Below are 52739 nucleotides of genomic sequence, written 5' to 3' on the forward strand. Positions count from 1 at the left end.
GAAATGCCCATCATGAAGGCGATCGGCGTCAGCCAGATCGCAGCCCTTCTGAAGGGCGAACTCGACGAGGCCGAAGTGATCGAGATGGGTGCTGCGGCAACGCGACAATATGCCAAGCGGCAGATGACCTGGTTCCGTAACCAGCTCGACGACAGCTGGCAGCGCATTTCGAGCGCCGAGGAGGTGCTTTGACGAGCGCCGTTGCTGCGGATCAGTCGGAGAGGTTCAACTGCCAGGACACGCCGAAGCGGTCGGTGACCCAGCTGAAGCGCTGGCTGAAGCCGTAATTGTCGAGTGGCATCAGCACTGCCCCGCCTTCGGCGAGCATGCCATAAAGCGTGATGATCTCATCCTCGCTCTGGCATTCCACGAAGAAGGAGAACGACGGGGTGAAATCGAAGGCGTGCCGGACCGGGCTGTCGATGCACTTGACCCGCTGCGCGCCGAGCCGGAAAAGCGCCACCTTGACGCTGCCTTCGGGACCTTGCTCATCCGGTCCATAGCGCTCGACTTCCAGCACCTCGGCATTCGGGAACAGTGAGACGTAGAAGGCCATGGCGTCGTCGGCGACGCCATCCTGGAACATCAGAAAGGGCGTGATGCTTGTAACCATGGCGCGCTCCCGTTGTCGTCGGTGTCAACAAAACCGGCTGACTGATCCTACCCCAGGATGTCGCCACGACAACGGTCGGCCCGCGGCAAAGTTTCCTTGCAGGATAGGCGCTGATGCCTTGCTGTGAGCGGGGCGGCTTGCAGGTTCGGGCGGCGCATGCCATGTCCCGATCATGACAGACGAGCAGAAAACGTCTCCTGACAGCGCGGAAATCCGTCTGTCTCCCGATGAAGCCCTGGTGCTTTTTGAACTTCTGTCGCGTTGGAGCGAGGAGAACGCAGTTCCAACGCCGGACGCCTCCTGTTTCGAAAGCACGGCCGAATGCGCGGTGCTGCTCGGAGTGCTGGCAGACCTTCAAAAGCAGTTGGTTGCACCCTTTCGCGAAGACTACGCCGAAGCGGTGAAAGCGGCACGCCGCCGTCTGGCGCCATCGTGGGATTACCCTGACCTCAGGGGGTGATTTGCTTGCTTGTGCCTACGCTTGATCGGCTCACACCAGTCACGCCAGCAGCGGCCACAGCACCAGTCCGATCCCGATGATGCTGGTCGCAAACAGGGCCGAGCGCAGCACGGGAATGCCGATCGCATAGGCGAGCCAAAAGGCGAGCCGTGCCGAAAGCCAGACGATCGCACCGAGTTCCGTCGTCGTGTTGTTTGCGCCGGTGACTTCGACCGCAAGCAGCGCGGACGCGGCGAAGGGAAAAGTCTCGAGGAAGTTTGCCTGCGCGCGTTTCAGCCGTCCGACGAGGGGCGTTGGCGGCGGCCCGGCCGCTTCGCGCGAAGAGAGCGACCAGGCCAGTCCGTTCTGGCGCGTCTGGAGTTGCGCCGCGACAAAAACCTGGATGATGCCGAAGATGCAGCCGAGCGCCAGCACGGTCATCTCCATGCTCATGGCCGCGCTCCGAAAGCCGTCTCGAACTTTACTGTCGCGTGTGCCTGCGCCATGTCAGCCATCGTGCTTTCCTCCCGCATTGTTTGCTGAAAGCACGCTAACTCTCTGGTACGATATCGTAAATACGGACAAAAAGGATAGTACGGGGGGCGCCGACATGACGGAACAAGCCGTGGCATCGGACCGAGGTGTCGGGCCGAAAGTGTCCAGCCTGACCGGTCTCGACATGAGCCATATCCGGCTCTGCCCTGCCATCGCCTTCAACCAGATCGTCGGCGGGCGCTACAAGCTGCACATCCTCTGCGTGCTCGAAGGCGGGACGCACCGCTATGGCGAAATCGGACGGTCGCTGCTTCGTGGCGGGCTCGGTAAGCCGATCACCCCGCGTATTCTCAGCCGCGAACTGCGGGAACTGGAAGAACGGGGCCTGATCAGTCGCCGGGACTATCCCGTGGTGCCGCGCAAGGTGGAGTACAGCCTGACCGAACATGGGCGGGCGCTGTTGCCGATCCTCGCCGAAATCGTCCGCTGGGGCGCAACGGGCGCGCACGAGCAAATCCTCGGGATATGACTTCCTCCTGCCTCCTGCTCGGCCCTTCAAAACGTCGAGAAGGCTGTCGCGCTCACGCTTTCACGGCCGAGAAGAAGAGGAAGCGCGGTTTGGTCGTCAGGCTCCTGTAGGCGTCCGGAAAGAGCGTGCTGGCACGCGGATCGGGCTCCGGTTCGCTCACCGTCTCGGTGGCAAATCCGGCTGATTTGAGCGCATCGAACATGGCGTGCAGCGGGCGGTGCCAGAAGCGCATGTGGATGGTCCTGCCGCCCCGTTCCCAGGTATCGTCGAAGCGATAGGTCTCGAAATAGTTGTCGTGACCGGAAAGGGAATGATCCATGAACGGATGGTGCGTTGAGAAAACCAGGCGGCCGCCCTTCTGCAGAACCCGGTTGAATTCGGAAAGCGGGAGCGACCAGTCCTCCAGATAGTGCATGACGAGGGATGCCACGATGAGGTCGAAGGCACCGTCGTCGAACGGCAAGGGTTCGCCCAGATCGGCCATCAGCAATTGCGCACGCCCGTCGAGGCGTCGACGGGCGATGTCCAGAAGACCGGCGCTGCGATCAATGCCGGTCACCGTGGCGCCGCGCTCGATGAGCGCTGCCGCGTGCGCTCCGCCGCCGCAACCGGCGTCGAGCACCCGAAGCCCGGCGACGTCGCCGGCGAGTGCCAAAGTCGCCGGCCGCTCGTAATAGGCGTTCCAGGCGTTGTTCTCGTTGTCGGCATCATAGGCTGCCGCAAAGGCATCGTAGTCGTTCTCTGGCAAGGTCTTTTCTCCGCTGCCACCGAAAGGCGTGCGCGATCAGATGTCGAAGCGCTTGAAACTTCTATTCTATCGGTCTGCGACGCCATCGGGCAACGCCGCTTGTACCGTTCTGTTCGGGTGCCCGGAGCCACGGCCGCATTGGGGCGGGCCAACGCATGGCAATCGCATTAATATGGAGCGGCCCCTGGAGGACCTTCGGTCGCGAGGACGCGTGCGACCACCCAGCGAGCCGCTATTCCCCTCCAGAGTTGTTCACGCACTGCCGCCCGCAGCGCATGTCTGGACGAAACGCTTTTACATCTCTGGTTGTCAAATGGGGCGCCCGCAGTTTTACGCGTTCGCTGCCTAGGTCTTGCGGATGATGCTGCCGAGGGGCCGCTTCAACAGGCTTTCGCGCAGCGACCCCTGGCGCGGCCGCTCGCCCGACGCCGGGTCAGCCGGTTGCGAACGGCGTTGGGCCTGATCGGCCGGGGATGGCTCGTTCAAGAGCTGCTGGCGGATCTGATTGAAGCGCTCCAGCTCCGGATTGACGGGGGCAGGCGCGCGCGGAAGCATGTCCGGACGATAGGGCTCGATCTCGACCTGCGGCTCGCTGAGGCCCGGTTGCGGCTCGGCTTCTGCCGTGGCGCCCAGTTCGGTCTCCCAGCGCTGCTCTTCGCTCACGGTCTGCGCCGCCATGTAGCTCTGCTGGAAGTTCGAAATATCCGGCCCGTTGATGGCGCGCATGCGGCTGACGATCGCGCGCAGGTCAACGGTCGGCGGATGGTCCTCGTCGATCCGGTCGATGATCCCGTGGGCGCGCGGCAGGCGCTCCTCGGCGATGCGAGAAAAGCGCATGCGCATCGGCACGGCCACCGCCTCGCCGAATGCGATTGCCTCGCCATTGCCGATCGAGGAAATGAAGCTCGTCGTCGATGTCGACGAGTTCGGAATGGCCGAGCGGATGATGTCCTGGTCACGGTCGTTGGCAAGCCGCATGGCAAAGACCGTCGAGCACTGCGACAGGATCGTCGGATCGAGTTCGCCGGGGCGCTGGGTGATGATGCCGAGCGAGACGCCGTATTTGCGGCCTTCCTTGGCGATGCGGGCAATGGCCTGGCGGGTCGGAAGGAAGCCGAGCGACGGATCGGCCGGCACGTAGCGGTGCGCCTCTTCGCAGACGACCAGCATATGGATGCCGCCATTGCTCCAGAGCCCGATTTCAAACGCCATGCGGCAAAGCACCGAGGCGACGGAATTAACGACTTCCGAGGGGATGCCGGCCAGCTGGAAGGTGGCGATCGGCCGGCCGTCGCCTGGAATGCGGAAAACCCGGGCGATCGTATCCTGGATCGTGTCGGTGATCGTGTTCGACGAGAACATGAAATGATAGCGCGGATCGTTGATCGCCGAGACGATCTTGACCTTGAGCGAGCGCAGATGCGGCTTGTCGTTGCGCCCTTCGAGCCGGCCGATGCGCTCGTCGATCAGCGCCAAGAGGTCGGCGATGCGGTAAGGCACCGGCGTGTCGGCGGTGATCGAGCTCTTTTCCGTCTGGCGCCGCACGATGCCGGCGTCGCCGCCGCCGCGGAAGGCCTTCTTCGCCTCGGGGATGATGTCGCGCAGCATGTCGAGCTCGTCCGGCGGCGCCGGGCGGCCGCGGAAGATCACCTCTGCGAACTCCTCCAGTCGGAAGAACCAGAAGGGCAAGTCGAGCGTATCGGTGTCGATGACGACGGCAAGGTCGGGGAAGGCGGCGGCAAATTCGTTGTGCGGGTCGAGGATCAGCACGCGCAGCTTCGGATCGGCAATGATCGCCTTGTTGAGCAGCAGCGTGACCGCGGTCGACTTGCCGACGCCGGTCGTGCCGACGATGGCGAAATGCTTGGCGAGCATCGAGGGCACGTGAATGGTTGCGTCGAGGCTCTCGTCCTGGGTCAGCTTGCCGATGATGCAGCTGTCGTTGCGGCCGGAATCGTAGATGCGCGCAAGGTCGGCGGCGCGGATGCGGTGGGCGATGGCGCCGAGATAGGGATATTGGCTGATACCGGCGGAAAACTCTTCACGACCGTCGGGGCCCCTATGGACCTCGCCCATCAGTTCGACTTCGATGCGGAAGGTGTTGTTGGTCTCTTCGCCCCATTCGCTGGAGGTGGTCTGCATCGAATAGACCAGCGCCACCACGCGGTTCCTGCCGACGGAAATGGAAATCAGCCGGCCGACGGACCAGAGTTCGGTCAGCGACGTCTCGCCGCTCTCTGCGATCGCGGCGATCGTCGCGCGCGCGCCGTTGCAGGCAACCACCCGTCCGAGGAACCGGTTGCCGGGCTTCAGGCCGTCACGGCGATCCTGCTCTCCGGCACGGATCGAGGAATGAAGTTCATTGTTCAGCAACGCGAGAAACCCCGGCAATACGGCGCTTCATGTTAGCCAAGGGGATTTAACAAGTGGTTTCGAGATGTTGCACGCTCGAGCACGCGGGGCACGGGCAGCGGCATGGCGACTTGCGCACTCCGATTTAGTTCCCTGTCAGAGCGATAGCCGGCCGGTCATCCTCCTCGCCGAGCTACCGTACTGCCAGCGCATCATGAAGTACGAGACGGTCAGGAGAAGGGCCATACCGCCTGCGATCACGAGACAGAGAACCATGTCCAGAGACATCAGCAGGGAGACGAACTGCTGCCGGTTGACGTAGTAGGCGATCTCATAGCCTGGGTCGCCGAATACAAACGCCATGACGTAGACCCAAGCAGCAATTGCAACACCCGGCAGAATGCTAATTGCCGTGGCTAAGCCCAAGGAGACGCGGGCCAGTTTCGCTTTCTCTTCTTCCGTCGGGCATCGGCGATGCCTTTGCACGAAACGGCTGGCTGTGGCGGTAGCCGATGACAATGTCTGCGCAAACCAGACGCCGAATGCAGTTCCCTTCGGTATCGGGCCAACAAGGGTCTCGTAGGCGAACATCCCGGTCACGCAGACTCCTGTCAACGCCAGGCAAACGAGGGCGAAGTAGCGATAATATGGCGTCAGTGACACGGTCGGCTTCATGCGTGGTTCCTGGCGCGCGGTTGTGGCGCCACTTGGCGTGATTAGCGCATAACGTGCAAGATTGTGCGCTCTCCCTGAGCAAACTGTCGGGAAAGCTCGCCGACGTTGGCCGGACTGTGTGACGCCTCAGCCCTCCGATGGTTTGATGCCCTGAGCAAACGACCGGAACAGCGCCCGACCTTCCGGCCAGTCGCTCAACCCGCTCTTGCCGTTGATATGGCCGACGGCGCCGGCTTCGGCGAACCGGCTGCCCCATTGCGCCGCCCGCATCTGCGCGTAGCCGATGGTGCCGAAGGGGTCGTTGGAACTCGCGACGATAAGGGAGGGAAAACGGAAGCGTTCCGTCGGGACCTTGGCGAAGCTGGCAGCCTCCGCCGGGAAGGCCGCAGACGTCGGATCGGGAAGCGCCACGAGAAAAGCGCCGGCGATCGGACGGGTGCGGACCGCATGCCAATGGGCGACGAGCAGACAGGCAAGGCTGTGGGCGACGAGAAGGGGTGGCTCGCTTGCTGAGGCAATGGCGCTGTCGAGCGCCTGGATCCAGTCGGCAAGCTGCGGACGATCCCAATCGCCGGGTTGGAAACGGCGCATGTGAGGGTCTGCATACTCCCATCGGGTTTGCCAGTGCGCCTCGCCGGAACCGCCGATGCCGGGCAGGATGATGATATCGTTCATGTCGTCCTCTCATCTTGAACATGGGGGAGACTGCCAGCTTCCCTTGACCATCTGAATGCGCAATCATCGGAAAGTGCGGCCGTTTGCCGATGGATTAAAGGTGAAACATGGCGGTTGACCGTTCTGTCCTCGACCCGACCGATATCGCGATCATCGAGGTATTGCAGGAAGACGGACGCATCGCGATCTCGGAGCTCGGGCGGCGTATCGGTCTGTCGCAGCCGGCGACCTCGGAGCGGGTCAAGCGGCTGGAGGAGCGCGGCATCATTTCCGGTTATGGCGCACGCATCGATGCGGCACGCCTCGGGCTTGGCATGATGGCGGTGATCCGCCTGAAGACGACGCACGAACATATCCGTGCCTGCCTCAAGCAGTTTTCCGAGATGCCGCAGGTGATCGAGGTGCTGCGGCTGACCGGCGAGGACTGTTTCCTTCTCAAGGTGCTGGTGCCGACGCCGGGCGAGCTTGAAACGATCGTCGACACGATCGCGCGCTATGGCGCCGTGACGACGTCGCTTGTCTTGAGCGGCGAGCCGGAAAAGCCGATCGGGCGGGCGCTGATCCAGCGGGTCTGAGACTGGGCGCCGGGCACGCTTCGACTTGATGAAAGTCAATGCAGAACGCGAGAGGACGCGGGATAATTCAACCATAGGCCAGGCACGTCCGTTCGGGTGACCGTCAGGGGCGTTGCCGGCCACGGACGCTCGAAGGGCGAGCGGGAAGCGGGCGAGGGGAAGCCATGAGCGATGCAATTGCCTATTTTCGTCGGACACCCATACTCTGGCTGATCGTCTTCGTGCCGATCGCGATCGCCGGCGAGCACATCTGGCCGGACGCCCATACGCTGCTCTTCCTGCTGTCGGTGGCGGCGATCGTGCCGCTGGCGGCGCTCCTGAGCCAGGCGACGGAGGCGGTTGCGGCCCGCACCGGCGACACGGTCGGCGCGCTCTTGAATGCAACGCTCGGCAACCTGACCGAGCTCGTCATCGCCCTGATGGCGCTTGCTGCCGGCCAGTATCTGCTGGTCAAGGCCTCGATCGCCGGCGCGATCGTCACCAACACGCTGTTCATGCTGGGTGGTTCGTTTCTGCTCGGCGGGCTCAAGTTTCACCTGCAGGAGTTCAACCGGGTGAATGCGCGCTTTCTGGCGAGCCTCCTGTTCATGGCGACGATCGCCGTACTCGTGCCTTCGCTGATCGGTGCTGCCGACGGCCAGCCGCAGACGGCTTTCACCCAACAGCTGAGCGCCGGCCTCTCCGTCCTTCTCATCATCACCTATGGGCTCTGGATGCTGTTTTCGCTGAAGACCCATCGCGAGCTGTTCGTCTCGGCCACCTCTGAGCATGGCGGTGATGAACCGCACTGGCCGCTGGCGACGGGCATCATCGTGCTGCTGGTGGTGACCGTTCTTGTGGCGCTCGTCAGCGAAGTTTTCGTCGGCTCGGTGCAGGTCGCGGCCGAAGAGCTTGGCATGACGCCGGCCTTCGTCGGCTTCGTCGTCGTCGCGCTCGTCGGTGCTGCGGCCGAGATGGCGACGGCTTTCTCCGCTGCGCGCAAGGATCGGCTGGACCTGAGCGTCGGCATAGCGCTCGGCAGCGCCGTGCAGATTGCGCTCTTCGTCGCGCCGCTGCTGGTGCTTCTGAGCTACGTGCTCGGGCCGCAGCCGATGGACCTGCAGTTCTGGCCGGGGGCGATCGTGATGATGCTGGTCGCGACCATGGCCGCGACGCTGCTTTCCAACGGCGGGCGGTCTGCCTGGTACATGGGCGTGCTGGCGCTCACCGTCTACGTGATCTTCGCCATGACGCTGTTCCTGCTGCCGCCGCAGGTGTAGCCCTGCGGTCGGCTGAAATCAGCGCCCGCCGGCCGCAATCAGGCTGCGGGCGCAGTCGAGGATGGTGGCGTTCACGGGCCTCGGCGCAAAGCCAAGCAGGCGCCGGGCTTTGTCGGATGACAGCGCAAACTTGCGACCGAGCAGCGGGGCCAGCGGCTTCAAATCGGCGCTGAGCGGGGCCAGCAGCCGCACGAGCGCGGTCGGCAGCCGTCGCGTCGGCACCTTGCGGCCATCGACGCCGAGGCCCAGGCGCAGCGTGGCGGCGATCTCCTCCATCCATTGGAAGTCGCCGGCGGCGAGAAAGCGTTCGCCTGCGGCCCCAGGCGCGGTCATGGCGGTGACGTGCAGGTCGGCGAGATCGCGTACGTCCACCACCCAGAAACTGAGGCGCGGCAGGAACCGCGGCCGGCCGCCAACGAGGTCCCCGATGATCTTCACCGAGCCGAGATTTTCGCTCGAAAGCACCGGACCGAAGACGGCGCCGGGCAGCACCGTGGCGAACTCCGTCGCCTTGCCCTCCATGAACTTCCAGGCGGCACGTTCGGCGAGGATCTTGGAGACCCGGTAATTGTCGAATTGCGGGTCGTCGGGGTCGGCCCAGCGCGTCTCGTCGCTGGCAAGGCCTGAGTCCAGCGGCGGCCGGGTCGTGGCCGCCGCCGAAGTCATCACCACACGCCGGACGCCGGCATCGACGGCGGCGGAAAGCACCCGCAGCGTGCCTTCGCGGGCTGGCGTAACATAGGCGTCGCGGCCGCCGCCGGAAACGCCGCCGAGCGGCGACGCGACGTGCAGGACATAGGTGCAGCCCTCCATCGCCTCGGCCCAGCCGTCATCTCCGGTCAGATCGGCCCTGGCGAAGGACAGTCGGTCTGTCGCGTCGCTGACGGCGGCGATCGAGCGCCTGACGGCGTCGGCCTTTGCGAGATCGCGCAAGGTGGCGCGAACGTGGTATCCGCCTTCGAGCAGAGAGACGATGCACCAGCGGGCGACGAAGCCGGTGCCGCCGGTGACAAGAACACATTCATTCATCGGTTTTCATCTTCTTTCGTTGCGTCAGTCGCAGGTCCTGCCCATGGCCGTGAAGGGCTTGCGCCGGCTGATCCGGTAGACGGAGGCGGGCGGGAAGTTTCTGATGGTGCCGCCGATGCGCCGGGCGCGAAGGCCGAGCCGGTCGAGCAGCGGCCGCGGGATGGGGCAGCGCGGACCGTAGGTGAACTGGTAGAGATGGCCACCCGGCCGCATGTGCAGGAAAATACCGGAAAGGATTGCCATAACCTTGCGGGTGGGCATGGAGAGCAGCGGCAGGCCGCTGACCGCAGCGCCGATGCCTGCGGAAATTTCGGAATGACCATCGGCAAGCCGCGCCGCATCGATCGAAAGAATGGTGGAGGCCGGGAAACGCGCCTTCAGGACGGCAGCAAAGTCAGGGCCGGATTCGACCAGCACAAGGTCTTCCTCGCGCACGCCCCGCTCGATCAACGCGCGCGTGAAGACACCGGTGCCGGGACCGAGTTCGAGCACCGGGCAATAGCGAGGGTCGATCTCGCGCGTGATCAACCGGGCAAGCGACCGGGAGGACGGCGTGACCGAGGCGACGCGCAGTGGATCTGCGAGCCAGGAGCGGAAGAAATGCAGGCTGTCGCCATAGGCGCAAATGCTGGTCACGTGAGGCTCCGTGGATGGAATGAGGGCTGTCTCGCAAGGCGCGTTGCAGTGATAAGTCTACGTCTGTATACTTACTATTCATGATCATGTCTACAGGCGTATACTAAGGAGGAGTCATGCCTGCCAAAAAGGGGGGTGCTGAAAAAGGGGGCGCAGAAAAGCGGCCTGCCGAAAAGGACGGGCGCCGCCGCGATGCGAACGCCACGCGCGCCGCAATTCTTGAGTCCGCACGCTCCGCCTTCATCGCCTCGGGATATGAAGGCGCCGGTGTGCGCGAGATCGCCGAAGGGGCCGGGGTTACGGCGATGCTGATCAACCGCTATTTCGGTTCGAAGGAGGGGCTCTTTGCCGAGGTGCTTTCGACCGCCAACCAGCGGCCGATCATCGCCACGCCGGAGACGCTCAGCGCGCCGGACCGGGCAGCGCGCATCGCAAGCGCGCTTTTGAAGGTGACGGAACCGGAGGCAACCGCGCTCGACGGCTTCCTCATCATGCTCCGCTCGATCTCCAACGAGCGCGCGGTCGATATCGCGCGACAGGTGGTCGAAAGCCACCACCAGAAGAACGTCACGGAGGCGCTTTCAGGCCCGGATTCAGGTCAGCGCGCGGCACTGCTGATGTCGCTCGTCGCCGGCGTCCAGATCATGCGCCAGGTGGTGGGGCTGGAAGCGCTGAACAAGGGGCATGACGCCGAGCTCGAGCGCCTGCTCGGTGATCTCGTCGCCAGGCTTGTCGATGAGTAGGGGGTTGCCTCCGTGCGCTCCGGCAGGGATCGCAGGCCTCTCACGGAGGCAGGCTTGGAGCGCGGGGGTCTATTTCGGGGCGTTCATATCGAACACGACCCAACGGAAGAACAGGTAGATCGCGCCGAAACTGAGGAGGAGAGGTGTGAGCACGGAAAGGTCAAGCATCTCATTGCCTTTGTTTTTAAGCTGCATCATGCAGCCAAGCTAATTTGCCACGGCAAATGTTAATGGCCGGTGCATGCGGACGCGGCCGACCTCCAAAATTGCTCTGGTATCTGCCGCTTGACCTCAACCATGCTTGAGCTCTTACAAACCTCTCCGTCGGCGTTCGCCCGAACGCCATCTCCGGCTCGGATCCGGCCCGAGGAGCCAGCAATACGCGACATGGAGGATGCATGACCGAGCAACTGCTTTTCCGAAATCTGATGAGGATTACTCCCGGCCATCTCGAACCGTTCCGCGAGGCGGTGCGCAGCGCGATCGCCTTCGTCGAAGAGCATGCGCCGCAGTTGATGGTGCAGACGTTTATCGACGAGAAAGAGATGCAGGCGGTGAGCATCCAGCTCTACCGCAATTCTGAGGACGTGCTCCGGCACTGGCAAATGTCGGATGCACACATCAACGACGTCTCCGCCCACTGCTCGGTGGAGCGGCTCGAGGTCTATGGCAATCCGAGCAAAGAGGTGGCCGCGGGGCTGGCGCCGTTCATCAACGATGGCCGCGGTTCCATCATGCCGTCGCTTGTCGGGTTCTCGCGGTTCTAGCGATAGGGACTGCGACGCGCCGGAGAGCCGGCGCGTCGCGCGCAGATCAGCCTGACGGAGCCGTTGCGGGTCGTTGGCGCAAGGCCTGCCACAACACCAGCAGCGCGACCGCGAGAAGCAGCGCGTCTGCAGTCGGCATGGCGAACCAGATGCCGGGTTCGCCAAAGGTCGACGCGTAGAGTGCGACCAGCGGCATGGTGAAGAGATAGGGCCTGGCAAGCCCCAGGATCGCCGCCCGGCGCGCATCGCCGATCGCCTGGAAATAGCTGCCGAGCATGATCAGCGGTCCGGAGAAGACGTACATCGCGACCATCACCGGCGTGATGCGCGCGACGTCGGCGATGACCGCATCGTTGTCGACGAAGGTCGCGCCAATCGGCCTGGCAAAGCCGAGGAGCAGCACCTCGACGGCGAGGCAGTAGAAGAACGCCACAAGCATGCCAAGCCGCAGCATCCTTTCTGCCCGGTCCGCGAGGCCGGCGCCGACATTGTTGCCGACGATCGCCTGCATCGCCTGGCTCAGGCCCAAGAGCGGCAGCAGCGCGAAGGTCATGATGCGGGTGATGATGCCGTAGGCGGCGACCGTGGTGGCGTAGTTTTCGGCCGCCGTCTTCTGCAGCGCCGCCATGATCGTCACCGACACCAGCGCCATGCCGATGAAGCCGAGGCTCTGGGGGTTGCCCAGCGCGATCATGCGGCTCCATCCCGTCAGCGGATTATGCCGGAGGAGGGCGGAGAGCCGCAGTTCCGTGCGTCCGAACAGGCGGAAGAGGGCGATGAGGCCGAGCGCGAGGAGCTGCGCCAGCACGGTGCCGGTCGCGGACCCCGCGACACCCATGTCCAGCAGCGCGATCAGCACATAGTTGAGGGCAAGGTTTGCGAGCGAGACCAGCAGGCTGAGGCCGGCCATCAGCCCGGGGCGTCCCTCGCATCGGAGCGCATCCGATTGCACCGCCAGAAGGAACTGGACGGGCGCGCCAAAGATGATGATCGCGATATAGCGCTCGGCCATGCCGGCGAGCGGCCCCGGACCATTGGTGAGCGTCAGCACCAGGCGGTCGCCAAAGGCTGCGAACAGCGCGATCAGTGCAACAGCGATCGTCAGCGCCAGCATGTGGGCGCCGGCGAAGACGCCGCGGGCTTCAGCAAAGCGGCCGGCGCCGAGATGGCGGGCAAGCAGGCTCGCCATGCCGCTGACGACGAGGGTGGCCAGCGCCACGGTGAGAATGAAGATCGGAAACACCGTGGTCACGGCGCCGACGGCTTCGGCGCCGACATAGATGCCGAGCATGATGGCATCGGCCACCGTCAACAGCCCGTTCATGCCCATGACGAAGATGATCGGCAGCGCCGTTTTCAAGAAGATCGCGCCGAGCGGCGCGGTCAAGTAGGCATTCGGCTTGGAGGTGTCCTTGGACATCCCGCACTCCTGTTCTCGCATTTCGATTGGGAAGAGGAGGGGCTCGCATTGCCTGCCACACGAAATGCGATCGGGGCGAGAGGATATCGTCAGAAGTCAGATTTCACCGAGACTGGAAGCCTGCGAGCGGCGGGGATCTGAAGCCCGGAAAGGGAGGTAGCGCCAAGCCGCATCGCCGTCAAGCCGGGGGACGATGACCCTTGCGCGTCATGAGACAAGCGGTGCCTTGCCGTAGTCGCTATGGGCCTGTTCGCGCAGCTTTCTCGGACGGTTTGCGCAACAATGTTCCGAGAAAGCGCCGGATCGTGTAACGAAAAGCCGTTGACGCCTCAGGCATTTGTGTTTATCAACTCGGCCCATGAAAAATTTTGCGGTTATTCTTGTGGTGGGACGGCGCATGGGCAGGATGGTGTAACCATCCGGCGGTAGCCACCCATGCGCTGAACGAGGCTCCTGACGGGGCCTTTTTTTATGCCTTCAAACAAGCTAAGCACCCAACTGGGAAAAGGGACGGAAGCAAGTCAATGAGCGGTACAGAAAACCAGATGACAGGCGCGGAGATCGTTCTCCAGGCACTGAAGGACAATGGCGTCGAGCATATCTTCGGCTATCCCGGTGGCGCCGTGCTTCCGATCTACGACGAAATCCACCAGCAGGACGATATCCAGCACATCCTCGTTCGCCACGAGCAGGGCGCCGGCCACATGGCCGAAGGCTATGCCCGCTCCACCGGCAAGGTCGGCGTCATGCTGGTCACCTCCGGCCCAGGTGCTACCAATGCGGTGACGCCGCTGCAGGACGCGCTGATGGATTCGATCCCGCTCGTCTGCATCTCCGGCCAGGTTCCGACCTCGCTGATCGGCTCCGACGCATTCCAGGAATGCGACACGATCGGCATCACCCGGCCGTGCACCAAGCACAACTGGCTGGTTCGCGACGTCAACGATCTCGCCCGCATCATCCATGAGGCCTTCCGCGTCGCACAGTCCGGCCGTCCGGGTCCTGTCGTTGTCGATATCCCGAAGGACGTCCAGTTTGCGACCGGCACCTACACGCCGCCGTCTGCCGTCCCGACCCAGAAGAGCTACCAGCCGAAGAAGCAGGGCGATCTGAAGAAGATCGAGGAAGCGGTCGAACTGATGCGCAATGCGCGCCAGCCGATCATCTATTCGGGCGGCGGCGTCATCAACTCCGGCCCCGAAGCCTCGCATCTGCTGCGCGAATTGGTCGAGCTCACCGGTTTCCCGATCACCTCGACGCTGATGGGGCTTGGCGCCTACCCGGCCTCCGGCAAGGCCTGGCTCGGCATGCTCGGCATGCACGGCACCTATGAGGCCAACATGGCGATGCATGACTGCGACGTCATGATCTGCATCGGCGCCCGCTTCGACGACCGCATCACCGGCCGCCTCAACGCGTTTTCGCCGAACTCCAAGAAGATCCACATCGACATCGACCCGTCGTCGATCAACAAGAACGTCCGCGTCGACGTGCCGATCCTCGGCGATGTCGGCACGGTTCTGGAAGACATGGTTCGCCTCTGGCGCGCCGCTTCCAAGTCGACCGACAAGGCACGTCTCTCGGACTGGTGGGAGATGATCACGAAGTGGCGCGCCCGCAATTCGCTCGCCTATGCGCCGAACGACGACGTCATCATGCCGCAATATGCGATCCAGCGGCTCTATGAGCTGAGCAAGGACCGCGACACCTACATCACCACGGAAGTCGGCCAGCATCAGATGTGGGCAGCCCAGTTCTTCGGCTTCGAGCAGCCGAACCGCTGGATGACCTCGGGCGGCCTCGGCACCATGGGCTACGGCTTCCCGGCGGCGATCGGCGTGCAGGTCGCGCACCCGAACAGCCTCGTCGTCGACATCGCCGGTGACGCCTCGATCCAGATGTGCATCCAGGAAATGTCCTGCGCGGTCCAGTACGGCCTGCCGGTCAAGATCTTCATCCTCAACAACCAGTACATGGGCATGGTGCGCCAGTGGCAGCAGCTGCTTCACGGCAACCGCCTGTCGCATTCCTACACCGAAGCGATGCCTGACTTCGTCAAGCTGGCGGAAGCCTATGGCGGCGTCGGCATCCGTTGCGACAAGCCGAGCGAGCTCGATGCAGCGATCCGCAAGATGATCGACACGCCGGCGCCGGTTATCTTCGATTGCCGCGTCGCCAACCTCGCCAACTGCTTCCCGATGATCCCCTCGGGCAAGGCCCACAACGAGATGCTGTTGCCCGACGAAGCCACGGACGAAGCGGTCGCCAACGCGATCGACGCCAAGGGCCGTCAGCTGGTCTGAGATAGGTAGAGGAACCACTCACATGAACGCACACCTTCAACCGACCGGCTCCGCCTACTTCATCGCCAAGGAGACCGAAGTCGCCGAAACCCACACGCTTTCGGTTCTCGTCGACAACGAACCGGGCGTCCTTGCCCGCGTCATCGGCCTGTTCTCCGGCCGCGGCTACAACATCGAGAGCCTCACGGTTTCGGAAACGGAACACGAGGCGCACCTGTCGCGCATCACCATCGTGACGCGCGGCACGCCGCACGTGCTCGACCAGATCAAGAACCAGCTGGAACGGCTGGTTCCGGTCCACCGCGTCGTCGACCTGACCGTGCGCGCCGCCAGCCTGGGCCACGACCGGCCGATCGAGCGCGAACTGGCGCTCGTCAAGGTACACGGCTCGGGCGACCACCGCGTCGAGGCTCTGCGCCTTGCCGACGCCTTCCGCGCCTCGGTCATCGACGCCAACATCGATCACTTCGTCTTCGAAATCACCGGCAAGCCGTCGAAGATCGAGCAGTTCATCGCCATCATGAAGCCGCTCGGCCTCATCGAGGTCTGCCGCACCGGCATCGCAGCGATGAACCGCGGCCCGCAGGGCATGTGATTTTGCCGAGGTGAGGGGCTCGCGTGCATTCTTGCGCGCGAGGTTTTCCGAGCGGGATTGCCCCTCGCACTTTGTGCGGAGGCTGCCCCTCTCCCCGCAGGCGGGGAGAGGGGGCGCTCGCACCGAGCGAGCCGCTTCTTTCCTCCTTCATGATGACCGTCCATCAAAGGCACGCTTCTGCTGAAGATGCTAAGCGCTCGCGGTTCAAGGGAACCGGGCGCCCGCTGCACGTTTCCTTCTCCCCGCTTGCGGGGAGAAGGTGGCCGGCAGGCAGGATGAGGGGCCGCCGCAGTTGCAGCCGAAACCTCCCGGCCGGCCGGATGATCGGTGCAGGCGCTTGCGACCGAAGCCGCCAGACGTCACGCGCGTGGTTGACTTCGCACGGCATTTCTCGCCGAGTATTCCCTCAGAAGATTTCTCATGATCGCAGGTGCCCGATGAATTCTACCAAGATGAAGGCCTTGGTCCTTACGAGATATCGTGGTTCCGATGCCGCGGAGTTGCGCGACGTGCGGCGCCCACGCGCAGCGCGCGGCGAGGTGCTTGTCCGAGTGCATGCCGCCGGCCTCAATCCGGTCGACTACAAGACGCGCGACGGCATGCTGAAAGTCGTCCAGCGCTATCCCTTGCCTGTCGTCATGGGCAACGAACTCTCAGGCGTCGTCGAGGAACTGGGAGAAGGCGTCGCGTCGTTTGCGCCGGGCGACCGGGTCTTTGCGCGCATGCCCAAAGACACGATGGGGGGCCTTGCTGAGTATGCCGTCGTGCCCGAACAATTCCTGGCGAAGATGCCTGCATCGATCGACTTCAACACGGCAGCCGGCGTGCCGCTTGCCGGCCTTACCGCCTTGCAGGCGCTGCGCGACGAGCTTCATGTGGGGCGGGGCAGCCGGATCTTCATCCCCGGTGGCGCCGGCGGTGTCGGTACTTTCGCCATTCAGCTGGCGAAATGGCTGGGCGCGGAGGTCACGACGACCGCATCGCCCCGCGGCCGCGCGCTGGTCGAGGCGCTCGGCGCCGACGTGGTGATCGACTACACGAAGGAGCGCTTCGAGGAGCGCTTGCGCGACATGGACGGCGCCTTCGATCTGCTGGGCGGCGAGACGCTCCTAAAATCCTTCGGCGTCGTCAAGCGCGGCGGCAAGGTGGTTTCCATCGCCGGCATGCCCGAGCCCGAAACCGCGCGAAAGGATCTCGGCCGCGGGCTGTTCCTCAGGGCGCTGTTCTGGCTTGCGTCCTATAAGATACGCGCCGTCGCCCGGAAACACGGCGTCTCCTACCGCTACCTCTTCATGCATCCTGATGGTGCCGAGCTTGCCGAACTCGCAGGCCTCATCGACGCTGGGACGGTCAGGCCGGTGATCGACCGCGTGTTTGCACTGAACGATGTCGCCGAAGCCTTCGCCTATCTGGAATCCGGTCGCGCCAAGGGCAAGGTGGTGGTGGAGATTGCGGGCGTCACTGCGTGATCGACGCTTGCGGTGGCGGTTCTTTGCGATAAACCGCAGCGTGCAGAAGGCCGACGTTTCGTGAGGATGGTCCCTCACTCCCTTTCTCTCAGGGACGGGCAGGTTGCCAACGGCCTATCGGAGCGAGTGAATGCGTATTTCCATTTCACCGCAAGTCCGCTGGCCTTAGGCCGTCACAGACCTGGTATGCTCTTGGTTTGGTCGGCGATGAAATCGCAAAATCGCCGAACGCGAAGCGGTATCATCGAGCCGAAGGCGTGCACCACGTTGAGAGGCTGCGGCGGCAGGTCCAGTTCAGTGGAGATATCGATCAGCCGGCCGTCGTTCAACTCGTCCTGAACCACACACTTCATGAGCAGTGCCGCCCCCAGACCGTGGAGTGCCGCTGCCCGCAGTGCCTGCCCGGTATCGCAATCCACGCGGCCCTGCGGTGAAAACTGCTTGCCGCCCGCAAAGACCATCGGGCTCGGATGACCACGCACGATGTACCGGGCGAAGGGAAGAGCCGAGGCCTCGTCTACTGAACGCGGCTTGCCGTGTTTCTCGAGGTAAGCCGGAGACGCGACGATTACCATGTTGACATTCGCTAGCTTTCGTACGCGCAGTTCGCCTTGGCCACTGCCGCCCACGCGGAAGGCCACGTCGTAATCCTCCCGGATCAAATCAACTTGCCGGTCTGCGAGCCCCACCTCCAGCTTGATGGCGGGGAAGGCCGATGCGAAATCTCGAAATATCGGGGTCAAGAAGTAGCGGGCAAGATCGCTTGGCATGCTGAACCGAATTCTGCCGGCGAGCGTGTCCTCACGGCTGGCGACCTCGTCCGAAGTATCAAGCTGGCGCAGGAGAGGAGCAACCTTGTCGAACAAGGATTGCCCTTCGAAGGTTAGAACCAATGCTCGCGTTGACCTCAGAAACAGGCGGGCCCTGACCAAGGTCTCCAACCTTCCGACGCTCCTCGAGACGGCAGACGGCGATGTCCTCAGGATCTTGGCCGCAGCGCTGAACGAACCGCTCTCCACGGTCCTGACGAACGCGATCAAGCCAGGCGTCTCGTTCAGCAGATTGGGCATCTACACCTCGCAGGCACATGTCATGTGCTCATGAACCCGCTAATGCGCCGTCGAAGGCATCTCTATCTCCATGACACCTAACATGGAGACGAAAATGAAAACACTTCAAGGAAAGGTCGCCGTCATTACTGGCGGCAACAGCGGCATCGGAAAGGCGACCGCCAAGCTCTTTGCCGAAGAAGGCGCCCAGGTCATCATCACGGCTCGACGCCAGGACCTTCTAGATCAAGCCGTTCAGGAAATCGGCTTCGGCGCGATCGGCATCCAGGGTGACGTGGCTGATCTCGCCCATCATCGGGCGGTCGCGGGCACAGTTGCGGAACGATTTGGCGCGGTCGATATCTACCTTGCCAACGCGGGCGTGATCGACCTGAAACCGACCGACGCAATCTCCGAAGAAGCCTATGACCGGCATTTTTCCATCAACACCAAGGGCGTCTTCTTCGGCGTTCAAGCCATCGCTCCCATCATGAACGAGGGCGGGAGCATCATCATCACCAGTTCGCTGGCGGCGACCAAGGTTCTCCCGAACCATAGCGTCTATGCCGGTTCCAAAGCTGCCGCAGCCGCGTTCGCGCGCAACTGGGCGATCGAGTTCAAGTCGCGCCGCATTCGCGTGAATGTTCTCAGCCCGGGGCCGACGGACACGGAAATCCTTGGAAAGCTCGGAATCTCCGAGGCTGAACGCGGACCCTTTATCGAGCACATGGCCGAGACGATCCCGGCTGGCCGGCTGGGCACGTCCGGGGAGCTTGCCAGTGCGGCACTCTTCCTCGCTTCGGATGCCGGTCGCTTCGTCAACGGCATCGAACTCCACGTCGACGGCGGAATGTTGCTTGTCTAACGGATAGCGGATGTCGCGGAACAGCAGCGAGGGCGTTTGATTGAACCGTCATCGATGTTGCACCGACTGCGCGTCCGGCGCGCAGTCGGGCCGAGCGGCTGAGGGCGCGGTCAACGTTATCGCGAGGCTTCTCTCAAATCATCTCCAGTGACCGCTTGCGCTTCGGCGGCGGGAAGGCGTGGTCGAGGGCGGCGAGGTCTTCGGCGGTCAGGTGGATGTCCATTGCGTCGCGGTTTTCGCGGAGGCGGTCGGCCGAGCCGGTCTTGGGGATCGAGATGACGCCGGGGCGGGTCTTGAGGAAGGCAAGGGCGATCTGAGATGGCGTCGCCTGATGCGCCTTGGCGATGTGAATGAGATCGGGGTGGCGCAAGAGCCGACCCTCGTCGAGCGGAGAATAGGCCATGATGGCGATGCCTTGGCTCTGGCACCAGGGCAAAAGGTCGTATTCGATGCCGCGGCGTGACAGGTTGTAGAGCACCTGGTTGACGGCGACGTTTTTGCCATCCGGCACGTCCAGCAGCTCCTCCATGTCGTCGACATCGAAGTTCGAGACGCCCCAGGCGCCGATCTTGCCTGATTTCTTCAGCGCCTCGAAGGCGGCAACCGTTTCCGCCAGCGGATAGCCGCCGCGCCAGTGCAGGAGGTAGAGATCGATATGGTCGACGCCGAGATGCTTCAGGCTGCGCGCGCAGGCGGCCTCGGTGCCAATGCGGCTGGCGTTGGACGGCAGCACCTTGCTGACGATGAAGGCCTTGTCGCGGCGCCCGCGCACCGCTTCGCCGACCACGCGCTCCGAGGCGCCGTTGCCATACATTTCGGCCGTGTCGATCAGCGTCAGGCCGAGATCGAGGCCGAGTTGCAGGCTCTTCACCTCATCGGTCTTGCGTGCTGCGCTGTCGCCCATGCGCCAGGTGCCTTGGCCGAGAACCGGGATCGAGCGGCCGTCGGGAAGTGTCGTCGTCGGGATCGGATCATGCATGCTGTTCTCCTCGCGGCCGAAATTGCCCACAGCGGCCGCAGCTTTCAAGATGCGCCTCTCACGCTGTAGCACTTTGACGTGCGCCCTGTTGCTATCCGTAAAAGCGGAAACGCTTTCAGGAAATCGGCGGGTAGCGGGCAATCTAGCGCATCCCGCCGGTCTTTCGAGCCTTCATCCGGCAAGCCGCCCGCGCTCTTTTTCCATGCGCTGCAGGATCTCGACGAAGGCGCGCACGCGCGCCGGGCGGAAATGGGAGGGTGGATAGACGACATGGATACCGCCCGAGGGCAGCGACCAGTCGGAAAGCAACCGCACCAGCCGGCCTTCGGCGATGTCGGTTCGCACCTGATAGTCCGGCAGCACGGCAAGGCCGATGCCGGCGACAGCGCAGCAGTGGGCGGAATCGGTGCTGTCGGCGGTCACCAGCGCCTTGCCGTGGATTGCCGCCCCGTTGCCGGAAGCATGCGTGAAGGTCCATTCCAGCGGCGCCTTCAGCGCGCCGTTGGCGATCCAGTCTGCCTCCATCAATTGATTGGGGTGCGTGATGTCCCCGAGCTTTGCGGCATAGGCGGGCGCTGCGACGAGGTGCTGCTGAAACGTGCCGATGCGTTTTGCCCGTTCGCTGGAATCCACCAGCCAGCCGGCGCGAATGGCGAGATCGAGGCGGTTCTCGATCATGTCGAGAACCGTGTCGTTGAAGCTCAGCTCCACCCGCATGGCGGGATAGGTCGCGAGATAGGCGGCCACGGCGTTGGTTACGACCTTGGCGCCATAGTCGAGCGGTGCCGTCAGCGTCAGCGTGCCGCTCGGGATCTCGGTTTCAGCCGAGACCGCGCCGACGGCCTCATTGGCATCGCGCAGGATCAGCGCGCAGCGCTCGTAGAAGCGCTGGCCGGTGGCGGTCGGGCTTAGCCGCCGGGTGGTGCGCACGAGCAGGGTGGTGCCCAGCTCCTTTTCGAGTTGGGCGACCTGATGGCTGACGGCGGCTTTGGCAAGCCCGAGCCGTTCGGCAGCCGCGGTGAAAGAGCCGCACTCGACTACGGCAACAAAATGCGAGAGGCGATTTAAGTTTACAGTCATTCGAAATTCTTCGCGATTGTCTGAAGTTGTCAGACAGTCTGTTCGGACTGCCGGGCTTTTTCAAGAGCGCCCGTGCCGTCATCCTGCCGGGCACGACAAAAGCCCAAGGAGACCCCATGCAGATCCAGTTGACCCGGCGGACCGCACTCAAGACGGCAGCGGCGGCCGGCGCCGCCATCCTCATTCAGCCGGTCGGTGGCCGCTTTGCCAATGCGGCCGCAGCGCTCGAATGGCGCTATTTCCAGGCGGATGATGCCGGCTTCAACCGTACACCGGTGCTGCTGACCGGAAAGAGCGAGGCGATCCTGATCGATGGCGGCTTCACGTTTTCCGACGGCCGGGCGGTGGCCGAGGCAATCAAGGCAACGGGCAAGCGGCTGACGACCATCTATGTCAGCTGCAACGATCCGGATTTCTATTTCAGCCTCAAGCCGATCGTCGAAGCCTTTCCGGATGCGAAGGTCATCGCCGCTTCAGCGACCGTCGAGGCGATCAGGGTCAATGTTGAAGGAAAGCTTGAAACCTGGGGGCCGCAGTTGAAGGACAATGGCCCGCAGACGCTCGCCGATGTGGTGATGCCAACGCCCGACGACCGCACCCCGTTGACGCTCGAAGGCAGCACGATCGAGATCGTCACGATCGAGGGGATGAAGGACCGGCGCTATCTCTTTGTGCCGGAACTGCAGGCGATTTTCGGTGGCGTGCTCGTCTATTCCGGCTCGCATGTCTGGGTGGCCGACGAGGCGACGGCGGAAGGGCGGCAGAAATGGATCGAGGCGCTCGATGCCATGGCGACGCGCAAGCCCGCGATCGTCGTGCCGGCGCACAAGAGTGCGGGCGGGCCGGAGGGCGTCGAGGCCATCCGCTTCACCCGCGATTATCTCGCAGCCTTCAACGAAGCGGCGGCCGCCGCCAAGGACAGCGGCGAGCTGATCGCAGCGATGACAAAGCGCTATCCGGATCTGCCCGGCGTCTCGACGCTCGAGCTCGGCGCCAAGGTCGCCAAGGGCGAGATGAAGTGGGGCTGAGGCCGCGTTCTTGCACAGGCCTGGCGGCGACCGGTGTACGGATGCTGAAAACGGTGCGCACCAAGACCAAGGACACTGTTACTTTAGGAGTTCAAAGGCGCGAACAAATCCCGGAAACGCATTGGTAGCGACGCCCGTCGCGTAGATTTCGGCTGTGCCGTCGCTGCTGCATGTGATGGCGATTGTGCCGTCGATTTGGAGAAATAGAGCGACGGCGCCACCGTCCCACGGCACCAGTTTCCAGTCCCTTCCACCTGTGACGAGGCGCATGACCTCCTGCTGCACCTTCTGACATTCGGTGAAGGATGGCGTTGTCATAGACTGCCTCTCCTCTGATCGCGCCATGGCTGGGGCCGTGAACACGAAAGTGGCGAGAGCGGCAATAATCGTCCTCCTCATTGTGGCCTCCTACCCACGTGTATGACAGCGAGAGTACACACACGGCTGAGGCTGGACAACGACGGGCTTGGGCGCGTTGTCATCGCATTGCCACCCCATCACCGAGGCCTCTCGGCAGGCCGCTCAATCAACCGACTGGTCGCTTCCTTGCTCCGACCATCTACCGTTGAGCCGGAGCCCGAGAGGCGTGTAGGGACCCTGATGGCCTCAAGTAAGATTCCGCGAGGCCCATCCCACCGGGGCCCGGCACGACATAACGGGGTCTGAGGGGCGCAGGGCCCAGGCGGATACCCTAGCGCTGCCCTAGGTCCAAAGTCGCACGAACGTTGTAGCCAAATTACTGTATTATAACGGTTTTTTGGCAATTTATCGCCGAGGGGAAACTTGTCACCATGACAAGTTCGCGGCTGATGCCGGCTAATAGGTCAATTATGCTGACCCAATTGACCGGGAGGAAACCATGCAGGCCGATACACTGCTGGCGCTGTTTTTGTTCGCATTCACCACTTCGATCACGCCGGGGCCGAACAACATGATGCTGTTCGCGTCGGGCGTGAATTTCGGTTTCGTGCGCACCATCCCGCATATGCTGGGCATCGGCGCCGGCTTCTTCCTGCTGCTCATCGCCGTCGGTTTCGGCCTCGGTGCGCTGCTCCATTCCGTGCCGGTCGTCTACACGGCGCTGAAGTTCGCAGGCGGTGCCTATCTCATCTGGATCGCCTGGAAGATCGGCACCTCGCGTTCGCTGTCCGAAGGCAAGGCCAGCACACAGCCGATGACCTTCATCGGGGCTGCCGCCTTCCAATGGGTCAATCCCAAGGCGTGGGTCATGGCGGTGTCAGCGATGGCGACCTATACCAGCAGCGAAAGCTACCTCTTCAGCGTGCTCGTCGTCGGCGTCGTCTTTGCGCTCGTCAACGTGCCGAGCGTTTCCACATGGGCGGGCTTCGGTTCGGCGCTGCGCCAATGGCTCTCGGAACCGTCGCGGCTGAAATGGTTCAACATCACCATGGCGGTGCTTCTCGTCATCAGTCTCTGGCCGATGCTAAAATAGTGCGAATTGTGGTTTCATCAGCATCAGCCAGAAGATGCCGGTGACGGCAAAGAAGGCCGGGAAGCCGCAGGCAAACCAGATGGCATAGAGCCGGTCGAACTCCGGTGGTAGCGGCGCACCGTTGGCCGTTGCAAGCCGGGCGAGATCGCGCAGCCGCAACTGGATCCAAACGACCGGCAGCCAGAAGAGGCCGGTGACGACATAGGGGATCAGCGACAGCGCGATCCATCCTTCCGTCAGCGACCAGCCGATACTCGTCGCCAGCAGGTAACCGGTGATCGGCTGGAGCAGCACCGCTGTCGCGGTGAAGACCGTGTCGGCGACGACCACCGTTCCGGCGACGTGCGCGATCAGCCGGGCATCGCGCGTGCGCCTGGCCATCAGCATGAAGAAGGCGATACCAGCGCCGGTGACGAAGAGCACCGCGGCACCGATCACATGGGCAAGGCGCAGCAGATCTTCGAGCGGCATCAGCGTTCATCCAGTATGGCCAGCGTCGCCAGCGTGAGAAGCAGCGACGGCAGCACCTTGACGAGCGGCCCGAGCGGATCCGCCCAAAGTTGGGGTTCGACGAGGGTAGCGGAGGCGAGATAGGCGACCGACAGTGCGAGCATGCCTAGATGGCGGACATGATACATTCGGAGCTGCGTGGCAAATGATCGCCGGCAGCGGAAGTCGGCTTGCTCGGTGGCCTGGTACGAACCGCATCGGGCCAGACTTGTTATGGTGACAATTGCGGGTACCCGCGGACGTTGAAATCGATTTCGAATCCGGGGTTTATGCGCTACGACTTTATGAGGAGGCAGCGCCATCTTTGTGCCTGTGATGGCACGGCGTTGCGAGGAGCCAGGCAATGTCCGAACACCATCATGGCCACGATCATCACGATCACGACCATCACCACGACAACCATTTCACCGACATGGAAGCGCGGGTGAAGGCGCTGGAGACGGTGCTGACAGAGAAGGGGTTGATCGACCCGGCGGCGATCGATGCGATCGCCGAGACCTATGAGACGAAGATCGGTCCGCGCAACGGCGCGCGTGTGGTCGCCAAGGCCTGGGTGGATCCAGAATTTGCCGAGTGGCTGAAGCGCGATGCGACGGAAGCGATCGCCAGCCTCAGTTATACCGGCCGGCAGGGCGAGCATATGCGCGCCGTGTTCAACACGCCCGAAACCCATAACCTCGTCGTCTGCACGCTCTGTTCCTGTTACCCCTGGTCGGTGCTCGGTCTGCCGCCGGTCTGGTACAAGGCGCCGCCCTATCGCTCGCGCGCCGTCATCGATCCGCGCGGTGTGCTCCAGGAATTCGGCCTGACGCTTCCCGAGACGACGCGCATTCGCGTTTGGGATTCGACGGCGGAACTGCGTTATCTCGTGATCCCCGAGCGCCCGGCAGGGACGGAAGGGTTCAGCGAGGACGAGCTTGCTGCCCTCGTCACCCGCGACGCGATGATCGGCACGGGCCTGGCACTTTCTGCGGAGGTGCTTCGATGAACGGTCCACACGATCTCGGCGGCGCCCACGGCCTCGGCCCGGTGGCGCCTGAAAAGGACGAGCCCTACTTCCATGCGGAGTGGGAAAAGCGGGCGCTCGGAGTCACGCTTTCCTGCGGCGCCTTTGGCGCCTGGACGATCGACGAAAGCCGGCATGCGCGCGAAAACTTGGCCCCGGCGACCTATCTCTCGGCGAGCTATTACGAGATCTGGACGCGGGCGCTCGAAACCCTGTTGAAGCGCCACGGCTTCGTAACCCAGGCCGAACTCGACGGCGGCCACAGGCTGGAACAGGGTGCGGCGCCGAAACGGGTGCTGAAGGCCGACATGGTGGCGGGCGTGCTCGCCAAAGGCGGCCCCTGCGATCGTCCGGTCGAGGGGCGCCCACGCTTTGCCGCCGGCGACCGGGTGCGCACGAAAAACTTCAATCCGGAGACCCATACGCGCCTGCCGCGCTATGCCCGTGCCAAGCTCGGCCGGGTCGAGGCGGTGCAGGGCTCTTTCGTCTTTCCTGACGACAACGCCCATGGCCGCGGCGAAAATCCACAATGGGTCTACACGGTCGTTTTCGATGGGCCGGAGATCTGGGGCGAGGGCGCCGACCCGACGCTGACGGTGTCGATCGATGCCTGGGAGAGCTATCTTGAGCACGTGTAAGGTGACATCGCCGCTGATTGCCTCGGCCGAACTGCCGAAGTCGCTGGAGGGCGATCCGGTCTTTGCCGAGCCCTGGCAGGCGAACGCCTTCGCCATGACAGTGCGCCTGCACGAAAAGGGTGTGTTCTCCTGGCCCGAATGGGCAGAAGCGCTTTCGGCCGAACTTTACAAACCCGGCCGCAAGGCCGATGCCAGCGACTATTACGACTGCTGGGTGGCCGCACTCTCGCGCCTCGTCACGGAGCTTTCGCTCGCCTCCGGTCGAGAACTGGAAGACCTGACGCTGAGCTGGCAGCGCGCGGCGGAAGCAACGCCGCACGGGCAACCGATCGTCAGAGAGAACGATCCGCTCAGGTAGGCCCTTCAACGACCGCTTGCAGATCTGCCCCTCATCCTAACCTTCTCCCCGCTTGCGGGGAGAAGGGACGTGGACTGCGGCGAGCGTCACCACCCGTTCTTGACCGTGAGTAACGAGGCGATGGAAGCGAACGCTGGTCCGAGTGGGTGCCACACGTGTCCTTCTCCCCGCGGGGCGGGGAGAAGATGGTCGGCAGACCGGATGAGGGGCCATCGCTTAACGCTACGTGAAGCGACCATCACGCGTAGTAGGTTGCCTGATCCAGATCGGTGAGCAGGTCAGGCCCAACAGGTTTCCACCCGAGCAAGGCTCGCGTCCGGGCGCTGGACGCGGCCATGTTGCCGCTGGCCATGCCGGCAAACCAGCCGAAATGCGCGGGCGGGCGGGCTTCGACCGGCAGGCCGAGATTTCGGCCGATGATCTCGGCGATCTGTCGGAACGGGATCTTTTCGTCCGCCACAGCGTGGTAGACGCTCTCGCTCGTGCCGCTTTCAAGCACAAGCCGATAGACCCGTGCTGCATCATCCCGGTAGACGCCCGACCAGCAATTGGCGCCATCATCCAGATACGCCGAAACGCCCGTCTGGCGCGCAAGACGCACGAGGATCGGGACGAAGCCATAATCACCGAGGCCGTGAACCGAAGGCGCGAGCCGGACCGTTGCCGCCCGAATGCCGCGCTCGGAAAGGGCACGGGCAGCGGCTTCGGATTTGCGCGGCACGGCGGCATTGGGCCGATCAGTTTCCGTGGCACCGAGCGGCAGCCCGGCGAGACCCGAGGTTACGAGTAGCGGCCGATCCGATCCGGCGAGACCCTCACCCAGAAGCGCGATGACGCGCTGATCCTCGGCCGCACCTTCCAGGAAACTGGAAAAGTCCTGGTCGAGCGGGCCATGGACGAAGTCATGCCTGAAGGCCGTGTGAATGACGGCATCGGCTTGCCCTGCGGCCCGCCGAAGGATCGCCGCGGACTCAAGCCCGCCTTCGACGACCGAAGCCCCGGTTGCGGCGAGGGTTGCGGCCTTTTCCCTGGAGCGTGCCAGGCCGGACACGCTGTGCCCCGCTGCGATCAGGTCCTTGACCACGGCCGACCCGACCCAGCCGGTCGCGCCCGTTACGAATACATGCATTGCAGTTCTCCTTGATGTGGTGGCCCTGCGTGGGCCTAAGCGCAGCCGCTCAACCGAAACGATGGCGCCGATCAGGCGAGGCGCATCGTCACTTCGATGTCCTCGGCAAACGGTGTCGACAGGTAGGTGCCGGCGGCCGAACGGATGTAGTCGAGATATTCCGGGCAACTGTCGGCGTCGTCGGCGATGATCAGGGCGCCTGGACGCAGGCGAGGCTCGATCAGCTTGAAGACGTCGAGATAGATCGGTTTTGCCCCGTCGAGCAGCACCAGATCGATCGCGTCGGGAAGGTCGGTGAAAGTCGTCAGAGCGTCACCCTGCCGGATCTCGACGAGATCCTCGAGACCGGCTGCGGTGAGGTTCTGTCCGGCCCGCGCCACCTTCGCCGGTTCGAATTCGCTGGTGATCAGCTCGCCGCCGCCGTTGTCGCGCAGCGCCGCTGCGAGAAAGAGCGTCGAAATGCCGAAGGACGTTCCGAACTCGACGATCCGGCGGGCGCGGCTTGCGCAGGCGAGCATGTAGAGGAGGTTGCCGGTCTCACGCGAAACCGGAAGCCACAGATCCTTCAAGAGCCCGTAGAGCTGCAGATATTCGGTCTTGCTGTGCAGCAATCGTTCGCGTTCGCTTGCGGGCAGTTGCGCGACTGCGGGGCTGGTCGCGGCATCGGCCTCGTCGAACAGGCGGTCGAGAAGGCCCTTGAGAGGCTGGCTGGTGAGCGTGGTCATCGGATGTTCCTTCGTTTTCGATGGGCTTGCGTTCCCGAGGAAAATACGAATAATTCGTCGCATTCGCTAATCGCATTGCGGACGGTGCCAATGGCCAACAGATCAAGTGCCCGTATTTCTTCACGAAAAGCGCCCAAGCAGGCGCGTTCGAACGAGCTGGTGAAGGCCATTCTCCAGGCTGCTGTTCAGGTTTTGGAGGAGGAGGGAGCGCAGCGATTTACCACTGCCCGCGTCGCGGAACGGGCGGGCGTCAGCGTCGGGTCGCTGTACCAGTATTTTCCCAACAAGGGCGCGATCCTGTTCCGCCTGCAAAGCGACGAATGGCGGCAGACGTCGGGGCTGCTGGCGACGATCCTCAGTGACGGGTCGCGGTCGCCGCTCGATCGGCTGCGGTCGCTGGTTCACGCCTTCCTGCGCTCGGAATGCGAGGAAGCGGCCGTTCGGGTTGCCCTGGGCGACGCGGCACCCCTTTATCGCGATGCGCCCGAAGCCCGGGAAGCCAAGGAGGCCAACGATCCGCTCATCGACCAGTTCATGATCGAGCTTCTTCCGAACGCACCCACCGACCTCAGGGAACTTGCCGGTGACCTGATCATGACGACGATGACGACGGTGGGGAAGGATTTTTCGGGAACGGCGCGCAGCGATGCGGAGATCGAGGCCTATGCGGATGCGATGGCCGACATGTTCTCGGCCTATCTCGTGGCGAAGGGCGCCGGCACCTGATGCATCCCGAAAATTGTGAGCGTCCCGGCGATTTTGAGCGCAGGGCGTCTCGGGTCACGCAGGGTGAGACGAATGTGCGGGCTCGACTGTAACTCTTTGAAATACCTTGCCGACAAAGCCTGATCGGCGTTGGCCGGGTTCCCCCTCAGCTCTTCGTCGCCTCGCTCTTTTCGAACTGCCGGTAGCATTCATCCGCCACCTGCTGCAGCAGATCGCGCGGCACCTCGCCGGTGACGGCGTAGCCGAGCGGGCCGTCGATCCAGTAGAAGGTCTCGACGCCGTCGTTCTCGTCGATGCGGAAGCTGGTTTCGCGGTTGTCGTCGTTGCGGCCGAGCAGCACCGTCAGCCGTCGGCCGGTGCCATCCTCATACATGAACATCGCGCCTGCCTTGCCGTTGACCGGCAGCAGCCGGCCGCCGACCAGCGAGAAGCCGAGCGAGGAGAGATCAGGGATCGAGAGCGGATGATCGAGGCGCTTGCCAAGCCAGGTCGCGAGATGGGTCTGGTCGTCGGCGCCGACCTCGACGGCATGGCGCACTTCGCTGGCATAGACCAGGAAGGCCGATTGCGCTTGGCGCGGCAGGCTGTCGGCCGTCTGCGTCGGCCGGGGGCTTTGCTCGGGTGCGAGCAAGGAGGGCGCGTAAAGGCCGGTGAGGCCGCCGGCCGCAAAGAGCACCAGGCCGGCGGCGACGGCGCGGGCGATGCTGGCAAACGATCGGGTGTCCTTGCCGGGATCCGGTTGCGGGCGTTCGCTGCCGTTGCTCAGAAGCAGAGCCCGGTCATCGGCGTCGCTGCGGGCATAGCCGGCAAAGAGCGCGCGCAACTCGACCGCCTGCGCCCGCCATTGCCGGACCTCTTCGGCCTGCGTGGGGTTTTGCTCGAGCCATTGCTCGATCCGCAACCGCTCGCGCGGGCCAAGGGCGCCGTCGACATAGGCGTGCAGGTCGTCTTCGGAGACGGTGTTGTGGCCTTCCGTCATTTCGGTCTCCGCATGCTGATCACATTGTCGTCCTTCATGGCTTCTGCAAGCTGGCGCCGCGCGCGCGACAGGCGCGACATCACGGTGCCGATCGGTATGGCCATCATCTCGGCCACGTCCTGGTAGCGGTATCCTTCGATCACCACGAGCATCAGCACCGAGCGGTTCTCCGTGGAGAGCCCGTTCAGCGCCCGTTCGAGCCGCGAGCGCTCCAGCGGGTCGCTCTCGTGGGTCTCGGCCTCAAGGCCCAGGTCCTCGTCCAGCGCCACCTGCGGGTGCATCGCCACATAGCGGTGCCGGTTGCGGCCGAGATTGGTCATGATGGTGAAGGCCCAGGCGCGCAGGTTCACGCCGCGCCACTGCGCGCGGCGTGAAAGCACCTTCTCCACGCAATCCTGCAACAGGTCCTCGCCATCCGGGTCCGAGCGCACCAGGCTGCGGGCATAGCGCCGCAGTGCCGGCACCAGGGCCAGCACATCCTCTTCGAACCGGTCGGAGGCGGGGGGTGCCCCCGCATCCTCGTTGCCGCCGTTACGGCTTGGCGACATTCCATTCGCCCTTCTTCATGCCGTCGCCGGTCATGTCACCCATCTTCTTGTCCTTGATGAAGAAGTAGAGCGGCATACCGTCCTTGGCCCATTGCTTCTTGCCGTCCTTGCGCTCGACGACCGTATAGGCACCATCTGCCTTGGCGCTGGCTTCCGCGAAGAAGGGCGGCCAGTTCTTGGCGCAATCATCGTAGCACATGGACACGCCGCCATGATCGTCCTTGTAGGTGTAGAGCGTCATGCCGTTTTCTCCGGCCAGCACCTTGCCCTTGGCGGTCTCGACTTCCTTGACCGGCGGCGCGGCGAAAGCCGTTACGCTGGCCGCAAGCAGCATGGCGATCGTCAGTGGAAACGTTCTCATGGCAGTTGTCCTTCCTCAAGATGGTTTTCCTGTCCGGAAACGGGCGAAAAGCCTCCTCGTCCCGTTTCCGCGGGAGCCGCATGGTGCAGATCCAACCGTAAGACACGGCAAGCACAGGATTTATTCCCGGAGAACTGGCGGAAGTTTCGGTTCGGTTCTTGCAGGTCGGCCACAGGACGACCCGGCCACGCGACGTTCATCGCGCGGCCGACGAGAGGGGCGAATAAGGGCGCTGACCAGTTGGAGGCGACCGCCGTTCAGGGCAGCAGGACCACGGATCCGGTCGTCCGCCGGGCCTCCAGGTCTTCGTGAGCCCTGCGGGCGTCGTGAAGCGGATAGGTGGTGATGGCTGGGGCACGAACGACACCTGCCTGCATGGCGCCGAACAACTCTCGCGCCGCCGCTTCGTACTCGCCTCGCTCGGCAGTGTAGTGGGCGATCGAGGGACGAGTGACATAGAGCGAGCCCTTGGCCGAGAGCGAGGCGACGTCGAGCGGGGGAACCGGACCGGAGGAGGCGCCGAAGGAAACCAGCGTGCCGCGCGGGCGCAGGCAGTCGAGCGACCTGGCGAAGGTGTCGGCGCCAACGGAATCATAGACGACGCCGACACCCTTGCCGCCGGTGATTTCGCCGACGCGGACCCGGAAATCCTCCTGGCTGTAGAGGATGACATGATGGCAGCCATTGGCCCGGGCGATTTCGGCTTTCTCTGTGGAGCTGACGGTGCCGATGACAGTCGCGCCGATGTGGCTCAGCCAATGGCAGGCAATCGAGCCGACACCGCCGGCCGCCGCATGGAAGAGCACCGTGTCGCCGGGCTTCACCTCGATGCAGCGACGGATCAGGTATTCGACGGTCAGTCCCTTGAAGACGAGGGCTGCGACCTCTCGGCTGTCCAGTTCCTCCGGCAGCGCCAGCGCCCGGGCGGCGGGCAGGTTGCGGTGGGTGGGATAGGCGCCGGGCGGGCCGCCCACATAGGCGACGCGTGCGCCAATCGAAAAGCCTTCGACGCCTTCGCCAAGCGCGGTGATCACGCCGACGCCTTCGACGCCGATCCCGCTCGGCAGGGGCAGGGGTGCCGAACCCCGGCGGTGATAAATGTCGATGTAGTTCACGCCGATGGCGAGATGGCGGATCTGGATTTCGCCGCGCCCGGGCTCGCCCAGCGTCTCGGCCTTGAAGGCGAGCACCGACGGCTCGCCAAATTCGGAAAATCGAAAGGTATCGATGTTGAACGTCATGCTGGTTTCTCTCCGGATTTCAGAAGAAACTGCTTGATTTCCTGGCTTCGGTCGAGAAACCATTCCGCAATTCTGATTTCCAAAAATGGAAAGCGATATGGACTGGAACGATCTCAAATTCTTTCTTGCCGTTGCCAATGCGCGCTCGCTGACTGCGGCCTCCGTCAGGCTTGGTGTCAGCGCATCGACCGTGTCACGCCGGATCGAGGTGCTGGAGGCGGCGTTGCAGGTCAGGCTTTTCCGGCCGCACCGCGACGGTTACGACCTGACGCCGGCGGGCGAGGCGCTTTTGGCGCCGGCCGAGCGGGCCGAGGCGCAGATGCGGGTCTTCGAGCGGACGGCGCGGGAGAAGGACAACGACCTTGCCGGCCCGGTGCGCATCGACGTGCCTGAACTGTTGGGGCAGGAGGTCCTGTTGCCGGGCCTCGCCGGTTTCCTGCTGGAGCATCCGGAAATCCGCCTGGAGATGCATTCGAGCGTGCGCCCGGTGCGGCTTGCCGGCGAAGAGGCCGACATCGTTCTGCGCCTGGTGCGGCCGCAGCAGGGCAACTATCGCCAGCGCAGGCCCGGCCAACTCGCCTTCGGCCTTTATGCGATGCCTGGCTACATCGCGCGTCACGGCATGCCGAGCGCACCTGCCGACCTCTACCGCCACCGGCTGGTCGGCTGGAGCGAGGAGCTGAGCTACCTGATTATGGTCGCCTGGCTGGAAACCCTATGCCCCGGCCTGCAGCCGGCGATGCGCTTCTCCTCGCTCGGCGCGCAGATGGCGGCGGTGAAAAACGGGCTCGGCTTTGCCGTGCTTCCTGCCTTTGCGGCCGAGGCGGCAGGCTTCACGCGGCTGCTGCCGGAGGCGCCGCCATTGGCCCCGGATCTCTGGTTGCTGGTCCATGAACAATCGGCCGAACTGCCGCGCGTGCGGCTCACCAAGGAGGCGGTCTCCACCGTGATGGCGCGCTTCGCTGCGCGATTGGCGGAAAGCGCCTGAGGATTGCAGACGCTCTCGTGAGGGAGCAGCCGATGGTGCTAGTCGGCCGGTTTCCACGGGGCATCAGAACGGCGAGCGCCCTGGAAACCGGTCTCCACCCGTTGCAGAACCGTCTCGTCGTCCGTGGTGATTTCGTAAAACGTGCTGTCGATGGCGCGAATGACGATCCAGGGGCTGTTCGGGGTGCCGGGCAGGAAACCGGTAAACTCTCCCCAGATGATCTGGAGAACGTCTTGCACAGCGGCGGCCAGGTGCCGGCCCTCGATCATGCTCCCGGACTGGGCCCAACTCTCCAGAACGTCGCCGCCGGGGCCGGTGGCATCGAACCATTGATAACCTGCGTCGACGGCGGAAACTCTCCACGACGCTCTCAGCGAGCGGGGTGCGAGGCGCTGCAGGATGTCGCGCAGGTCGAAGGGAAGCGCGGCTTCCGGAGGTCCATAGATTCTGAGCGTCTTCACGAGTGTTCTCCCGGCAGCGCATTGGAAACGTGCCGGGCCAACATCGTCAAGCCCGGTCGGCGACGAAGCGGGCGAGCGCCGGCCCGATCATGGTGATGATCAGCAGGCGGGCTGTCTGCAGGGCCATGACGAAGGAGAGGTCGACATTGCTCGAGGCGGCAATGACGGCGATCGAGTCGAGGCCGCCGGGGCTGGTGGCGAGATAGGCGGTCAGCGGATCGATGCCGACCACCTTGATCAAAAGCAGGGCAAGCAGGCCGGAGAACGAGATCAGCACGACGATCGAGATGATCGTCGGCACCAGCGCGCGGCGGGCATGGATGAGGATCTGGCGGGTGAAGCCGAGGCCGATGTTCCAGCCGAGCATGGCAAAACAGATCGCCAGCAGCCATTGCGGCAGCGCGGTGGTCATGACGCCTGAGACGTTCAGCACGGCGCCGAGAAGGAAGGGCAGCAGGAAGGCACCGGCGGGCACGCGCAGGAAGCGGCCGGCGAGCGCTGCGCCAAGGCCGACGGCGATTGTCTCGAGGAAAAGCAGGCCGTCGATCGGTGCGAACCAGTGGGTGGTCTGCTCGGCTTCGGCGCCGGTGACCCACATATGCGCAACCACGGTCGCGGTGCTGGCGACGAAGATCACGCGCAGATACTGCATGAAGGCGACGAGGCGTGCATCGGCCCCATAGGCGTCAGCCATCAGCAGCATGGTCGAGGCGGCGCCTGCCGACGATCCCCAGATCGCGGTTGTGCCCGGCAGGATGCGCATGCGGGTGATGACCCAGCCGCAGAGCGTGCTGACGGCGATGACCGAGAGGATGACGGCGAGAAACAGCGGCCAGTTGCCGGAGAAGGTGGCGAGCATGCCCGGCGTCATGGCACCGGCAATCATCATTGCCAGGATGAACTGCACGCAGAAGAACAGCTGGCGCGGCAGGCGTATCGTGCCGCCGTTCATGCCGACGAGCACGGCGGCCAGCATCGGGCCCATGAGCAGCCCGGCCGGAAGGCCGATGAATTCGAAAAATGAGGCAAGGACGATGGAGACCGCAAGCAGCAGGCTCCATTGCAGCCAGGGCGCGAACCGTCCGATGCCGACCTTGTCCGGGGTGGGCGGCGCAGCTGGCTTGTCGGTTTTCACGGGCACTCTCCGGCATGACCCGGAAAGGCGGGAACGGCCACCGGGGCCGGCCTTGACGGGCTTTGAGCGATGGTCTTCGCCAGCAGAAGCGCGGGCGCCATCACGTCACGCTCGTTAGCAACAATGCGGCGTTGCGTTCAAGGGGCAGAGCAAGAAAGTGCCACAGGATTGCCAGCGGGCAATGCGAGCACCGTGCGGGCAGGAGGCGAAATGAGAAAAAAACGTGAACAGATTCGGCCGGGCGTAAGCCGCGCCGGAAGGAGCGGTGACGAGGCGCGGCCTTGATTTTACGGGGTAATTTTGCGCACGGCGGTGACGCTCGCGAAGCTGGCGGCTCCTGGTCCTCCGGTGGGGCCGCAATTCCGGGCTTGCGTGTGCGGCCCGAATCCTGACACTCAGCCTCATGCAATTCGCACCGCAACAGGACGAGGCCCTGAAGGCCGTTTCGCAATGGCTGAAAGAGGGCCGCTCGCCGCTCTTTAGGCTGTTCGGCTATGCCGGTACCGGCAAGACGACGCTGGCCCGGCATTTTGCCGAGCATGTCGATGGCGACGTGCTGTTTGCCGCCTTTACCGGCAAGGCGGCGCAGGTGCTGCGCTCCAAGGGCGCGAGCAACGCCAAGACCATTCACTCGCTGATCTACCGGCCGCGCGGCGAAGAGGAGGTTTCCGACGAGGAAACCGGCAAGACCTCGATCGCGCCGATGTTTGCGATCAACCGCCAGAGCCCGGTCGCCAAGGCGGCGCTGATCATCGTCGACGAATGCTCGATGGTGGACGAGGCACTCGGCAAGGACCTGATGAGCTTCGGCACGCCGATCCTGGTGCTTGGCGACCCCGGCCAGCTGCCGCCGGTTACGGGCGGCGGCTATTTCACCAATCAAGAGCCGGACTACCTGCTGACGGACATTCACCGCCAGGCGCGCGACAATCCGATCATCCAGCTCGCCATGCAGGTGCGCGAAGGCAAGGAAATCATGCATGGCGACTATGGCACCACGCATGTGATCGGTCGCTCTCAGGTGAACCAGGAACTGGTGCTCGAGGCCGACCAGGTGCTGGTCGGCACCAACAAGACCCGCCGGCGCTACAACCAGCGTCTGCGCGAACTGAAAGGCTTTACCAGCGAGTATCCGCAATCGGGCGACAAGCTCGTGTGCCTCCGGAACGACCCGGCCAAGGGCCTGCTCAACGGCTCGCTGTGGCAGGTGATGAGCTCTTCGAAGGAAACGGTGAAGCCGGGCATCAACCTGATGATCCGGCCCGAAGACGACGACATGGATCGGGGTGCCGCCAAGATCAAGCTGTTGAAGGCGGCCTTCGAGGATGTCGAGGGCGAGATCCCCTGGACGACGCGCAAGCGCTACGACGAGTTCGACTACGGCTACGCGCTGACGGTGCACAAGGCGCAGGGCTCGCAGTGGAACAATGTCGTGCTGTTCGACGAAAGCTGGGCCTTCCGCGATACCCGCGAGCGCTGGCTCTATACCGCGATCACTCGCGCTGCGGAGCGGCTGACCATCGTTCGCTAGACCGCACTGCCGGAAGGGACGTCGTTGCCGATCAACAGGATCATTCTCTACGCCCATGACGTGGAAGCGACCGTTCGCTTCTACGAAAAGCACTTCGGCTTTCAGGCATCGCGCGAGGCGGGCGACCGTATCGTCGAGCTGATCCCGCAAGACGGTGGCGCCAGCCTGATGGTCCATCCGACGGCCAAGGGGCAGCGGAAAGGCCAATCCCTCATCAAGCTGGTATTCGATGTCAAGGATGTCGGAGCCTTCAGCCGAGGGTGCGCTCAGGAAGGGCTGGTATTCGGGGCCATCCATCAGGCCGATGGCTATCGGCTCGCCAATGCGAAGGACCCATCAGGCAATCCGATATCGATATCGAGCCGCGCCTTCCGCAACATCTGAGGTGCAGCCGTCTTGAGCTGTTACCGCTTCGTTGCCATCCAAATCATATGGCGGGCGCCGCCGCGTTTGCCGTTGGCGCGCACGTTCACCTCGTCGGTGGCAAAGCCGACTTCGCGCAGGCGGCGGGTGAAGGCGCTGTCGGGTGCCGACGACCAGACGGAAAGCACGCCGCCAGCCCGAAGGGCGGCTTGCGCGGCGCGAAGGCCGGTGTGGCTGTAGAGGCTGTCGTTGGAGGGGCGCGTCAGGCCATCCGGGCCATTGTCGACATCGAGCAGGATGGCGTCGTAGGCGGCCTTCTTCGAGCGGATCAGCGCGCCGACATCGCCGACATGGATATCGACGCGGGGATCGTCGAGTGTGCCTTTGTGCAGATCGGCCATGGGGCCGCGCGCCCAGTCGACGACGGCCGGAACCAGTTCGGCGACGGTCACGCGGGCATCGCCTGGCAGCACGGCAAGGGCCGCGCGCAAGGTAAAGCCCATGCCCAGGCCGCCGATCAGCATGCTCAGGTTCTTGCCGCCGGCGATGCGCTCATGGGCGAGCGTCGCCAGCGCTTCTTCCGAGCCGCTCAACCGGCTGTTCATCAGCTCGTTCGAGCCGAGCATGATCGAGAATTCCTGCCCGCGCTGCTTCAGGCGCAGCTCGTCGCCGTCACCGGGAATGGTTGCGCGGTCCAGCTCTATCCAGGGAAGCATCGGGGTCTCTCGTCCGTATTTGTTCAGGCGCCCTCGTAACACGTGCGGGATAATGGCGACACCGCAATGTCTGCCGTTCAAGAGAATTGTGCCGCGTGGACCTGCAAACTGTTCGGCGCGCCTTACTGTGGCAGGCCTGCGGGCAGGGGCTGCAGCAGAGCGTCGTGACCGAGGCGAGGCGCAACGCGACCTCGTCCTCTTCACGCACGAGGATGCGGACGGCAAGGCATCGGGGGCGGCTGCCGTGTTCTCGCTATTCCGCCGAGATCATGCCTGAAAGCACCGCCTTGGCGATCGCCTGGAAGCGGTTGTTGGCGCCGAACTTGCGGATGATGCCGGCTTCAAGGGTAAGCGCTGCCGCCACGTCCATATCCATTAGCCCGGCGATGCGCGCCGCCGGATAGCCGTCGGCCATGAAGGTCAGGCACTCGCTTTCGATCGGCGAGAGATGGACATGGCCGTCCTCATCGGTGGCTTCGCCTCCGTCGGTGGTTTCGAGCAGTTCGGTGATGCGCTGCATCTGCCGGCGCAGGTTTGCCTGCTGGGCGGCAAGCTCACGCCGTCGGGCAAGCAGGGCGTCGCGAAACAGCTTGTCGGCTTCGGCCTGCTCCTCGGTGCCCGCAAGTCCGGTCAGCAGTTCCAGGATGGTCGAGATCGGCATGTCGATCTCGCGGCAGGCGTTGATGACGGCCATGCGGCGAATGTGATCTTCGTTGTAGACCCGCATCGGACCCATGCGGGCGGCGGTCAGGAGCCCCTTCTCCTCGTAGAAGTGCAGCGTGCGATGGGTGACGCCGAAAGCGTCGGCCATGTCGGCGATCGCCAGCGGCGTCGTGGGGTCGTGGTGGGGAAGCGGCAGGTCGGGCAGAAAGCCGACACGATCGGGCGCGGCCAGCACGCCCTCGAATTTCCAGTGGTCTCGCGGCATGTCGAAGGTCCCCGGTCTACAGCCTGCGCGTCTTTCGACGCGCTGTTTCTGCAATTTCCTGAATCGAGACCGACCCAGGGGCGCGCGCAATCCGCGTCCGGAAGCGGTGGCGATCGCCGGGTCTCAAAGGTGCGGACGGATCCGCGCGGTGAGGCACTCGTTGATCGTCAACGACAATACCTGCTGCTCGGTTGGGGCACCTCCGCGCGCAAGGCACGGTTTACTCAGGACATCGATGCTTGCCTGACGAGCACCCAGGCACCCATTCCCAACGCATGCGTGTACCGTATACGCGAATCGCTAATATGACCAGTCCCAGTATGGCAGGCGAATGTGGCGGACCGGGGGTCGCAGCCGCTTCATGCGGACCGGCCTTTGCCCGCCCCGCCGGGCAGGCTCAGTGTCCGATGACCTTGAGCGGGCTGTTGGCGCTGAGGATGAACAGCGGCTCGTCGCCGCGCAGCGGCGAGAGTTTCTGCTGGCAGGACCAGGCGGTCTCGAAGGTGTCGCGGGTGAGGTGCTTGCGATAGCGCTGGGTGGCGGCCATGCAGCCCATCAGCGGGCTTTCGATCTGCTCTTCGCGGGCGTGATTATAGATCTCGCCATCGAGCGAAAACAGTTCGGCGGCGAGCGACATGCTCTCGAAAAGCAGGTCAGGCTCGGTCTCGAGCCGCTTCCAGGTGATGAAGTCCTGGCGCATCGGCACGTTCTCGCCGTCATGGGAGAGGGTGACGCGAATGCCCTGGGCCGGTGCGTCGTACCAGGTCACCTGGACTGTGAAGGAAAGTGCTGAGTTGCGCGAGACCGGTCGGCCGGTGTCGCCGTCGGTGGCGCGCGCCAGCGTCTTGTGGCGCTGGGCGGCAAGCCGCAGCGCCGTGGCGAAGGCCTTCGCATCGCTGTTTTCGGCGCCGCTGAGCTTCACGGTAACGGCGGGCAGCACCCGCTCGGTGGCGTGGCGGGCATTGAAGAGCTTGGCCTGGGCGTCGAGGTCCAGCGTCATTTCCTGCGACGGCATCGGTGCAAAGAGCAACAGCGGCAGGACGCTCAGAACGGAGAGCGGCGAGGAGAGCGGGGCCGGCGGCCAGGCGGGGCGATGCCCGGCAAAGCGCCGCTTGGCCGGCTTCGGCTGACGCGGCGCGGGGGCGGCAGTTTCGGCCACTTCCGTCCGTGCGTGGCGGTATTCCGGAACGTAGGTTCCCTTGGGAATGGCGATGCGCCATTCCTCTTCGGCGCCGTCGCCCTCGTAGAAGGCCTTGAGCAGCTTGCGCAGCTTGCCGGCATGCACGCGCACCAGCGGGTCGCTGTCGGCGTTGAAGGCCTGTGGCCGGTCGAAGACGTCGATGGCGATCGAGTACCCCTTGAGCTGATGGCCCTCGCCGATCATCTCCTTTTCGACGACATAGGCGAGGAACGCCCGCAAGCGCTCGGAGCGCGCGAAAGCCTTGCTTTCGAGGATGCGACGGAGGGTCCGCCGTATCGTCTCATCGCAGGGTCTTTCGACCGTCGTCATCGGTGCTTGCTCCAGGGTCATGTGATCTAAAAATCTATGAAGGCGATCGCGGCGTAGGCCAGGGCCATTCGATCTGATTCGGAAATTTAAGGCCAAAAGAAGTGGTTGTCAGGGGTGATAGACGCCAAATTTGAGTTTTTTCTGAAATAAACGTAAAAATTGCGTCCTCAATCCCTGTGACAGATCGTAGCGGTGCTCGCTCGCCCGGTGCCGGCGTGCCGGCGGCCCGAAGGTTTCGTTCCGGTGATTGAGCTTTCCTGCATATTAGAGAGATCGATTGTCAAGATTTGATCAAGACAAGGCGGGCAAACGCACTGCGCGCCATTGACGCGGATATTGCATTGGTACTCCTTGGAATTGCTGCATAATCCCGACCTTAAACCGTTTCTGCTTTCGTTAAATATGCAGTAGAACATTGCATCCACATTGCCCGCATCGGGCCGTGAGCGGCCCCGCCTCTGGAAAGTTCAGACATGCCTGCAAAACTGTCCGTGAATCTGAATGCCGTCGCAATGCTTCGCAACCGGCGCGATCTACCCTGGCCCTCCGTCACCGCACTCGGGCGCATTGCGCTCGAAGCCGGCGCCGCCGGCCTGACGGTGCATCCCCGGCCGGATCAGCGCCATGTCCGCTTTTCCGACCTGCAGCCGATCCGCGACCTGATCGACGGCGCATTCCCGGAGACGGAATTCAACATGGAAGGCTACCCGAACGAGGAGTTCCTCGGTCTCGTCGAAGCGCACCGGCCGGAACAGGTGACGCTGGTGCCCGACGATCCGGCGCAGGCGACCTCCGACCACGGTTGGGATTTCCGCAAGAACCACAATCTGCTCGGCCATGTGGTCGGCCGGCTGAAGAAGAAGGGTTTTCGCGTTTCGCTGTTTGCCGATGGCGACGAGGACATGGAGGCGCTGCGCATCGCCAAGGAAACGGGTGCGGACCGCATCGAACTCTACACCGGCCCCTATGGCGGCTGCTATGACGATCCGGAAAAGGCCGAGAAGATCGCCGGCGAGCTTGGCCGCACGGCGGCGATGGCGGCCGAGCTCGGTCTCGACGTCAATGCCGGCCACGACCTGACTGTCGCCAACCTGCCGCTGCTTGCCAGGCACATTCCGAACCTTGCCGAAGTGTCGATCGGCCACGGCCTGACCGCCGATGCGCTGGAATACGGCATGGCCGAGACCGTGCGCCGCTTCCGTCGCGCCTGCGGGCAGGAGGTCTGAGGCGCCTTCGCATGAAGGAACTCTTCGTCGTCACCCACACGCAATCCGTCCACCATGTCGAGGGCAGGGTGGGCGGCTGGTACGATACCGGCCTGACCGAGGGCGGCCGAAAGGATGCGGCAGCCACGGCCGAGCGTCTTGCGACCCTTGTCGGCGGGAGACAGGTCGAGATCTTCAGCTCCGACCTTTTGCGCACTGCTGAAACGGCGGCGGCGATCGCCGCGCGCCTTGCCGCGCCCGTGACGGAAACCGCCGCTCTTCGCGAAATCAGCTATGGCGTGGCCGGCGGCAGGCCGCAGGCCTGGCTCGACGCGCGCTATACCGCGGCGCCGGACGACAATCGGCTGGATCATGATTGCGGTATCGACGGCGCGGAAACCCGCCGCGACGTGGCGCTTCGGGTCTACCCTTGCGTCGAGGCCATCGTCGCCAGGCCCTGTCCGACGCAGATCATCGTCACCCACGGTTTCACGCTGACGCTGGTGATGGCGGCCTGGATGAAGGTTCCGATCGAGGCCGCCGGCTTCTTGAGCTTCCCGGCGAAATCCGGAAGCATCACTCATCTGCGCGAGGATGATTTTTTCAGGAATCGCGCCGTCGTCCGCCTGGCGGATGCCGCGCATCTGGCAAATGAGACGCCGTAACATCCTGAAAATACTCAGGGCAACGCAGGCGCGAACGCAATGCAATCTGCAACGGGGGCTGCTATAGAGTAAGCCCGTCCTCTCGCCCATCTCCGGCCCATGATCATTCAGACCAGTTTTCGCGAGCGCATCGTTCTCTATGCGCTTCTGACATCGCTGACCTCGATCAGCATCGACGCGCTGTTGCCGGGTCTGCGCCAGATCGGCGCCGACGTCGGCGTCGCGCCGCCGCTTTCCACCCAGCATGTGATTTCGCTGTTCATTCTCGGCATGGCGTTCGGCGAACTGCTGCTCGGGCCGCTTTCCGATGCGATGGGGCGGAAGAGGGCGCTGGTCCTGGGCCTTGGCGTCTATGCGCTCGGAACGGTCATCGCCATGGTGGCGAACTCGCTCGAAATGGTCATCCTCGGCCGGTTTCTTCAGGGTGTCGGCGTCTCCGGGCCGAAGATCGCGACGAGGGCGATGATCCGCGACCAGTTCGAGGGTGACGCGATGGCCCGCGTCATGTCGTTCATGTTCACGCTGTTCATTCTGGTGCCGATGCTTGCGCCGACACTGGCGCAGGGGATCATTACTGTAGCCGGCTGGCGCAGCATCTTTGCCGTCTATCTCGCGGCGGCGGGCGTTCTCGGCCTGTGGCTGGTGATGCGGCAGCCGGAAACATTGCCGGCCGACAAACGCATTCCCTTTCGCCTGGGGCTGCTCTTATCGAACGGGCGGCGCATCCTGTCGCATCGGCGGGTGACGTTGCTGATCGTCGCCACCGGGCTCGTCTTCGGCGCGCAGCTTCTCTATCTGAGCACGGCCGCCGATCTCTTTTTCGACGCCTACGGGATCGGTGAGACCTTCCCGCTCTATTTTGCCATGCTGGCGACGGGCATCGGGCTTGCCTCGTTCCTCAATGCCAAGCTCGTGCAGCGCTTCGGCGCGGAGGCGATGGCGCGCCGGGGTTTTGTGGGCCTGGCCGCGGCAGGCCTGGCGATGCTTGCGGCATCGCTCTATTGGGGCGGGCGGCCACCGCTTGCGATGCTGCTGGTGCTCGGCTTTGCCGCCTTCTTTGCGGTCGGCGTGCTGTTCGGCAATCTCAACGCCATGGCCATGCGTTCGCTCGGGCAGGTGGCCGGGCTCGGCGCATCGCTGATCGCCTCCGGCTCCAGCCTCGTGGCGACGGTGTTTTCGATCGCGGTGGGCGCCTTCTACGATGGCACGACGCTTAACCTTTCGGCCGGCTTCTTTCTCGCCGGTGTCGGCGCGCTTATTCTGGCCGAGCTTGCGCTGAGGGCCGATGCTTCGCCGGTGGAGGCCATCCGGTAGGCGACGGCAAAAGCTGCCAAGCCTGCGTGCCAGGCACAGCCTTCCCATGCCGGCGAGCGCGGTGCTTGGGATGCCCGGCTACTGTGTCCCGCCAAGGCAGCGATGGGCTAACCGTTGTAGACGACGGAAATCTTGTTTCCGGAGGGATCGCGCATGTAGGCCGCGTACCAGTGCGGCCCATAATGCGGCCGCGGGTTGGGGGCGCCCTCATCCGTTCCGCCATTGGCCATGCCTGCCTGGTAGAAGGCATCGACGTCCTGACGGGACTGGACCATGAAGCCGACCATCGAACCATTTCCAGCGCTTGCCGGTTCATTGTTGAAGGGCTTGCAGACCCACAGCACGGGACCATTGCCGGTTCCGCCTTCGGAATAGGCGCGCCAGTCCGGAAAGTCCGTGTGCGCCTTCCAGCCGATCGTCGCCAGGGTGGCATCGTAGAAGGCATTGGACCTGGCGGAATCCAATGCACCGACGGTCAGATAAACGCTCATGATTTCCCCTTTTTTAAGCGGTGAAGCCAGGAGAATTCATAGAGCGAAAACGTGAACAAAGCAAGAACAAATGGCGGTGACGACCATGGCGAAGATTGTCTGGCCGGCAGGGCGGGCAGCTCGTGCCCTCCCGGTGCCGACAGCATGGCAAAGGTCGTTTCGAGAGCCCGACGCAAACGGCCGGGCTCCCGCTGCCTGGCTTACCGCTTAGCTGGCAAGTCGCGCCTTGCTCGCTTCGAGAAAGGCGGCGAGCGTCACCGGCGTCGCGCCGGTCAGCGCGGTGACATCGCCCGTCACCATGTCGATGTGGCCCCCGCGGGTGTTGGCGTCGAAGGAAACGACGATCGGGATCAGGAAGTCCGGCAGGCCGGCGCTCTTCAGGCCGCCTGCGAGCGCCTCGTCGGAGATGTGCACGACGTTGAGGGACTTGCCGGTCGCCTTGGCGACGAGGGCTGCGATCTCGTCCGTCGAGCGCAGCTCGCCGCCCGTCAGCGTATAGGTGTGGCTCTCGCTTGTGGAGGCGGCAAGGGCTGCGGCTGCGGCCTTGGCGGCATCACCGCGGGCGATGTGGGCGAGGCGGCCTTCGCCCGAAGAAGAATACCATTGCCCGGTCTCAAGGGCATGCGGCAGCGCCATGAACAGGTTCTCCATGTACCAGCCGTTGCGCAGGATCGTATAGGGAATGCCGGTCGCCTTGATGGCGTTTTCAGTGCCGAGATGATCGGGTGCGAAGGGAATGACCGAGGTTTCCGGGCTCGGCATCGAGGTGTAAACGATGTGCTTGGCGCCGGCCTTCTTCGCAGCCGCAACGGCGGCCAGATGTTGCTTCAGCCGCTTGCCGGGCTGGTCCAGCGCGTCGGTAGAGATAATCAGGATCCGGTCGGCGCCGGCAAAGGCCTGGTCGAGCGAAGCGGGATCGTCGAAATCGGCGACGCGGGCCTGAACACCCCTGGCGATATAATCGGCGAGCTTCGCCGTATCGCGGCTGGTGGCGATGATCCGGGCCGGTGCGATGCCGGACGCAAGCAACTGGTCGAGCACGAGCTTGCCGAGTTGGCCGGTTGCGCCGGTGACGAGCAATGTATCGGACATGGTCTTTACCTTTTCTGTTTTGGCCGAGACGGAAACGCGCGCAGAACGCCGCGGCGCAGGCCTCGCCGGCTCCTCCTGCCGTTGCCTGGGAGATGCTTCGGCACATGGTCTCTTTTTGAGACTTGCTCTTATCGCGTAATCGCAGTAGGGCTGTAAAGGAGGCAGTTTTTTCTGCTGTGGTTACAAAAAGGGTACCGCCGATGAACAAGCCGACCGGGGACATGAAGGGCAAGCGCGTGGCGATCGTCTGCGGCGTGCCGATGGATATGGAAAACTGCCCGGTCCGCGACGTCATGGACAATATCGGCGGCAAGTGGAACTCGCTGATGATCCTGTCGCTCGCCGACGGCCCCTTGCGCTTCTCGCAGCTCCGCCGGCTGATCCCCGACATCTCCCAGCGCATGTTGACCCAGACGCTGCGGGACCTGCAGCGCGACGGCTACATCCACCGCACCGTCTACCCCACACAGCCGCCGAGCGTCGAATATGCGCTGACCGATCTCGGGCGCTCGCTGCTCGGCCTGCTCAAGCACTTCGTCGACTGGTCGGTGGAAAACCACGGCGCCATTCGGGCCGCGCGCGAGGTGTATGACGCGGAGGGGTAGGGCGTTTCATAGCGGCGATGATGCCCCTTAGTCGCGGGTTGGTTGCGCTGTGGCGCCTGCTATTTTCGTGTCCGGTGATCGTTTCGTGGGGCTTGCCCCTCACCCTAACCCTCTCCTTCTCCCTCTCCCCGCAGGCGGGGAGAGGGAACGCGCCCGGTCGGAGCGTTGCCGAGTGGGGCAGCCGTCAGATGAGACCGAAGGCGCGCCGATCGTTGCCACGGTGACACAACTGGCGGGAGCGACGATGGAACGAGCGGGTGCCACGCGTACCCTTCGCCCGCCTGCGGGGAGAGCATGGCCGGCAGGCCGGATGAGGCGCGGCCACTCCTTTGCAGCATGACGCAACGTCAAGCGCCACGCGCGACGTCGTGTCCCGGTAGCGTGACCTTGCCCTAGCACTTTGATTTTCCCTATAGTTTCGCCGATCATCTGCGTCACCTCGGGGAACCATGAAGACACTTCATATCGGCATAGCAGGCGCCGGCCCGGCGGGGCTGGCAGCGGCACTGATGCTGTCGCGGCGCGGTCATCGGGTGGAGATCCTCGAGCGGTTCGACGCAGCTTCACCTGTCGGTTCCGGGCTGATGCTGCAGCCGACGGGGCTGACGGTCCTGAACACACTTGGCCTGTTGCAGCCGATGCTGGTCCTCGGCAGCCGGATCGACCGGCTCTATGGCGCCGATGCCAAATCCGGGCGCACCGTGCTCGACGTGCGCTATGATGCGCTCGCCGGTGGGCGCTTCGGGCTGGCGGTGCAGCGCGCGGCCCTCTTCAATACGCTTCACGATGCCGTGGCCGCGGCCGGACTGCCGGTCAAGACCGGCGTCACGCTGACCGAGGTTCGCATGGCTGGCGGCAAGGCCGTGCTGCTGGATGCGCAAGGGCATGAGGCGGGCGCCTATGATCTGGTGATCGATGCAAGCGGCGCACGCTCGACGCTGGCTGCCGGTTCGACCGCCGCGCCCAAGGTGCGCGAGCTTGCCTATGGCGCCTTCTGGGTGACGCTCGACAGCGACGGCCTCAATCATGATGCGCACGCTTTGGTGCAGCGCTACGACCGGGCGAAGGTGATGATCGGCATCCTGCCGGCGGGCCGCGCGCGGATGGGCGAGCGCGACCGGGTCGCCTTCTTCTGGAGCCTCAAGGTAGCGGACGCAGACGTGATACGGCAGGCCGGGCTCGATCGCTGGAAGGCGCGCATTCTCGATTACTGGCCGGATTGTGCGTCGTTGCTGGATCAGATCAGTGACTGGGAGCAACTGACGCTGGCGCGCTATGCGCACCGCACCATGCGCCCGCCGGTCTCCGGCCGCATCGCCTTTGTCGGCGACAGCGCCCATTCGACGAGCCCGCAGCTCGGGCAGGGGGCGAATATGGCGCTGCTCGACGTCGCAGCACTTTCGCATGCGCTGGAGACGGTTGGCGATCTCGATGCCGCACTTGTCGCCTATGCCGCCGCACGCCGCAACCACGTCGCGCTGTTCCAGCTGCTGTCGCTTCTCTTCACGCCCTTCTACCAGTCGGACTCGACGGCTCTCGCCTGGCTGCGCGACAGGCTGGTAGCTACAGTTGCGCGCACCCCGCCGATGCAGGGGCTGCTCGCCTCGATCGTCTCGGGCACGCTGATCGACCCGTTCAAGCCGGCGGGGCTTGCCGAATGCGATTGGCAGGCGGTGCGGGGCGGCGCGGACGAGCGCGGCCAAGCGGCCGCTCCGGCGATTTCCACCTGAGACGGCCGCGAATCCTGTATCAAGGCGATCCGGATGGCGGATGGAGGGGGTGATGGCGGACGGCGTGGCGGCCATTCTGGTGCATGTGGCCGATACGCAGGCGGGTCTTGCCTGGTATCAGCGCGCATTTCCTGACGCTGAACATCGGTTTCTTGCCGCCTTTGATTTTTCCTATCTGCGGATCGGCACCATCGATCTCGAGATCGTCCAGGCCGACGAGAAGGTGGCGAGCGGTGCTGCCGGTTCCGTCGTCTACTGGGCGGTCGCGGACCTCGATCGGGCGCTCGCCCATTTCGAGGCGCTCGGCGCGGTTCTCTATCGCGGGCCGATGGCGATCCAGGAGGGGCTGTGGATGTGCCAGGTGCGCGACCCCTGGGGCAATTGTATCGGCCTTCGTGGGCCGCGTCCGGGAAAGGGTGGCATCGACCACGAGACGGAGCTCTGAATGCCGACACGGGTGGAAATCGTTGCCTATGATCCCAACTGGCCGCAGCGTTACCGGGATATCGCGCAGGATCTCAGGCGCATCCTGGATGCGCTGGTCATCGCCGTCGATCATATCGGCAGCACGGCCGTTCCCGGCATGGCGGCAAAGGCCGTCATCGACATCGATGTCACCTTGAGGGGGCTGCCCGACATTACGGCTGCCAGCGCCTTGCTCGTTGCGGCCGGCTATCAGGCGCGCGGCAACCGGTACGACGACGATGTCTGGGCCTTCATGCTGCAGGGGGTCGAACAGAAACGGCGCGTCGATCTCTGCCCGCCGGACAACGAGACACATCGACGGCGTCTTGTCTTCCGCGACCATCTGCGCAGCCATGCGGACACCGCCTTGGCCTACGCGGCGCTGAAGGCACGCCTCGCCGAGGCCTATCGATATGACGGCGATCGCTACACCGCTGAGAAGACGCGCTTCATCAACGCGATCGTCGACCGCGAAGACCGGATGACAGGAGATCGGTCCGCTATGGTGCAAGCAACAGTCACTTGCGAGATCCGCTACCGGCTGAAACCGGGTAGCCTGGCGGAATTCGAGGCCTATGCGCAAACCTGGATGACGCTGATCGAGCGGCACGGCGGGACGCATCACGGCTATTTCGTGCCGCGCGAAAAACCTGAGGGCGTCGGCGCCAGTTTTCCGGGGGTGGGTGAAGACGGAGCCGGCGACATCGCCGTCGCGCTCTTCACCTTTGCGGACGAGGCGGCGTATCTGCGCTATCGCAGCGATGTGGCCGCGGATCCCGATGGGATGGCAGCGAACGCGCTTTACGCCGACGATCCGCCGTTCGTGAGCTATGAGCGCGTCTTCCTGCAGCCGCTTGCGCGCCGCCGATAGCCGTCTTTGTGGCGGCTGATCCATGTGGCGCGATTTGGCAGCCTAGCCCCGCGCTCGGCTAGCTACGCGGCCCGCTTGAGGCAAACCCCATCCAGTGCGAATTCGACGGCAGCTTCCGCGTGGATCGCGGTGGAATCGAAGCCCGGCAGCGGCAAGGCTCTCGGGTCGAGGGTCAGACAGATTTCGGTGCAGCCGAGGATGACGGCGTCCGCGCCTTCCGCTTCGGCCTTGTCGATCAATTCGATCAGCGCCCGGCGGGACGAGCGCAGCACCTTGCCGGCGCAAAGTTCGTCGAAGATGACATCGTGCACGAGGGTGCGGCCGTCCGCGTCCGGCACAAGGATGTCGATGCCGTGGCTTCTCATGCGCTCGGCATAAAAGCCGTGCTCCATGGTGTAGCGGGTGGCAAGCAGCAGCGGCCGGCGGCTGCCTGCGGCCTTCAGGCGCGCTGCCGTCTCGTCGATGATGTTGATGAGGGGGATGTCGATTGCTGCCTGAACCTGATCGGCGATCAGGTGCATGGTGTTGGTGCAGATCAGCACGCAGTCCGCACCGGCCGCTTCGAGGCCCTGGGCAACATCGGCAAGCCGCTTGGCAGCGTCTTCCCAGCGGCCGGCCTTCTGCAGGTCGACGATCGACTGGAAGTCGACGGAATGCAAAAGCACCTCGGCCGAATGCAGCCCGCCCAGGTGGTCGCGAACGGCCTCGTTGACCATGCGATAGTAGACCGCCGAGCTTTCGAAGCTCATGCCGCCGATAAGACCGATCTTGCGCATAACCATTCCTCTCTGTCCGCTACCGCCGCCGTCCGTGGCGACCGTCGTTTGATGGGCTGAACTATGCCGCAGGGTCGGCGGCAATGGTTCGCTTTGATGGGAGCAAAAGCGGCCATGCGCGCGAATGGTTTGCGCATGTTGGAGTGAATGTGCAATTATGTAGCGTATGAATTTCTGATCATGGGAGGGATCGGCGTGCTCGACGATAGAGACAGGAAGCTGCTGGCGCTGCTGCAGCAGGATGCGAGTGTGGCCGTCGGCGAATTGGCGGAGCGGGTGAACCTGTCGCTTTCGGCCTGTTCGCGCCGCATCCAGCGGCTGGAGGAGGCGGGTTACATCGCCAGGCGCATCGTCGTGCTCGACCGCGAGCGCATGGGCGTGCCGACGACCGTGTTTGCCTTGATCAAGACGGCGCACCACTCGGACGAATGGATCGAAACCTTCCGCCGGGCGATCAGCGACATCCCCGAAATCGTCGAGGCCCATCGTTTGACGGGAAATCATGACTATATCGTCAAGGTCGTGCTGCCGCGTGTCGAGCACTACGACGTGGTCTACAAGCAGATCGTGCGCAAGGTCGAACTCTTCGACGTCTCCGCCTCGATCTCGATGGAAATCCTGAAGAGCGGCACGGCGGTGCCGGTCGATTATGCGGTGTGAGGCGAAATGACGAATGACGCTGTGAGCAAGGCGGTCGGTGGCGACGTTGCCGATGCGCTGGTGATTGTCGATGTGCAGCGGGCCTTCATTTCCGGGCCTGAAGCCGTGCCCGGCCATGTCGATCTGCAACGGGCCGTTGGCCTGCTTCTGCAGAAGGCGCGTTCGGCCGGCGTGCCGGTGATCTTCCTGCAGAACGATGGGCCTGAGGGCGCTGTCGACGAACCGGAGACCGATGGCTGGCAGTTGTTCTTTGCCGCCAAGTCAGGCGAGGTGGTGGTGCGCAAGCGGCACGACGACGGCTTCGACGGCACCGATCTCGAAGACCAGCTCCGGGCGCGCAAGGTCGAGACGATCGCGATCTGCGGCATGCTTTCGGAGATGTGCCTGGCGGCGACAGCCCGCACGGCCATGGCTAAGGACTTCACCGTGATCCTCGCCAATGACGCACACGCCACCTATGACGTGCCGCCCGGGCCTGGCCGCTCGCCGATGGTGCCTGCGCGTCTCGCCGCACGCGCGGCCGAATGGTCGCTCGGTGACGAGATCGTGCTCACGGATGCGGTGGAAGACATCGCCTTCGCCGTCGCGTCTCCGTCCCCTTAAGCTTCCCCTCCGGGTTTCGTCCGTCAGGGCGGGCCGAAGCGGGCCGCATAGTCCGAGGGCGCGATGCCCTTGCGGCGCTGAAAGGCGCGGCGCATACGCTCGGCGTTTCCGAAGCCGAAGAGAAACGGCGCTTGCGAGACGGGCACGTCCCCGCGCTGGAGCGCCTCGCAGGCCGCATCGACCCGCAATTCCTCGACGAATCGCGCCGGGCTTGCGCCCACCTCCTGCGTAAACAGGCGGGAGAAATTCCGCTCGCTCATGCGCGCCATGTCCGCAAGCCGCGGCACGGAGAGGTCGGCTGCCAGATCGGCGCGGATCTCGGCCACCAGCGCATCGAAGCGGTCGCCTCGGCTCGTCATCTGCTGGTGCAGGGCGGCGCTGAACTGGCGCTGGCCGCCCGTGCGCTTGACGTAGAGCACCAGGGAGCGCGCGAGCCGCAGGGCCTCGCTGCGGCCGAGGTCCTCTTCGACCATCGCAAGCGCCATGTCGATGCCGGCGGTCACGCCGGCGGAGGTCCAGATGCCGCGATCCTGCTCGTAAATCGAATCCTCGCGCACGTCGATATATGGGAAATCCTGCTGCAGCTGGGCGCAATCTTCCCAATGGGTCGTTGCGCGCCGCCCATCAAGATGGCCGCCGCGCGCGAGAATGAAGGCGCCGAGGCAGATGGAGCCGAGTCGCCGACATTGGCCGGCCATGGCCGCCAGGAATGCTTGCAGCTCTTCCGAATTCGCCGCTTCGAGCGCGCTTTGCCCGCCCGAGACGAGCAGGGTGTCGGGCGCGGGGCAATCGGAAAAGGGGTGCGTATCGAGCGCAAAGCCTGTGTCGGTTGCGACCGGTCCGCCGCACGCGGAGAGCAGGGAAATAGAATAGGCCCGCGCACCCGACGCGGTGCGGGCGTCGTTGAAGACCTGCAGCGGCCCGGTCACGTCGATCAGCTTGGTGCGATCGAAGAGCACGATCGCGACGGTTCGCGCGGCATTCTCGGGGTTGGCATAAAACGAGGGCATATTGTCATTTATGCCAAAGGTTTTTCATGGGAGCAAGCGGGGCCATCATCCGCCACCCTTGGAGCCGACCATGCTGGAACTCAGACCGAACTGCGAACTGTGCGACCGCGACCTGCCGCCGGCGTCTGCGGATGCGCGCATTTGCTCTTACGAATGCACCTATTGCGCAAGCTGCGTGGAAACGGTGCTTCACAATGTCTGCCCGACCTGCGGCGGCGGATTTGCGCCAAGGCCGATCCGGCCCCAGCGGTCCTTTCGCCCGGAAAAGCGGTTGGGTCTCGGCTTTGATCCCGCCAGCGACGTACGTCGCTATTCACCGTTTACGGCTGAGGATGTTGCGGCGCATGTGGCGCGGATCCGGCATCTCGCGCCGAACGAGCGCTGACGGTTGCGGGCTGTTCTTGACTTTTTGCAAGGGTGACATGAGGTGGTTGCGCTTGTCCTTGGCGGTCACAACCCCAATGTTGTGGCATGTCCAACGGAAGGCCGGTCGCAAAGCCGACTGGAAAGAACATGCAGGACAGGCATCACGTGGTCGTTGTCGGCGGCGGGTTCGGCGGATTGCAACTCGTCAAGGGGCTTGCCGGCGCGCCGGTGAGGATCACCCTCATCGACCGGCGCAACCATCATCTCTTCCAGCCCTTGCTCTACCAGGTGGCAACAACGCTGATCGCGACCTCTGAAATCGCCTGGCCGATCCGCAGCCTCTGGCGCGACCGGCCGGAGGTGACGACGCTGCTTGGCGAGGCGAGCGATGTCGACGAGGCCGGAAAGGCCGTGGTGCTCAGGGACGGAAAGCGGATCGGCTACGACACGCTGGTGCTGGCGACCGGGGCGACGCATGCCTATTTCGGCCATGACGAATGGGAGCCCTTTGCCCCCGGCCTGAAGACGCTGGAAGACGCGACGACGATCCGGCGGCGGGTGCTGCTCGCCTTCGAGCGCGCCGAGCTCGAAGAGGATCCTGATCTCCGTGCCGCCCTCCTGACCTTCACCGTCATCGGTGCCGGCCCGACCGGGGTCGAGCTTGCCGGCATCATCGCCGAGATGGCGCACCGCACGCTTCCCGACGAATTTCGCCGCATCGACACGCGGCAGGCCCGTGTGATCCTGGTGGAAGCGGGGCCGCGCATTCTCGCCGCCTTCAGCGAGGATCTTTCGGCCTATGCGGTCAAGGAACTGGAGCGGCTCGGCGTCGAGGTTCGCACCGGTACACCCGTGACATCCTGCACGGAAGAGGGCGTTGTCATCGGCGACCAGTTCGTCGGCAGCCGTACGCTCGTCTGGGCCGCCGGTGTGCAGGCCTCGCCCGCTGCCCGCTGGCTGGATATGCCGGCCGACCGCGCCGGCCGGGCGATCGTCGGCGCTGACCTCACGGCTCCCGGCCATCCCGACGTTTTCGTCATCGGCGACACGGCTGCCGTCACCTATGACGGCGGCAAGCCGGTGCCGGGCATTGCGCCGGCCGCCAAGCAGCAGGGCGCCTATGTGGCCGACGTCATCCGCGCGCGGCTTTCAGGCGACAAGCCGCCCGGAGACTTCCGCTATCGCCACCAGGGCAGCCTTGCCACCATCGGTCGGCGCGCGGCGATCATCGATTTCGGCCGCTTCAAGCTCAAGGGC

60 protein-coding genes and 1 pseudogene (2 of these 61 running past the window's edge) are annotated in these 52739 nt (G+C 64.1%); 31 read left to right on the forward strand and 30 right to left on the reverse strand.

The window, feature by feature from the left end:
- On the forward strand, positions 1–192 hold the 3' portion of the coding sequence (miaA, locus tag OVA00_RS26100; RefSeq protein WP_268089863.1) for a tRNA (adenosine(37)-N6)-dimethylallyltransferase MiaA. It extends 720 nt beyond the left edge of the window; 192 of the gene's 912 nt are visible here — the last part of the coding sequence; the start codon falls outside the window, past its left edge; it ends in the stop codon at positions 190–192.
- 19 nt (positions 193–211) lie between these two features.
- Here the strand turns inward: miaA and OVA00_RS26105 are convergent, their stop codons facing one another.
- Positions 212–613, reverse strand: coding sequence for a VOC family protein (locus tag OVA00_RS26105; RefSeq protein WP_112771080.1), 402 nt, complete (start codon positions 611–613; stop codon positions 212–214).
- Positions 614–785: 172 nt separating this feature from the next.
- Between OVA00_RS26105 and OVA00_RS26110 the strand changes: the two genes are divergently transcribed.
- Complete coding sequence (locus OVA00_RS26110) at positions 786–1073, forward strand: hypothetical protein (RefSeq protein ID WP_112771079.1); 288 nt, start codon at positions 786–788, stop codon at positions 1071–1073.
- A 39-nt stretch (positions 1074–1112) separates the two neighbouring features.
- On the opposite strand, the gene OVA00_RS26115 is transcribed toward OVA00_RS26110, so the two are convergent.
- Positions 1113–1505, reverse strand: coding sequence for an MAPEG family protein (locus tag OVA00_RS26115; RefSeq protein WP_034792642.1), 393 nt, complete (start codon positions 1503–1505; stop codon positions 1113–1115).
- Between the two features lie 157 nt (positions 1506–1662).
- Here OVA00_RS26115 and OVA00_RS26120 point away from each other — a divergent pair, with 157 nt between their 5' ends.
- Entirely contained in the window at positions 1663–2076 is a 414-nt protein-coding gene (locus tag OVA00_RS26120; RefSeq protein ID WP_234824423.1) for a winged helix-turn-helix transcriptional regulator, read from the forward strand.
- Positions 2077–2128: 52 nt separating this feature from the next.
- Here the strand turns inward: OVA00_RS26120 and OVA00_RS26125 are convergent, their stop codons facing one another.
- From OVA00_RS26125 to OVA00_RS26140, 4 genes are all read right to left on the reverse strand, one after another.
- Positions 2129–2824 carry a class I SAM-dependent methyltransferase gene (locus OVA00_RS26125; RefSeq protein WP_112771078.1) on the reverse strand — a complete coding sequence of 232 codons (696 nt, stop codon included), beginning with the start codon at positions 2822–2824 and terminating at the stop codon, positions 2129–2131.
- A gap of 345 nt (positions 2825–3169) precedes the next feature.
- A complete protein-coding gene (locus tag OVA00_RS26130; protein WP_112771199.1) occupies positions 3170–5197 on the reverse strand; it encodes an ATP-binding protein in 2028 nt (675 codons plus the stop codon).
- A 135-nt stretch (positions 5198–5332) separates the two neighbouring features.
- Positions 5333–5851, reverse strand: coding sequence for an ABZJ_00895 family protein (locus OVA00_RS26135; protein ID WP_268089864.1), 519 nt, complete (start codon positions 5849–5851; stop codon positions 5333–5335).
- Between the two features lie 126 nt (positions 5852–5977).
- Positions 5978–6526, reverse strand: a complete 549-nt coding sequence (locus OVA00_RS26140) for an RBBP9/YdeN family alpha/beta hydrolase (RefSeq protein WP_268089866.1) — start codon at positions 6524–6526, stop codon at positions 5978–5980.
- A 107-nt stretch (positions 6527–6633) separates the two neighbouring features.
- Here OVA00_RS26140 and OVA00_RS26145 point away from each other — a divergent pair, with 107 nt between their 5' ends.
- Entirely contained in the window at positions 6634–7101 is a 468-nt protein-coding gene (locus OVA00_RS26145) for an Lrp/AsnC family transcriptional regulator (protein WP_112985277.1), read from the forward strand.
- A gap of 164 nt (positions 7102–7265) precedes the next feature.
- Positions 7266–8360, forward strand: a complete 1095-nt coding sequence (gene cax, locus OVA00_RS26150) for a calcium/proton exchanger (protein WP_034792668.1) — start codon at positions 7266–7268, stop codon at positions 8358–8360.
- Between the two features lie 18 nt (positions 8361–8378).
- Here cax and OVA00_RS26155 read toward each other — a convergent pair whose 3' ends face one another.
- Complete coding sequence (locus OVA00_RS26155) at positions 8379–9389, reverse strand: NAD-dependent epimerase/dehydratase family protein (protein WP_268089868.1); 1011 nt, start codon at positions 9387–9389, stop codon at positions 8379–8381.
- Positions 9390–9413: 24 nt separating this feature from the next.
- Positions 9414–10025, reverse strand: a complete 612-nt coding sequence (locus tag OVA00_RS26160; protein ID WP_268089869.1) for a class I SAM-dependent methyltransferase — start codon at positions 10023–10025, stop codon at positions 9414–9416.
- A 116-nt stretch (positions 10026–10141) separates the two neighbouring features.
- On the opposite strand from OVA00_RS26160, the gene OVA00_RS26165 reads away from it, so the two are divergent.
- Positions 10142–10768: a TetR/AcrR family transcriptional regulator gene (locus tag OVA00_RS26165; RefSeq protein ID WP_268089870.1), complete on the forward strand. Its 627-nt coding sequence runs from the start codon at positions 10142–10144 to the stop codon at positions 10766–10768.
- 398 nt (positions 10769–11166) lie between these two features.
- Complete coding sequence (locus OVA00_RS26170) at positions 11167–11535, forward strand: hypothetical protein (protein ID WP_034792678.1); 369 nt, start codon at positions 11167–11169, stop codon at positions 11533–11535.
- 46 nt (positions 11536–11581) lie between these two features.
- On the opposite strand, the gene OVA00_RS26175 is transcribed toward OVA00_RS26170, so the two are convergent.
- Complete coding sequence (locus OVA00_RS26175; protein ID WP_268089872.1) at positions 11582–12955, reverse strand: MATE family efflux transporter; 1374 nt, start codon at positions 12953–12955, stop codon at positions 11582–11584.
- 524 nt (positions 12956–13479) lie between these two features.
- Between OVA00_RS26175 and OVA00_RS26180 the strand changes: the two genes are divergently transcribed.
- The 3 genes from OVA00_RS26180 (at position 13480) to OVA00_RS26190 (ending at position 17322) form a co-directional block, all read left to right on the forward strand.
- The gene (locus OVA00_RS26180) at positions 13480–15258 is read left to right on the forward strand and encodes an acetolactate synthase 3 large subunit (RefSeq protein ID WP_034792684.1); all 1779 of its coding nucleotides are present in this window, start codon (positions 13480–13482) and stop codon (positions 15256–15258) included.
- 22 nt (positions 15259–15280) lie between these two features.
- A complete protein-coding gene (ilvN, locus tag OVA00_RS26185; RefSeq protein WP_034792687.1) occupies positions 15281–15853 on the forward strand; it encodes an acetolactate synthase small subunit in 573 nt (190 codons plus the stop codon).
- Between the two features lie 452 nt (positions 15854–16305).
- On the forward strand, positions 16306–17322 hold the full coding sequence (locus OVA00_RS26190) for an NADP-dependent oxidoreductase (protein ID WP_034793616.1): 1017 nt from the start codon (positions 16306–16308) through the stop codon (positions 17320–17322).
- A gap of 173 nt (positions 17323–17495) precedes the next feature.
- Here OVA00_RS26190 and OVA00_RS26195 read toward each other — a convergent pair whose 3' ends face one another.
- On the reverse strand, positions 17496–18392 hold the full coding sequence (locus tag OVA00_RS26195) for a LysR family transcriptional regulator (protein ID WP_218685270.1): 897 nt from the start codon (positions 18390–18392) through the stop codon (positions 17496–17498).
- 94 nt (positions 18393–18486) lie between these two features.
- On the opposite strand from OVA00_RS26195, the gene OVA00_RS26200 reads away from it, so the two are divergent.
- On the forward strand, positions 18487–19236 hold the full coding sequence (locus OVA00_RS26200) for a glucose 1-dehydrogenase (RefSeq protein WP_090294274.1): 750 nt from the start codon (positions 18487–18489) through the stop codon (positions 19234–19236).
- Between the two features lie 133 nt (positions 19237–19369).
- Here the strand turns inward: OVA00_RS26200 and OVA00_RS26205 are convergent, their stop codons facing one another.
- Together OVA00_RS26205 and OVA00_RS26210 are read right to left on the reverse strand one after the other, a co-directional pair.
- Positions 19370–20215 (reverse strand): aldo/keto reductase, encoded by an 846-nt coding sequence (locus tag OVA00_RS26205; protein ID WP_192438429.1) that lies wholly within the window; start codon positions 20213–20215, stop codon positions 19370–19372.
- A 171-nt stretch (positions 20216–20386) separates the two neighbouring features.
- Positions 20387–21295: a LysR family transcriptional regulator gene (locus OVA00_RS26210; protein ID WP_112974911.1), complete on the reverse strand. Its 909-nt coding sequence runs from the start codon at positions 21293–21295 to the stop codon at positions 20387–20389.
- Between the two features lie 116 nt (positions 21296–21411).
- Here OVA00_RS26210 and OVA00_RS26215 point away from each other — a divergent pair, with 116 nt between their 5' ends.
- The gene (locus OVA00_RS26215) at positions 21412–22323 is read left to right on the forward strand and encodes an MBL fold metallo-hydrolase (RefSeq protein ID WP_268090372.1); all 912 of its coding nucleotides are present in this window, start codon (positions 21412–21414) and stop codon (positions 22321–22323) included.
- 78 nt (positions 22324–22401) lie between these two features.
- On the opposite strand, the gene OVA00_RS26220 is transcribed toward OVA00_RS26215, so the two are convergent.
- Positions 22402–22641, reverse strand: a complete 240-nt coding sequence (locus tag OVA00_RS26220; RefSeq protein ID WP_127889203.1) for a hypothetical protein — start codon at positions 22639–22641, stop codon at positions 22402–22404.
- A gap of 541 nt (positions 22642–23182) precedes the next feature.
- Here OVA00_RS26220 and OVA00_RS26225 point away from each other — a divergent pair.
- Positions 23183–23776 (forward strand): LysE family translocator, encoded by a 594-nt coding sequence (locus OVA00_RS26225; protein WP_268089875.1) that lies wholly within the window; start codon positions 23183–23185, stop codon positions 23774–23776.
- Here the strand turns inward: OVA00_RS26225 and OVA00_RS26230 are convergent.
- Complete coding sequence (locus tag OVA00_RS26230; protein WP_268089877.1) at positions 23768–24247, reverse strand: DUF2269 family protein; 480 nt, start codon at positions 24245–24247, stop codon at positions 23768–23770. The genes OVA00_RS26225 and OVA00_RS26230 overlap by 9 nt on opposite strands.
- A pseudogene (locus OVA00_RS26235) lies at positions 24247–24393 on the reverse strand (DoxX-like family protein); the annotation flags it as partial. The gene OVA00_RS26230 and the pseudogene OVA00_RS26235, both read right to left, overlap by 1 nt.
- 236 nt (positions 24394–24629) lie before the next feature.
- Here OVA00_RS26235 and nthA point away from each other — a divergent pair.
- Genes nthA through OVA00_RS26250 form a run of 3 tightly spaced genes read left to right on the forward strand, consistent with a single transcriptional unit; the run spans position 24630 to position 26288 of the window.
- Positions 24630–25274: a nitrile hydratase subunit alpha gene (gene nthA / locus OVA00_RS26240; protein WP_268089878.1), complete on the forward strand. Its 645-nt coding sequence runs from the start codon at positions 24630–24632 to the stop codon at positions 25272–25274.
- Positions 25271–25930: a nitrile hydratase subunit beta gene (nthB, locus tag OVA00_RS26245; RefSeq protein WP_034792719.1), complete on the forward strand. Its 660-nt coding sequence runs from the start codon at positions 25271–25273 to the stop codon at positions 25928–25930. Before nthA ends, nthB begins: the two co-directional genes overlap by 4 nt.
- A complete protein-coding gene (locus OVA00_RS26250; protein ID WP_268089879.1) occupies positions 25899–26288 on the forward strand; it encodes a nitrile hydratase accessory protein in 390 nt (129 codons plus the stop codon). The genes nthB and OVA00_RS26250 overlap by 32 nt, the downstream gene beginning before the upstream one ends.
- 238 nt (positions 26289–26526) lie before the next feature.
- Here OVA00_RS26250 and OVA00_RS26255 read toward each other — a convergent pair whose 3' ends face one another.
- Both OVA00_RS26255 and OVA00_RS26260 read right to left on the reverse strand, forming a co-directional pair.
- Positions 26527–27417 carry an SDR family oxidoreductase gene (locus tag OVA00_RS26255; protein WP_268089880.1) on the reverse strand — a complete coding sequence of 297 codons (891 nt, stop codon included), beginning with the start codon at positions 27415–27417 and terminating at the stop codon, positions 26527–26529.
- 71 nt (positions 27418–27488) lie between these two features.
- Positions 27489–28142 (reverse strand): O-methyltransferase, encoded by a 654-nt coding sequence (locus OVA00_RS26260; protein WP_089043481.1) that lies wholly within the window; start codon positions 28140–28142, stop codon positions 27489–27491.
- A 90-nt stretch (positions 28143–28232) separates the two neighbouring features.
- On the opposite strand from OVA00_RS26260, the gene OVA00_RS26265 reads away from it, so the two are divergent.
- Positions 28233–28868, forward strand: coding sequence for a TetR family transcriptional regulator (locus tag OVA00_RS26265; RefSeq protein WP_112771060.1), 636 nt, complete (start codon positions 28233–28235; stop codon positions 28866–28868).
- Between the two features lie 145 nt (positions 28869–29013).
- Here OVA00_RS26265 and OVA00_RS26270 read toward each other — a convergent pair whose 3' ends face one another.
- The 4 genes from OVA00_RS26270 to OVA00_RS26285 form a co-directional block, all read right to left on the reverse strand.
- Positions 29014–29847, reverse strand: coding sequence for an anti-sigma factor family protein (locus OVA00_RS26270; protein WP_090294262.1), 834 nt, complete (start codon positions 29845–29847; stop codon positions 29014–29016).
- Entirely contained in the window at positions 29844–30395 is a 552-nt protein-coding gene (locus tag OVA00_RS26275) for an RNA polymerase sigma factor (RefSeq protein WP_034792734.1), read from the reverse strand. The genes OVA00_RS26270 and OVA00_RS26275 overlap by 4 nt, the downstream gene beginning before the upstream one ends.
- Positions 30379–30756, reverse strand: a complete 378-nt coding sequence (locus OVA00_RS26280) for a COG4315 family predicted lipoprotein (protein WP_034792736.1) — start codon at positions 30754–30756, stop codon at positions 30379–30381. The genes OVA00_RS26275 and OVA00_RS26280 overlap by 17 nt, the downstream gene beginning before the upstream one ends.
- A gap of 257 nt (positions 30757–31013) precedes the next feature.
- Positions 31014–31997, reverse strand: coding sequence for a quinone oxidoreductase family protein (locus OVA00_RS26285; protein WP_268089884.1), 984 nt, complete (start codon positions 31995–31997; stop codon positions 31014–31016).
- Positions 31998–32094: 97 nt separating this feature from the next.
- On the opposite strand from OVA00_RS26285, the gene OVA00_RS26290 reads away from it, so the two are divergent.
- Positions 32095–32985, forward strand: a complete 891-nt coding sequence (locus OVA00_RS26290) for a LysR family transcriptional regulator (protein WP_268089885.1) — start codon at positions 32095–32097, stop codon at positions 32983–32985.
- Between the two features lie 38 nt (positions 32986–33023).
- Here OVA00_RS26290 and OVA00_RS26295 read toward each other — a convergent pair whose 3' ends face one another.
- Together OVA00_RS26295 and OVA00_RS26300 are read right to left on the reverse strand one after the other, a co-directional pair.
- Positions 33024–33446, reverse strand: a complete 423-nt coding sequence (locus tag OVA00_RS26295) for a hypothetical protein (RefSeq protein WP_051659255.1) — start codon at positions 33444–33446, stop codon at positions 33024–33026.
- 46 nt (positions 33447–33492) lie between these two features.
- Positions 33493–34533, reverse strand: coding sequence for an AbrB family transcriptional regulator (locus OVA00_RS26300; RefSeq protein ID WP_371273166.1), 1041 nt, complete (start codon positions 34531–34533; stop codon positions 33493–33495).
- A 451-nt stretch (positions 34534–34984) separates the two neighbouring features.
- Here OVA00_RS26300 and OVA00_RS26305 point away from each other — a divergent pair, with 451 nt between their 5' ends.
- Positions 34985–36112, forward strand: coding sequence for an ATP-dependent DNA helicase (locus OVA00_RS26305; RefSeq protein ID WP_034792744.1), 1128 nt, complete (start codon positions 34985–34987; stop codon positions 36110–36112).
- Between the two features lie 24 nt (positions 36113–36136).
- Positions 36137–36496: a VOC family protein gene (locus tag OVA00_RS26310; protein ID WP_268089886.1), complete on the forward strand. Its 360-nt coding sequence runs from the start codon at positions 36137–36139 to the stop codon at positions 36494–36496.
- Positions 36497–36516: 20 nt separating this feature from the next.
- Here the strand turns inward: OVA00_RS26310 and OVA00_RS26315 are convergent, their stop codons facing one another.
- The 3 genes from OVA00_RS26315 to OVA00_RS26325 all read right to left on the reverse strand — a co-directional run bounded on the left by OVA00_RS26315 (position 36517) and on the right by OVA00_RS26325 (position 39629).
- A complete protein-coding gene (locus OVA00_RS26315; RefSeq protein WP_089043487.1) occupies positions 36517–37191 on the reverse strand; it encodes a hypothetical protein in 675 nt (224 codons plus the stop codon).
- Between the two features lie 253 nt (positions 37192–37444).
- Entirely contained in the window at positions 37445–38119 is a 675-nt protein-coding gene (locus OVA00_RS26320; RefSeq protein ID WP_112985256.1) for a MerR family transcriptional regulator, read from the reverse strand.
- Positions 38120–38516: 397 nt separating this feature from the next.
- Entirely contained in the window at positions 38517–39629 is a 1113-nt protein-coding gene (locus tag OVA00_RS26325; protein ID WP_268089887.1) for a hypothetical protein, read from the reverse strand.
- 473 nt (positions 39630–40102) lie between these two features.
- On the opposite strand from OVA00_RS26325, the gene OVA00_RS26330 reads away from it, so the two are divergent.
- From OVA00_RS26330 to OVA00_RS26340, 3 genes are all read left to right on the forward strand, one after another.
- Positions 40103–40855 (forward strand): pyridoxine 5'-phosphate synthase, encoded by a 753-nt coding sequence (locus tag OVA00_RS26330; RefSeq protein ID WP_060516002.1) that lies wholly within the window; start codon positions 40103–40105, stop codon positions 40853–40855.
- Positions 40856–40866: 11 nt separating this feature from the next.
- A complete protein-coding gene (locus OVA00_RS26335) occupies positions 40867–41499 on the forward strand; it encodes a histidine phosphatase family protein (RefSeq protein ID WP_060605397.1) in 633 nt (210 codons plus the stop codon).
- A gap of 99 nt (positions 41500–41598) precedes the next feature.
- Positions 41599–42813: a multidrug effflux MFS transporter gene (locus OVA00_RS26340; protein WP_268089889.1), complete on the forward strand. Its 1215-nt coding sequence runs from the start codon at positions 41599–41601 to the stop codon at positions 42811–42813.
- Positions 42814–42920: 107 nt separating this feature from the next.
- Here OVA00_RS26340 and OVA00_RS26345 read toward each other — a convergent pair whose 3' ends face one another.
- Complete coding sequence (locus OVA00_RS26345; RefSeq protein ID WP_034792755.1) at positions 42921–43304, reverse strand: VOC family protein; 384 nt, start codon at positions 43302–43304, stop codon at positions 42921–42923.
- A gap of 207 nt (positions 43305–43511) precedes the next feature.
- Entirely contained in the window at positions 43512–44396 is an 885-nt protein-coding gene (locus tag OVA00_RS26350; RefSeq protein ID WP_060516005.1) for an SDR family oxidoreductase, read from the reverse strand.
- Between the two features lie 200 nt (positions 44397–44596).
- Here OVA00_RS26350 and OVA00_RS26355 point away from each other — a divergent pair, with 200 nt between their 5' ends.
- From OVA00_RS26355 to OVA00_RS39815, 4 genes are all read left to right on the forward strand, one after another.
- Positions 44597–45001, forward strand: coding sequence for a winged helix-turn-helix transcriptional regulator (locus tag OVA00_RS26355; protein ID WP_060605391.1), 405 nt, complete (start codon positions 44597–44599; stop codon positions 44999–45001).
- A gap of 449 nt (positions 45002–45450) precedes the next feature.
- Positions 45451–46731: an FAD-dependent oxidoreductase gene (locus tag OVA00_RS26360; RefSeq protein WP_268089890.1), complete on the forward strand. Its 1281-nt coding sequence runs from the start codon at positions 45451–45453 to the stop codon at positions 46729–46731.
- Positions 46732–46783: 52 nt separating this feature from the next.
- Complete coding sequence (locus OVA00_RS26365) at positions 46784–47176, forward strand: glyoxalase/bleomycin resistance/dioxygenase family protein (RefSeq protein WP_268089891.1); 393 nt, start codon at positions 46784–46786, stop codon at positions 47174–47176.
- The gene (locus OVA00_RS39815; protein ID WP_326494139.1) at positions 47177–48067 is read left to right on the forward strand and encodes a GrpB family protein; all 891 of its coding nucleotides are present in this window, start codon (positions 47177–47179) and stop codon (positions 48065–48067) included. It abuts the gene before it with no gap.
- A gap of 62 nt (positions 48068–48129) precedes the next feature.
- Here OVA00_RS39815 and OVA00_RS26380 read toward each other — a convergent pair whose 3' ends face one another.
- The gene (locus OVA00_RS26380; protein WP_090294241.1) at positions 48130–48849 is read right to left on the reverse strand and encodes an aspartate/glutamate racemase family protein; all 720 of its coding nucleotides are present in this window, start codon (positions 48847–48849) and stop codon (positions 48130–48132) included.
- Between the two features lie 189 nt (positions 48850–49038).
- Between OVA00_RS26380 and OVA00_RS26385 the strand changes: the two genes are divergently transcribed.
- Together OVA00_RS26385 and OVA00_RS26390 are read left to right on the forward strand one after the other, a co-directional pair.
- Positions 49039–49503 (forward strand): Lrp/AsnC family transcriptional regulator, encoded by a 465-nt coding sequence (locus tag OVA00_RS26385; RefSeq protein WP_043622517.1) that lies wholly within the window; start codon positions 49039–49041, stop codon positions 49501–49503.
- A gap of 6 nt (positions 49504–49509) precedes the next feature.
- Entirely contained in the window at positions 49510–50106 is a 597-nt protein-coding gene (locus tag OVA00_RS26390; RefSeq protein ID WP_268089892.1) for an isochorismatase family protein, read from the forward strand.
- Positions 50107–50129: 23 nt separating this feature from the next.
- On the opposite strand, the gene OVA00_RS26395 is transcribed toward OVA00_RS26390, so the two are convergent.
- The gene (locus OVA00_RS26395; protein ID WP_268089893.1) at positions 50130–51116 is read right to left on the reverse strand and encodes a GlxA family transcriptional regulator; all 987 of its coding nucleotides are present in this window, start codon (positions 51114–51116) and stop codon (positions 50130–50132) included.
- Positions 51117–51186: 70 nt separating this feature from the next.
- On the opposite strand from OVA00_RS26395, the gene OVA00_RS26400 reads away from it, so the two are divergent.
- Positions 51187–51501, forward strand: a complete 315-nt coding sequence (locus tag OVA00_RS26400) for a DUF1272 domain-containing protein (RefSeq protein ID WP_127889187.1) — start codon at positions 51187–51189, stop codon at positions 51499–51501.
- 128 nt (positions 51502–51629) lie between these two features.
- On the forward strand, positions 51630–52739 hold the 5' portion of the coding sequence (locus tag OVA00_RS26405) for an NAD(P)/FAD-dependent oxidoreductase (protein WP_268089894.1). 159 nt of this gene lie beyond the right edge of the window; only the first 1110 of its 1269 coding nucleotides appear in the window; it begins with the start codon at positions 51630–51632; the stop codon falls past the right edge of the window.

Source organism: Ensifer sp. SL37, assembly GCF_026672675.1.
GTDB classification, from domain to species: domain Bacteria; phylum Pseudomonadota; class Alphaproteobacteria; order Rhizobiales; family Rhizobiaceae; genus Ensifer; species Ensifer adhaerens.

What these genes read in the sequence shown, in the direction of transcription:
- OVA00_RS26105 (WP_112771080.1), bottom strand. Translation starts at nt 613, where the DNA reads ATGGTTACAAGCATCACGCCCTTTCTGATGTTCCAGGATGGCGTCGCC.
- OVA00_RS26110 (WP_112771079.1), top strand. Translation starts at nt 786, where the DNA reads ATGACAGACGAGCAGAAAACGTCTCCTGACAGCGCGGAAATCCGTCTG.
- OVA00_RS26115 (WP_034792642.1), bottom strand. Translation starts at nt 1,505, where the DNA reads ATGAGCATGGAGATGACCGTGCTGGCGCTCGGCTGCATCTTCGGCATC.
- OVA00_RS26120 (WP_234824423.1), top strand. Translation starts at nt 1,663, where the DNA reads ATGACGGAACAAGCCGTGGCATCGGACCGAGGTGTCGGGCCGAAAGTG.
- OVA00_RS26135 (WP_268089864.1), bottom strand. Translation starts at nt 5,851, where the DNA reads ATGAAGCCGACCGTGTCACTGACGCCATATTATCGCTACTTCGCCCTC.
- OVA00_RS26140 (WP_268089866.1), bottom strand. Translation starts at nt 6,526, where the DNA reads ATGAACGATATCATCATCCTGCCCGGCATCGGCGGTTCCGGCGAGGCG.
- OVA00_RS26145 (WP_112985277.1), top strand. Translation starts at nt 6,634, where the DNA reads ATGGCGGTTGACCGTTCTGTCCTCGACCCGACCGATATCGCGATCATC.
- cax (WP_034792668.1), top strand. Translation starts at nt 7,266, where the DNA reads ATGAGCGATGCAATTGCCTATTTTCGTCGGACACCCATACTCTGGCTG.
- OVA00_RS26155 (WP_268089868.1), bottom strand. Translation starts at nt 9,389, where the DNA reads ATGAATGAATGTGTTCTTGTCACCGGCGGCACCGGCTTCGTCGCCCGC.
- OVA00_RS26165 (WP_268089870.1), top strand. Translation starts at nt 10,142, where the DNA reads ATGCCTGCCAAAAAGGGGGGTGCTGAAAAAGGGGGCGCAGAAAAGCGG.
- OVA00_RS26170 (WP_034792678.1), top strand. Translation starts at nt 11,167, where the DNA reads ATGACCGAGCAACTGCTTTTCCGAAATCTGATGAGGATTACTCCCGGC.
- OVA00_RS26175 (WP_268089872.1), bottom strand. Translation starts at nt 12,955, where the DNA reads ATGTCCAAGGACACCTCCAAGCCGAATGCCTACTTGACCGCGCCGCTC.
- OVA00_RS26180 (WP_034792684.1), top strand. Translation starts at nt 13,480, where the DNA reads ATGAGCGGTACAGAAAACCAGATGACAGGCGCGGAGATCGTTCTCCAG.
- ilvN (WP_034792687.1), top strand. Translation starts at nt 15,281, where the DNA reads ATGAACGCACACCTTCAACCGACCGGCTCCGCCTACTTCATCGCCAAG.
- OVA00_RS26190 (WP_034793616.1), top strand. Translation starts at nt 16,306, where the DNA reads ATGAAGGCCTTGGTCCTTACGAGATATCGTGGTTCCGATGCCGCGGAG.
- OVA00_RS26195 (WP_218685270.1), bottom strand. Translation starts at nt 18,392, where the DNA reads ATGCCCAATCTGCTGAACGAGACGCCTGGCTTGATCGCGTTCGTCAGG.
- OVA00_RS26200 (WP_090294274.1), top strand. Translation starts at nt 18,487, where the DNA reads ATGAAAACACTTCAAGGAAAGGTCGCCGTCATTACTGGCGGCAACAGC.
- OVA00_RS26205 (WP_192438429.1), bottom strand. Translation starts at nt 20,215, where the DNA reads ATGCATGATCCGATCCCGACGACGACACTTCCCGACGGCCGCTCGATC.
- OVA00_RS26210 (WP_112974911.1), bottom strand. Translation starts at nt 21,295, where the DNA reads ATGACTGTAAACTTAAATCGCCTCTCGCATTTTGTTGCCGTAGTCGAG.
- OVA00_RS26215 (WP_268090372.1), top strand. Translation starts at nt 21,412, where the DNA reads ATGCAGATCCAGTTGACCCGGCGGACCGCACTCAAGACGGCAGCGGCG.
- OVA00_RS26220 (WP_127889203.1), bottom strand. Translation starts at nt 22,641, where the DNA reads ATGACAACGCCATCCTTCACCGAATGTCAGAAGGTGCAGCAGGAGGTC.
- OVA00_RS26225 (WP_268089875.1), top strand. Translation starts at nt 23,183, where the DNA reads ATGCAGGCCGATACACTGCTGGCGCTGTTTTTGTTCGCATTCACCACT.
- OVA00_RS26230 (WP_268089877.1), bottom strand. Translation starts at nt 24,247, where the DNA reads ATGCCGCTCGAAGATCTGCTGCGCCTTGCCCATGTGATCGGTGCCGCG.
- nthA (WP_268089878.1), top strand. Translation starts at nt 24,630, where the DNA reads ATGTCCGAACACCATCATGGCCACGATCATCACGATCACGACCATCAC.
- nthB (WP_034792719.1), top strand. Translation starts at nt 25,271, where the DNA reads ATGAACGGTCCACACGATCTCGGCGGCGCCCACGGCCTCGGCCCGGTG.
- OVA00_RS26250 (WP_268089879.1), top strand. Translation starts at nt 25,899, where the DNA reads ATGCCTGGGAGAGCTATCTTGAGCACGTGTAAGGTGACATCGCCGCTG.
- OVA00_RS26255 (WP_268089880.1), bottom strand. Translation starts at nt 27,417, where the DNA reads ATGCATGTATTCGTAACGGGCGCGACCGGCTGGGTCGGGTCGGCCGTG.
- OVA00_RS26260 (WP_089043481.1), bottom strand. Translation starts at nt 28,142, where the DNA reads ATGACCACGCTCACCAGCCAGCCTCTCAAGGGCCTTCTCGACCGCCTG.
- OVA00_RS26265 (WP_112771060.1), top strand. Translation starts at nt 28,233, where the DNA reads ATGGCCAACAGATCAAGTGCCCGTATTTCTTCACGAAAAGCGCCCAAG.
- OVA00_RS26270 (WP_090294262.1), bottom strand. Translation starts at nt 29,847, where the DNA reads ATGACGGAAGGCCACAACACCGTCTCCGAAGACGACCTGCACGCCTAT.
- OVA00_RS26275 (WP_034792734.1), bottom strand. Translation starts at nt 30,395, where the DNA reads ATGTCGCCAAGCCGTAACGGCGGCAACGAGGATGCGGGGGCACCCCCC.
- OVA00_RS26280 (WP_034792736.1), bottom strand. Translation starts at nt 30,756, where the DNA reads ATGAGAACGTTTCCACTGACGATCGCCATGCTGCTTGCGGCCAGCGTA.
- OVA00_RS26285 (WP_268089884.1), bottom strand. Translation starts at nt 31,997, where the DNA reads ATGACGTTCAACATCGATACCTTTCGATTTTCCGAATTTGGCGAGCCG.
- OVA00_RS26290 (WP_268089885.1), top strand. Translation starts at nt 32,095, where the DNA reads ATGGACTGGAACGATCTCAAATTCTTTCTTGCCGTTGCCAATGCGCGC.
- OVA00_RS26305 (WP_034792744.1), top strand. Translation starts at nt 34,985, where the DNA reads ATGCAATTCGCACCGCAACAGGACGAGGCCCTGAAGGCCGTTTCGCAA.
- OVA00_RS26315 (WP_089043487.1), bottom strand. Translation starts at nt 37,191, where the DNA reads ATGCTTCCCTGGATAGAGCTGGACCGCGCAACCATTCCCGGTGACGGC.
- OVA00_RS26320 (WP_112985256.1), bottom strand. Translation starts at nt 38,119, where the DNA reads ATGCCGCGAGACCACTGGAAATTCGAGGGCGTGCTGGCCGCGCCCGAT.
- OVA00_RS26325 (WP_268089887.1), bottom strand. Translation starts at nt 39,629, where the DNA reads ATGACGACGGTCGAAAGACCCTGCGATGAGACGATACGGCGGACCCTC.
- OVA00_RS26330 (WP_060516002.1), top strand. Translation starts at nt 40,103, where the DNA reads ATGCCTGCAAAACTGTCCGTGAATCTGAATGCCGTCGCAATGCTTCGC.
- OVA00_RS26335 (WP_060605397.1), top strand. Translation starts at nt 40,867, where the DNA reads ATGAAGGAACTCTTCGTCGTCACCCACACGCAATCCGTCCACCATGTC.
- OVA00_RS26340 (WP_268089889.1), top strand. Translation starts at nt 41,599, where the DNA reads ATGATCATTCAGACCAGTTTTCGCGAGCGCATCGTTCTCTATGCGCTT.
- OVA00_RS26345 (WP_034792755.1), bottom strand. Translation starts at nt 43,304, where the DNA reads ATGAGCGTTTATCTGACCGTCGGTGCATTGGATTCCGCCAGGTCCAAT.
- OVA00_RS26350 (WP_060516005.1), bottom strand. Translation starts at nt 44,396, where the DNA reads ATGTCCGATACATTGCTCGTCACCGGCGCAACCGGCCAACTCGGCAAG.
- OVA00_RS26355 (WP_060605391.1), top strand. Translation starts at nt 44,597, where the DNA reads ATGAACAAGCCGACCGGGGACATGAAGGGCAAGCGCGTGGCGATCGTC.
- OVA00_RS26360 (WP_268089890.1), top strand. Translation starts at nt 45,451, where the DNA reads ATGAAGACACTTCATATCGGCATAGCAGGCGCCGGCCCGGCGGGGCTG.
- OVA00_RS26365 (WP_268089891.1), top strand. Translation starts at nt 46,784, where the DNA reads ATGGCGGACGGCGTGGCGGCCATTCTGGTGCATGTGGCCGATACGCAG.
- OVA00_RS39815 (WP_326494139.1), top strand. Translation starts at nt 47,177, where the DNA reads ATGCCGACACGGGTGGAAATCGTTGCCTATGATCCCAACTGGCCGCAG.
- OVA00_RS26380 (WP_090294241.1), bottom strand. Translation starts at nt 48,849, where the DNA reads ATGGTTATGCGCAAGATCGGTCTTATCGGCGGCATGAGCTTCGAAAGC.
- OVA00_RS26390 (WP_268089892.1), top strand. Translation starts at nt 49,510, where the DNA reads ATGACGAATGACGCTGTGAGCAAGGCGGTCGGTGGCGACGTTGCCGAT.
- OVA00_RS26395 (WP_268089893.1), bottom strand. Translation starts at nt 51,116, where the DNA reads ATGCCCTCGTTTTATGCCAACCCCGAGAATGCCGCGCGAACCGTCGCG.
- OVA00_RS26400 (WP_127889187.1), top strand. Translation starts at nt 51,187, where the DNA reads ATGCTGGAACTCAGACCGAACTGCGAACTGTGCGACCGCGACCTGCCG.